The organism is Demequina silvatica (assembly GCF_000971215.1).
GTDB classification, from domain to species: domain Bacteria; phylum Actinomycetota; class Actinomycetes; order Actinomycetales; family Demequinaceae; genus Demequina; species Demequina silvatica.
Map to the genome: position 1 here is coordinate 57,473 of NZ_BBMA01000012.1, position 57,671 is coordinate 115,143.

At 72.4% G+C, this 57,671-nt stretch carries 45 protein-coding genes (2 of these 45 running past the window's edge); 30 read left to right on the forward strand and 15 right to left on the reverse strand.

All coding sequences use genetic code 11. The features are described from left to right. The 11 genes from AOM05_RS13395 to AOM05_RS13445 form a co-directional block, all read left to right on the forward strand. Positions 1 to 345 carry the 3' portion of a F0F1 ATP synthase subunit B gene (locus tag AOM05_RS13395; protein WP_062291843.1) on the forward strand. Its footprint begins 222 nt before the window's first position, so 345 of the gene's 567 nt are visible here — the last part of the coding sequence; its start codon lies off the left edge, out of view; it ends in the stop codon at positions 343 to 345. A gap of 4 nt (positions 346 to 349) precedes the next feature. Continuing rightward, positions 350 to 1,162, forward strand: a complete 813-nt coding sequence (locus AOM05_RS13400) for a F0F1 ATP synthase subunit delta (protein ID WP_062523070.1) — start codon at positions 350 to 352, stop codon at positions 1,160 to 1,162. A 48-nt stretch (positions 1,163 to 1,210) separates the two neighbouring features. Further along, on the forward strand, positions 1,211 to 2,842 hold the full coding sequence (atpA, locus tag AOM05_RS13405; protein ID WP_062523072.1) for a F0F1 ATP synthase subunit alpha: 1,632 nt from the start codon (positions 1,211 to 1,213) through the stop codon (positions 2,840 to 2,842). Positions 2,843 to 2,845: 3 nt separating this feature from the next. After that, a complete protein-coding gene (locus AOM05_RS13410; RefSeq protein WP_062523074.1) occupies positions 2,846 to 3,742 on the forward strand; it encodes a F0F1 ATP synthase subunit gamma in 897 nt (298 codons plus the stop codon). 17 nt (positions 3,743 to 3,759) lie between these two features. Then, the gene (atpD, locus tag AOM05_RS13415) at positions 3,760 to 5,238 is read left to right on the forward strand and encodes a F0F1 ATP synthase subunit beta (protein ID WP_062523076.1); all 1,479 of its coding nucleotides are present in this window, start codon (positions 3,760 to 3,762) and stop codon (positions 5,236 to 5,238) included. Between the two features lie 2 nt (positions 5,239 to 5,240). Continuing rightward, positions 5,241 to 5,531: a F0F1 ATP synthase subunit epsilon gene (locus AOM05_RS13420; protein ID WP_062523078.1), complete on the forward strand. Its 291-nt coding sequence runs from the start codon at positions 5,241 to 5,243 to the stop codon at positions 5,529 to 5,531. Continuing rightward, positions 5,531 to 6,226: an endonuclease NucS gene (gene nucS / locus AOM05_RS13425; RefSeq protein WP_062523080.1), complete on the forward strand. Its 696-nt coding sequence runs from the start codon at positions 5,531 to 5,533 to the stop codon at positions 6,224 to 6,226. Before AOM05_RS13420 ends, nucS begins: the two co-directional genes overlap by 1 nt. A gap of 286 nt (positions 6,227 to 6,512) precedes the next feature. Then, positions 6,513 to 7,964, forward strand: coding sequence for a GH1 family beta-glucosidase (locus AOM05_RS13430; RefSeq protein ID WP_062523082.1), 1,452 nt, complete (start codon positions 6,513 to 6,515; stop codon positions 7,962 to 7,964). 27 nt (positions 7,965 to 7,991) lie between these two features. After that, positions 7,992 to 8,297 (forward strand): Rv1322 family protein, encoded by a 306-nt coding sequence (locus AOM05_RS13435; protein ID WP_062523084.1) that lies wholly within the window; start codon positions 7,992 to 7,994, stop codon positions 8,295 to 8,297. A gap of 20 nt (positions 8,298 to 8,317) precedes the next feature. Next, positions 8,318 to 9,055 carry an alpha/beta hydrolase gene (locus AOM05_RS13440; protein ID WP_062523087.1) on the forward strand — a complete coding sequence of 246 codons (738 nt, stop codon included), beginning with the start codon at positions 8,318 to 8,320 and terminating at the stop codon, positions 9,053 to 9,055. A gap of 28 nt (positions 9,056 to 9,083) precedes the next feature. After that, complete coding sequence (locus tag AOM05_RS13445; RefSeq protein ID WP_062523089.1) at positions 9,084 to 9,848, forward strand: alpha/beta fold hydrolase; 765 nt, start codon at positions 9,084 to 9,086, stop codon at positions 9,846 to 9,848. Positions 9,849 to 10,053: 205 nt separating this feature from the next. Here AOM05_RS13445 and AOM05_RS13450 read toward each other — a convergent pair whose 3' ends face one another. Both AOM05_RS13450 and AOM05_RS13455 read right to left on the reverse strand, forming a co-directional pair. Next, positions 10,054 to 10,458 carry a hypothetical protein gene (locus AOM05_RS13450; protein WP_062523091.1) on the reverse strand — a complete coding sequence of 135 codons (405 nt, stop codon included), beginning with the start codon at positions 10,456 to 10,458 and terminating at the stop codon, positions 10,054 to 10,056. Position 10,459: 1 nt separating this feature from the next. Next, the gene (locus AOM05_RS13455; RefSeq protein WP_062523093.1) at positions 10,460 to 13,597 is read right to left on the reverse strand and encodes a hypothetical protein; all 3,138 of its coding nucleotides are present in this window, start codon (positions 13,595 to 13,597) and stop codon (positions 10,460 to 10,462) included. 148 nt (positions 13,598 to 13,745) lie between these two features. On the opposite strand from AOM05_RS13455, the gene AOM05_RS13460 reads away from it, so the two are divergent. Genes AOM05_RS13460 through AOM05_RS13470 form a run of 3 tightly spaced genes read left to right on the forward strand, consistent with a single transcriptional unit; the run spans position 13,746 to position 16,544 of the window. After that, entirely contained in the window at positions 13,746 to 14,666 is a 921-nt protein-coding gene (locus tag AOM05_RS13460) for a hypothetical protein (RefSeq protein ID WP_156165199.1), read from the forward strand. Then, positions 14,663 to 15,640, forward strand: coding sequence for a DUF8094 domain-containing protein (locus tag AOM05_RS13465; RefSeq protein ID WP_062523097.1), 978 nt, complete (start codon positions 14,663 to 14,665; stop codon positions 15,638 to 15,640). Before AOM05_RS13460 ends, AOM05_RS13465 begins: the two co-directional genes overlap by 4 nt. 22 nt (positions 15,641 to 15,662) lie before the next feature. Further along, positions 15,663 to 16,544, forward strand: a complete 882-nt coding sequence (locus AOM05_RS13470; protein WP_062523098.1) for a tetratricopeptide repeat protein — start codon at positions 15,663 to 15,665, stop codon at positions 16,542 to 16,544. Positions 16,545 to 16,663: 119 nt separating this feature from the next. On the opposite strand, the gene glgB is transcribed toward AOM05_RS13470, so the two are convergent. Next, positions 16,664 to 18,829, reverse strand: a complete 2,166-nt coding sequence (gene glgB / locus AOM05_RS13475) for a 1,4-alpha-glucan branching protein GlgB (protein WP_062523099.1) — start codon at positions 18,827 to 18,829, stop codon at positions 16,664 to 16,666. A 46-nt stretch (positions 18,830 to 18,875) separates the two neighbouring features. Continuing rightward, positions 18,876 to 20,876, reverse strand: a complete 2,001-nt coding sequence (locus tag AOM05_RS13480; RefSeq protein ID WP_062523101.1) for an alpha-1,4-glucan--maltose-1-phosphate maltosyltransferase — start codon at positions 20,874 to 20,876, stop codon at positions 18,876 to 18,878. A 325-nt stretch (positions 20,877 to 21,201) separates the two neighbouring features. Here AOM05_RS13480 and AOM05_RS13485 point away from each other — a divergent pair, with 325 nt between their 5' ends. The 5 genes from AOM05_RS13485 to AOM05_RS13505 all read left to right on the forward strand — a co-directional run bounded on the left by AOM05_RS13485 (position 21,202) and on the right by AOM05_RS13505 (position 31,262). Beyond that, entirely contained in the window at positions 21,202 to 23,235 is a 2,034-nt protein-coding gene (locus AOM05_RS13485; protein WP_062523103.1) for a beta-galactosidase, read from the forward strand. A 163-nt stretch (positions 23,236 to 23,398) separates the two neighbouring features. After that, on the forward strand, positions 23,399 to 24,661 hold the full coding sequence (locus AOM05_RS13490; RefSeq protein ID WP_062523105.1) for a sugar ABC transporter substrate-binding protein: 1,263 nt from the start codon (positions 23,399 to 23,401) through the stop codon (positions 24,659 to 24,661). Between the two features lie 98 nt (positions 24,662 to 24,759). Beyond that, positions 24,760 to 26,358 carry an ABC transporter permease subunit gene (locus tag AOM05_RS13495; protein WP_062523107.1) on the forward strand — a complete coding sequence of 533 codons (1,599 nt, stop codon included), beginning with the start codon at positions 24,760 to 24,762 and terminating at the stop codon, positions 26,356 to 26,358. Continuing rightward, entirely contained in the window at positions 26,358 to 27,254 is an 897-nt protein-coding gene (locus AOM05_RS13500; protein ID WP_062523109.1) for a sugar ABC transporter permease, read from the forward strand. The genes AOM05_RS13495 and AOM05_RS13500 overlap by 1 nt, the downstream gene beginning before the upstream one ends. A gap of 402 nt (positions 27,255 to 27,656) precedes the next feature. Continuing rightward, positions 27,657 to 31,262: a glycosyl hydrolase 53 family protein gene (locus tag AOM05_RS13505; protein WP_082097552.1), complete on the forward strand. Its 3,606-nt coding sequence runs from the start codon at positions 27,657 to 27,659 to the stop codon at positions 31,260 to 31,262. Positions 31,263 to 31,336: 74 nt separating this feature from the next. Here AOM05_RS13505 and glgX read toward each other — a convergent pair whose 3' ends face one another. The 3 genes from glgX to AOM05_RS13520 form a co-directional block, all read right to left on the reverse strand. Continuing rightward, entirely contained in the window at positions 31,337 to 33,490 is a 2,154-nt protein-coding gene (gene glgX, locus AOM05_RS13510) for a glycogen debranching protein GlgX (protein ID WP_062523187.1), read from the reverse strand. A gap of 77 nt (positions 33,491 to 33,567) precedes the next feature. Beyond that, complete coding sequence (locus AOM05_RS13515) at positions 33,568 to 33,972, reverse strand: hypothetical protein (RefSeq protein WP_062523113.1); 405 nt, start codon at positions 33,970 to 33,972, stop codon at positions 33,568 to 33,570. A gap of 2 nt (positions 33,973 to 33,974) precedes the next feature. After that, the gene (locus AOM05_RS13520; RefSeq protein WP_062523115.1) at positions 33,975 to 34,802 is read right to left on the reverse strand and encodes an oxidoreductase; all 828 of its coding nucleotides are present in this window, start codon (positions 34,800 to 34,802) and stop codon (positions 33,975 to 33,977) included. 160 nt (positions 34,803 to 34,962) lie between these two features. Here AOM05_RS13520 and AOM05_RS13525 point away from each other — a divergent pair, with 160 nt between their 5' ends. Further along, positions 34,963 to 40,119, forward strand: a complete 5,157-nt coding sequence (locus AOM05_RS13525) for an ExeM/NucH family extracellular endonuclease (RefSeq protein WP_062523117.1) — start codon at positions 34,963 to 34,965, stop codon at positions 40,117 to 40,119. A 57-nt stretch (positions 40,120 to 40,176) separates the two neighbouring features. On the opposite strand, the gene AOM05_RS13530 is transcribed toward AOM05_RS13525, so the two are convergent. After that, the gene (locus tag AOM05_RS13530) at positions 40,177 to 40,569 is read right to left on the reverse strand and encodes a hypothetical protein (RefSeq protein ID WP_062523119.1); all 393 of its coding nucleotides are present in this window, start codon (positions 40,567 to 40,569) and stop codon (positions 40,177 to 40,179) included. A 96-nt stretch (positions 40,570 to 40,665) separates the two neighbouring features. Here AOM05_RS13530 and AOM05_RS13535 point away from each other — a divergent pair, with 96 nt between their 5' ends. Further along, the gene (locus tag AOM05_RS13535) at positions 40,666 to 41,832 is read left to right on the forward strand and encodes a cysteine desulfurase family protein (RefSeq protein ID WP_156165202.1); all 1,167 of its coding nucleotides are present in this window, start codon (positions 40,666 to 40,668) and stop codon (positions 41,830 to 41,832) included. Positions 41,833 to 41,856: 24 nt separating this feature from the next. Here the strand turns inward: AOM05_RS13535 and AOM05_RS13540 are convergent, their stop codons facing one another. From AOM05_RS13540 to AOM05_RS13555, 4 genes are all read right to left on the reverse strand, one after another. Next, the gene (locus tag AOM05_RS13540) at positions 41,857 to 44,031 is read right to left on the reverse strand and encodes an MMPL family transporter (RefSeq protein ID WP_062523122.1); all 2,175 of its coding nucleotides are present in this window, start codon (positions 44,029 to 44,031) and stop codon (positions 41,857 to 41,859) included. After that, positions 44,028 to 44,606: a hypothetical protein gene (locus tag AOM05_RS13545; RefSeq protein WP_062523124.1), complete on the reverse strand. Its 579-nt coding sequence runs from the start codon at positions 44,604 to 44,606 to the stop codon at positions 44,028 to 44,030. Before AOM05_RS13545 ends, AOM05_RS13540 begins: the two co-directional genes overlap by 4 nt. 86 nt (positions 44,607 to 44,692) lie before the next feature. After that, on the reverse strand, positions 44,693 to 46,066 hold the full coding sequence (locus AOM05_RS13550; protein ID WP_062523126.1) for a sensor histidine kinase: 1,374 nt from the start codon (positions 46,064 to 46,066) through the stop codon (positions 44,693 to 44,695). Beyond that, a complete protein-coding gene (locus AOM05_RS13555; protein ID WP_228373311.1) occupies positions 46,063 to 46,740 on the reverse strand; it encodes a response regulator transcription factor in 678 nt (225 codons plus the stop codon). The genes AOM05_RS13550 and AOM05_RS13555 overlap by 4 nt, the downstream gene beginning before the upstream one ends. A 96-nt stretch (positions 46,741 to 46,836) precedes the next feature. Between AOM05_RS13555 and mnmA the strand changes: the two genes are divergently transcribed. Then, the gene (mnmA, locus tag AOM05_RS13560) at positions 46,837 to 47,913 is read left to right on the forward strand and encodes a tRNA 2-thiouridine(34) synthase MnmA (protein WP_062523129.1); all 1,077 of its coding nucleotides are present in this window, start codon (positions 46,837 to 46,839) and stop codon (positions 47,911 to 47,913) included. 12 nt (positions 47,914 to 47,925) lie between these two features. Here the strand turns inward: mnmA and AOM05_RS13565 are convergent, their stop codons facing one another. Then, on the reverse strand, positions 47,926 to 48,345 hold the full coding sequence (locus AOM05_RS13565) for a hypothetical protein (protein WP_156165203.1): 420 nt from the start codon (positions 48,343 to 48,345) through the stop codon (positions 47,926 to 47,928). A gap of 258 nt (positions 48,346 to 48,603) precedes the next feature. Here AOM05_RS13565 and AOM05_RS13570 point away from each other — a divergent pair, with 258 nt between their 5' ends. From AOM05_RS13570 to AOM05_RS13585, 4 genes are all read left to right on the forward strand, one after another. Beyond that, a complete protein-coding gene (locus AOM05_RS13570; RefSeq protein ID WP_062523133.1) occupies positions 48,604 to 49,938 on the forward strand; it encodes an ABC transporter substrate-binding protein in 1,335 nt (444 codons plus the stop codon). Between the two features lie 80 nt (positions 49,939 to 50,018). Beyond that, positions 50,019 to 51,026 carry a carbohydrate ABC transporter permease gene (locus tag AOM05_RS13575; protein WP_062523135.1) on the forward strand — a complete coding sequence of 336 codons (1,008 nt, stop codon included), beginning with the start codon at positions 50,019 to 50,021 and terminating at the stop codon, positions 51,024 to 51,026. A gap of 59 nt (positions 51,027 to 51,085) precedes the next feature. Next, complete coding sequence (locus tag AOM05_RS13580) at positions 51,086 to 51,904, forward strand: carbohydrate ABC transporter permease (RefSeq protein ID WP_082097570.1); 819 nt, start codon at positions 51,086 to 51,088, stop codon at positions 51,902 to 51,904. A 56-nt stretch (positions 51,905 to 51,960) separates the two neighbouring features. After that, positions 51,961 to 53,001, forward strand: a complete 1,041-nt coding sequence (locus tag AOM05_RS13585) for a LacI family DNA-binding transcriptional regulator (protein WP_228373312.1) — start codon at positions 51,961 to 51,963, stop codon at positions 52,999 to 53,001. Positions 53,002 to 53,026: 25 nt separating this feature from the next. On the opposite strand, the gene AOM05_RS13590 is transcribed toward AOM05_RS13585, so the two are convergent. Continuing rightward, positions 53,027 to 53,575 carry a TetR/AcrR family transcriptional regulator gene (locus AOM05_RS13590; RefSeq protein ID WP_062523137.1) on the reverse strand — a complete coding sequence of 183 codons (549 nt, stop codon included), beginning with the start codon at positions 53,573 to 53,575 and terminating at the stop codon, positions 53,027 to 53,029. Positions 53,576 to 53,780: 205 nt separating this feature from the next. Between AOM05_RS13590 and AOM05_RS13595 the strand changes: the two genes are divergently transcribed. Continuing rightward, complete coding sequence (locus AOM05_RS13595; protein ID WP_062523139.1) at positions 53,781 to 54,851, forward strand: SDR family NAD(P)-dependent oxidoreductase; 1,071 nt, start codon at positions 53,781 to 53,783, stop codon at positions 54,849 to 54,851. A gap of 85 nt (positions 54,852 to 54,936) precedes the next feature. After that, on the forward strand, positions 54,937 to 55,530 hold the full coding sequence (locus AOM05_RS13600; protein WP_062523141.1) for a gamma carbonic anhydrase family protein: 594 nt from the start codon (positions 54,937 to 54,939) through the stop codon (positions 55,528 to 55,530). A 7-nt stretch (positions 55,531 to 55,537) separates the two neighbouring features. On the opposite strand, the gene AOM05_RS13605 is transcribed toward AOM05_RS13600, so the two are convergent. Beyond that, positions 55,538 to 56,242, reverse strand: a complete 705-nt coding sequence (locus AOM05_RS13605) for a YoaK family protein (protein WP_228373313.1) — start codon at positions 56,240 to 56,242, stop codon at positions 55,538 to 55,540. Positions 56,243 to 56,356: 114 nt separating this feature from the next. Here AOM05_RS13605 and AOM05_RS13610 point away from each other — a divergent pair, with 114 nt between their 5' ends. Together AOM05_RS13610 and AOM05_RS13615 are read left to right on the forward strand one after the other, a co-directional pair. Further along, entirely contained in the window at positions 56,357 to 57,445 is a 1,089-nt protein-coding gene (locus AOM05_RS13610; protein WP_062523143.1) for an acetamidase/formamidase family protein, read from the forward strand. Beyond that, positions 57,442 to 57,671: the 5' portion of an AtzH-like domain-containing protein gene (locus AOM05_RS13615; RefSeq protein ID WP_228373314.1), read on the forward strand. The gene runs 1,351 nt beyond the window's last position; 230 of the gene's 1,581 nt are visible here — the first part of the coding sequence; the start codon lies at positions 57,442 to 57,444; its stop codon lies beyond the right edge, outside the window. Before AOM05_RS13610 ends, AOM05_RS13615 begins: the two co-directional genes overlap by 4 nt.

Here is a 57,671-nt window from a genome sequence, read left to right on the forward strand (position 1 = left end):
GCCGAGGCCGCCGCCGCGCTCGAGGAGTACACGGCTCAGCTCACCGAGGCCCGTGCCGAGGCCGCGCGCATCCGTGAGGACGCCCGCGTCGAGGCCGCGCAGATCCTCGCCGAGGCCCGCCGCCGTGCGGGCACGGACGCGGAGCGCATCGTCGAGACGGCCCAGCGCCAGATCGACGCCGAGCGCCACCAGGCCGTGGTGTCGCTGCGCTCCGAGGTGGGCACGCTCGCGACCGACCTCGCGTCGCGCATCGTGGGCGAGTCGCTCGCGGACGACGCGCGTCAGCAGCGCGTGATCGACGCGTTCCTGACCGAGCTCGAGACGACCGTCAAGGCGGAGGGTTAAGCACATGCGTGGAACGAGCCAGGCGTCGAGAGACGCGGTGCTCCGTGAGTTCGAACCGGTGGTGACGGCGAGCGGAGCCGAGGGCCTGGTCTTCGCCGAGCAGCTGTTCGCCGCCGTCGACGCGATCGACGCGTCGGGCTCGCTCCGCCGTGCGCTCACCGACCCCGCCCGGTCGGCCCAGGCGAAGGCCGGACTGGTCGCCGCGGTGTTCTCGGCGTACGACGCGAGGGTCAAGGACGTCCTCGCGTCGTTCGCCGGTGCCCGCTGGTCGGCCGAGCAGGACCTCGCCGAGGCGATCGACGACGCGGGCGAGCGCGCGATCTTCGCGTACTCGCAGACGCAGGGCACCCTCGACGAGGTCGAGGAGCAGCTGTTCCGCGTCCAGCGCGAGCTGGTCGCGAACCGCGAGCTGCTGTCCGCGCTCAGCAACCGGTCGGCCACCAAGGAGGCGCGTGTCGCGCTCCTCGACGGTGTGCTCGGCGGCAAGCTGGTCCCCACGACGGAGGCGCTGCTGCGCCGGGTCGTGGGCAACCCGCGCGGACGTCGCCTCATCCCGGCGATCGACGCGCTGCTCGAGTCCGCTGCCGAGCACCGCGACAAGGTCGTGGCGCAGGTCACGGCCGCGGTCGAGCTCAGCGCCGCCCAGCGCACGCGCCTCGCAGGCATCCTCTCGGGGGCTTACGGACGCGAGGTGCTCATCAACGTCGCCGTGGACCCCGAGGTCCTGGGCGGCATCCGAGTTCAGGTCGGGTCCGAGGTGGTGGACGGCACCGTGCTGTCCCGGCTGGACGAGGCACGACGACGACTTGTCGGCTAGACCCGACGCACCATTCGCCGCCACCGCGGCACTGACAGGAGAGATGGCATGGCAGAGTTGACGATCAGCCCCGACGAGATCCGGGCTGCACTCGACAGCTACGTGAAGTCCTACGAGCCCAAGGGCGCCGTGGTCGACGAGGTGGGTCGCGTGACGCTCGCGGCCGACGGCATCGCGCAGGTCGAGGGACTTCCGGGCTGCATGGCCAACGAGCTGCTGCGCTTCGAGGACGGCACGCTCGGCCTCGCGCTCAACCTCGACGTCCGCGAGATCGGCGTCGTGGTGCTCGGCGAGTTCACCGGCATCGAGGAGGGCCAGGCGGTGCACCGCACCGGCGAGGTGCTCTCGGTCGCCGTGGGCGACGGCTACCTCGGCCGCGTGGTGGACCCGCTGGGCAACCCGATCGACGGCCTGGGCGAGATCGAGACCGAGGCGCGCCGCGCCCTCGAGCTCCAGGCGCCCGGCGTCATGCAGCGCAAGTCGGTGCACGAGCCGCTGCAGACCGGCCTCAAGGCCATCGACGCGATGATCCCGATCGGCCGCGGCCAGCGCCAGCTGATCATCGGCGACCGCCAGACCGGCAAGACCGCCATCGCGATCGACACGATCATCAACCAGAAGGCGAACTGGGAGACCGGCGACCCGACGAAGCAGGTCCGCTGCATCTACGTCGCCATCGGCCAGAAGGGCTCGACCATCGCCTCCGTGCGTGGCGCCCTCGAGGAGGCCGGCGCGCTCGAGTACACGACCATCGTCGCGGCCCCCGCGTCCGACCCGGCCGGCTTCAAGTACCTCGCGCCCTACACCGGCTCCGCGATCGGCCAGCACTGGATGTACGACGGCAAGCACGTCCTCATCATCTTCGACGACCTGTCGAAGCAGGCCGAGGCCTACCGCGCCGTGTCGCTGCTGCTGCGCCGCCCGCCGGGCCGCGAGGCGTACCCCGGCGACGTGTTCTACCTGCACAGCCGCCTGCTCGAGCGTTGCGCCAAGCTGTCGGATGACATGGGCGCGGGCTCGATGACCGGTCTGCCCGTCATCGAGACCAAGGCCAACGACGTCTCGGCGTACATCCCGACCAACGTGATCTCGATCACCGACGGCCAGATCTTCCTCCAGTCGGACCTGTTCAACGCGAACCAGCGTCCCGCGGTCGACGTCGGTATCTCCGTGTCGCGCGTCGGCGGTTCCGCGCAGGTCAAGGCCATGAAGAAGGTCTCCGGCACGCTCAAGCTCGAGCTCGCCCAGTACCGTTCGCTCGAGGCGTTCGCGATGTTCGCGTCCGACCTCGACGCGGCCTCGCGTCAGCAGCTGACCCGCGGCGCCCGCCTGATGGAGCTGCTCAAGCAGCCCCAGTACTCGCCGTTCCCGGTCGAGGAGCAGGTCGTGTCCGTATGGACCGGCACCAAGGGCAAGCTCGACAAGATCGCCGTGGGCGACGTGCTGCGCTTCGAGCGCGAGCTGCTCGACCACCTGCGTCGCAACACCTCGATCCTCGACGACATCGCCTCGACGGGCCAGCTCTCGGACGACAACGAGTCCGCGCTGCACACCCACGTGGACGACTTCGTGTCGACCTTCCTCGAGGGTGAGAGCGTGAACCTCTCCACCGAGTCCTCGGTGGACGACGGCGAGAGCGTCGCGGTCGAGCAGGAGCGCATCGTCGCGGAGAAGAAGTAGCCGATGGCCGGACAGCAGCGCGTCTATCGCCAGAAGATCAGGGCGACCAGCTCGCTCAAGAAGATCTTCCGCGCGATGGAGCTCATCGCGGCCTCGCGTATCGGGAAGGCGCGGCTCCGTGTGGAGCACGCCACCCCGTACACGCGGGCCATCACCCGCGCGATCAGCGCGGTGGCGGCGCACTCCAGCGTCGACCACCCGCTGACGACGGCGCGCACGGACACGGGCCGTGCGGCCGTGCTGGTCATCAGCGCGGACCGCGGCATGGCGGGCGCCTACTCGGCGAACGTCATCCGTGAGGCCGAGCGCCTACGCGGCCGCCTGCAGGCGGACGGTAAGGAGATCGTGCAGTTCGCCGCCGGCCGCCGCGCCGTGTCGTACTACGCGTTCCGCCGGCGCGAGCTCGCAGGCCAGTGGACCGGGGCCTCGGACGCCCCGGACCGCGAGACGGCCCGCGAGATGGCGCGTGCCCTCTTCGAGCGCTTCCAGGTGTCGAAGGAGGACGGCGGGGTCGACGAGATCTACATCGTCGGCACCCGGTTCGTCTCGATGGTGACGCAGCAGGCCATGGTCCTGCGTCTCCTGCCGCTCGAGATCGTCGAGGGCGTCCAGGAGACGGAGGAGGGCGAGATCGAGCCCCTCTACGACTTCGAGCCGTCCGCGGAGCAGGTGCTCGACGCGCTGCTCCCGCGCTACATCGAGTCGCGCATCTTCGGCAGCCTCCTGCACTGCGCGGCCTCCGAGCTCGCCAGCCGTCAGCGCGCGATGAACACCGCGACGTCTAACGCGGAGGACATCATCCGCAACTACACCCGGCTCGCCAACCAGGCGCGTCAGGCCGAGATCACCCAGGAAATCAGCGAGATCGTCTCGGGCGCAGATGCGCTCGCGGCCTCGTGACAAGAAGCGAGAGATCCATGACCACCACCGCAGAGACCACCCCGGCCAACGCCGCGGACGCGCCCGTCGTCGGTCGCGTCTCGCGAGTCGTCGGCCCGGTCGTCGACATCGAGTTCCCGGCCGACGCGATCCCCGACATCTACAACGCGCTCACGGTCGACATCGACCTGTCCTCGCAGGGCGAGGGCGAGGGAGTGCTGCACATGACCCTCGAGGTCGCGCAGCACCTCGGTGACAACCTGGTGCGCGCCATCGCGCTCAAGCCCACCGACGGCCTCGTGCGCGGCGCCGAGGTGTCCGACACCGGCGCGCCCATCTCGGTGCCCGTCGGCGACGTCACCAAGGGCCACGTGTTCAACGTGACCGGCGAGGTGCTGAACGGGAAGGAGGGCGAGAAGATCGAGATCACCGAGACCTGGCCCATCCACCGCAAGGCTCCCGCGTTCGACCAGCTCGAGTCGAAGACCCAGATGTTCGAGACCGGCATCAAGGTCATCGACCTGCTCACCCCGTACGTGCAGGGTGGAAAGATCGGCCTCTTCGGTGGTGCGGGCGTCGGCAAGACCGTCCTCATCCAGGAGATGATCTACCGCGTCGCCAACAACCACAACGGTGTGTCGGTGTTCGCCGGTGTGGGCGAGCGCACCCGTGAGGGCAACGACCTCATCGAGGAGATGACCGAGTCCGGCGTCATCAAGCAGACGGCGCTGGTGTTCGGCCAGATGGACGAGCCGCCGGGCACGCGTCTCCGCGTCGCACTGTCGGCGCTGACGATGGCGGAGTACTTCCGCGACGTGCAGAAGCAGGACGTGCTGCTGTTCATCGACAACATCTTCCGCTTCACGCAGGCGGGCTCCGAGGTGTCGACCCTGCTGGGCCGCATGCCGTCCGCGGTGGGCTACCAGCCCAACCTCGCGGACGAGATGGGCCAGCTCCAGGAGCGCATCACTTCGACCCGCGGTCACTCGATCACCTCGCTGCAGGCGATCTACGTGCCGGCGGACGACTACACCGACCCGGCCCCGGCCACCACGTTCGCGCACCTCGATGCGACCACGGAGCTCTCGCGTGAGATCGCGTCGCGGGGCCTCTACCCGGCCGTGGACCCGCTGACGTCGACCTCGCGCATCCTCGACCCGCGCTACGTGGGCCGCGACCACTACGAGACCGCGAACGCCGTGAAGTCGATCCTCCAGCGCAACAAGGAGCTGCAGGACATCATCGCGATCCTCGGTGTGGACGAGCTCTCCGAGGAGGACAAGATCATCGTCGCGCGTGCGCGCAAGATCCAGCAGTTCCTCTCGCAGAACACCTACATGGCGACGCAGTTCACCAACGTGCCGGGTTCGACCGTGCCGCTGTCCGAGACCGTCGAGGCCTTCTCGGGCCTGGTCAACGGCAAGTACGACCACATCTCGGAGCAGGCCTTCTTCAACATCGGTGGTCTCGAGGACCTCGACAGGAACTGGGCCCGCATCCAGAAGGAGATCGGTTGATCATGGCCGGTCCGCTCACCGTCGACGTCGTCGCCCCCGACCGGGTTCTCTGGTCGGGGACGGCGGAGCGTCTCATCGCCCCGACCGTGGAGGGCGAGATCGGCCTCCTCACCGGGCACGAGCCGGTGCTGTCCGTCCTGCGGACCGGCACCGTGCGCGTGCGCGGCGGGGCCGACGGCGACGCCGAGTTCGCCATCGACGGCGGCTTCGTCTCCTTCGACCGCGACGTCGTCACCGTCGTCGTGGAGCCCGCGGCCCCCGCGGGCGAGGCCGGGGAGACGGCCGCTCACTGATGCGGGTGGTGATCGCGCGCTGCGCGGCCCGGTACACCGGGCGGCTCTCGGCGCATCTTCCGCTCGCGACCCGAGCCATCATGGTCAAGGCCGACGGCTCGGTCCTGCTTCATTCGGACGGCGGCTCCTACAAGCCGCTCAACTGGATGAGCCCGCCGTGCACTCTGCGGACCTCCTCCGTCACGGAGGAGGCCGCGGAGCGCGGCGTCACCGAGGTGTGGGTGGTCCAGCACGACAAGACGGACGACCGCCTCGAGATCGACCTCCACGAGGTCCTGTCCGACACCGAGCACGAGCTCGGCGCGGACCCCGGCCTGATCAAGGACGGCGTCGAGGCGCACCTCCAGGAGCTGCTCGCCGCGCAGATCACGCTGCTGGGCGACGGCCACAGCCTGGTGCGCCGCGAGTACATGACCGCGATCGGCCCGGTCGACATCCTCGCCCGCGACTCCGCCGGCGGCTCCGTCGCCGTGGAGATCAAGCGCCGCGGCGAGATCGACGGCGTCGAGCAGCTCACGCGCTACCTCGAGCTGATGAACCGCGACCCGCTGCTCGCGCCCGTGCGCGGCGTGTTCGCGGCGCAGGAGATCAAGCCGCAGGCCCGCGTCCTCGCGGAGGACCGCGGCATCCGCTGCGTGCTCCTCGACTACGAGGCCATGCGCGGCAACGAGGACCTCAGCGACCGCCTCTTCTGAGCCCGCCGCAGGCGGCCCGGCACGCGACGCGCGGAGCCGACCCCCGCATCGTCCCTCCGGGACGCTCACCGTGCTTTCCGGGCGACCTGTGCGCGCTGCGGGACAGCCCACCTCGGACTCCCGGTGCGCCGCGAGTTCGGGCGTCCCGCAGGACGCATCAGCCAAGCGAAAAGCACGGCGAGCGTCCCGGCGCCGCCGTGGCGGGCGGACGCCGCGGTGGCGGGCGGACGCCGCGGAAGCGGGCACCGCGGGACGCGGGTCGAATCGTTTCGGCTAGGCTCGCGCCATGACCTTCCCTCAGGACTTCATCTTCGGCGCGGCCACCGCCGCCTACCAGATCGAGGGAGCCGCCACCGAGGGCGGTCGCGGCCCGTCGATCTGGGACACCTTCACCCACACGCCCGACAAGGTGGTCGGCGGGGACACGGGCGACGTCGCGTGCGACCACTATCACCGGTGGGAGCGCGACATCGACATGATGGTCGACCTGGGTCTGCAGGCGTACCGCTTCTCCATCTCCTGGCCGCGCGTCCAGCCCACGGGCACGGGGGAGTTCAACCAGGAGGGCATCGAGTTCTACAAGGCCCTGGTGGCCCGCCTGCGCGAGCGCGGCATCACGCCTCTCGCCACGCTGTACCACTGGGACCTCCCGCAGGCGCTGGAGGACCAGGGAGGCTGGCTCAGCCGCGACACCGTAGACGCGTTCGTCGCTTACGCGCTGCGCATGACCGAGGAGCTCGGCGACGCCGTCCAGACCTGGGCCACCTTCAACGAGCCGTGGGTGAGCTCGTTCGTGGGCTACGGCGCCGGCGCGCACGCCCCCGGCCACGCGGACGACGTCGAGGGCCTCACCGCCGCCCACCACCTGCTGCTCGCCCACGGCCGTGCCTACCGCGCGATCAAGGCCGTGCGCCCTGAGATGCAGGTCGGGATCGTCAACAACTCCCACACGCCGCGCCCGTGGGACCCCTCGAACCCGCTGGACCGGGACGCGGCCGCGCACATCGACGCGCTCGCCAACACGATGTTCCACCAGCCGTTCATCGAGGGCACCTACCCCGCCATCCTCAGGCCGAACACGGCGCACCTCACCGATTGGTCGTTCGTGCACCCCGGCGACCTCGAGGAGATGCACGGGACCGTGGACTGGTTCGGCGTGAACTACTACGCCTCGCACGTGGTGAGGCACCACGCGAACAAGGCCGCCGCATCGTCCGACGTCGCGACCCTCGCCGACGGCCACAAGGCCGGCGCGAACTCCCCGTGGCCCGGAGACGAGCAGATCGAGTTCATGACGCCTCCCGGCGAGCTCACCGCGATGGGCTGGAACACCGACCCCGGCGCGCTGCACGCGCACCTCATGAAGATCCACCGCGAGACCGGCAAGCCGCTGTACGTGACCGAGAACGGCGGCGCGTGGGACGACGTGCTGGGCGAGGACGGCCGCGTGAGGGACGATGCGCGGGTCAGGTACCTGCACGACCACCTGCGGGCGGTCGAGACGGCCATCGCGGAGGGCGCCGACGTGCGCGGCTACATGGCGTGGAGCCTCATGGACAACTTCGAGTGGGCGCAGGGCTACGCGAAGCGCTTCGGGCTGGTGCGCGTGAACTACGCGACGCAGGAGCGCCGCTGGAAGGACTCCGCGTACTGGTACAGCGCGACCATCGCGCGCCGCGACCCCCTGCCCGTCGCGGAGCTGGACGCGCAGGTGGAGACGCCCGCGCGGACGTACTGACGCCGGCGGCTCCGTAGACTGGAGGGCATGCCCTCCGGTCGTCGCTCGTCCAAGCGCCCGTACGGCCAGCCGCACCAAGAGCTCGACGTCGACCGCGCGTGGGGCAACCGCGCGCGGATCGAGCCGGGACCGCGCGGCGAGGACTACTACGTCGCGATCCCGCGGCCCACGGACCGGACGTTCGTGTGCCCGGGCTGCCAGGGGGAGATCTCCGGCGCGGTGCAGCACGTGGTCGCGTGGCCGGTCGAGAGCATCATGGGCGCGGAGGCGGCCGCCGAGGCCCGCCGCCACTGGCACACCGGCTGCTGGCAGGGCTTCGGGCGCGCCCGCTGAGCGCCCTGAGAGAGGACACCATGCAGGAGGACCTGGTCGAGCTGCGCTCGATGACCGTGCTGCGCGCGGACCGCGAGGACATCGAGCTGCGCACGGAGGACGGGCTCACGCTCGTGGGCGAGCTCGCGCTGCCGGCCGAGGGGCCCGTCACCGCGACGCTCATCACGCTCCACCCGCTGCCCACGCACGGCGGCTTCATGGACTCGCACGTGTACCGCAAGGCCGCGTGGCGGCTGCCGGCGCTCGCCGGGGTCGCCGTGCTGCGCTTCAACACCCGCGGCACGTCCTCGCCGCGGGGCACCAGCGAGGGCGGGTTCGGCGAGGGCGTCACCGAGGCCGCCGACGTACGCGCCGCAGTCGACTTCGCCGTAAGCCGCGGGCTGCCGCACCGGTGGCTGGTGGGATGGAGCTTCGGCACTGAGCTCACGCTCATGCACGGCGCGGACCTCGACGTCGAGGGCGCGATCCTGCTGTCGCCGCCGCTGCACCGCGCCACCGACGCGGACCTCGAGCGGTGGGCGGCCACCGGCAAGCCCGTGACGGCCCTGGTGCCCGAGCACGACGACTTCCTCCAGCCCGCCGAGGCGCGCGAGCGCTTCGCGCCGCTCACGCAGCTCGAGCTGGTCGACGTGCCGGAGGCCAAGCACCTGTGGGTGGGGGAGAGGTTCGTGAAGCTGGTGCTCGACGCGATCGTGGCGCGCGTCGCGCCCGACCGCGCGCCGCTGCCCGACGCCGTCCCCGCGTCCATGGTGGAATGAGGTCAGCCCGCCCCGAGAGGAGAAGCCCGTGAGCCTGGTCCCCGACGGCACGCCGCTGGTGCTGCTCAACGCGTTCCCCGTCGACAGGGCCCAATGGGACCCGCTGCTCGACGCGCTCCCCGTGCTCCCGGGCGACATCATCACGTTCGACGTCCCCGGGATCGGCGACATGCCGCTGCCCGAGGAGGAGCCCTCGCTCGAGCTGATCGCGGACGCCGCGGTGCTCGCCATGCGCGAGGTCACCGGCCGCGACAAGGCCGTGTGGGTGGGCTGCTCGATGGGCGGCTACATCGCCATGGCCGTCGCGGAGCGGCACCCCGAGGCCGTGGCGGGGATCGGGCTCCTGGGCACCCGCAGCACCGCGGACACGGACGAGGCCCGCGAGGCCCGCCTCGCGCTCGCGGAGCGCGTGGACGGCGCGGAGGGCCACCCCGACGCGCGGGGCGCCGCGGAGGGCCTGGTAGGTACGCGGGACGATGCGCGGGACGCCCTGGTCGCGGCCGTCGCCGCGAACATCGCACGCCACGGCGGCGACGGCATCGCGTGGGGTCAGCGCGCCATGGCGGCGCGCCCGGACCGCACGGCCGTGCTCGAGGCGCTCGACGTGCCCGCCTTCGTGGCCGTGGGGGAGCACGACGCGATCGCCGGGGTGGACGCCGCCCGCACCATGGCGGAGGCCCTCGGGGTCGAGGCGGAGGTGCTCGCCGGGGTGGGCCACCTGAGCGCGTGGGAGGCGCCGGAACGGGTCGCCGCCCTGGTCGCGGGCCTGGTCGACCGCGCTGACGCGGGCTGAGCCGCGGCCCGCGCGCTGCCGGCGCGGCGCACCCGCCGCACCGGCGTCACGCGTGGGCGACTTGTCCCGCGTTTCCGATTTGTGAAATGTGGTCGACGGCCCTGGCGCGTCTCGCGCGGCCGTGCCACCATGGCGTGCGGGGGGCACCTCACCACGAGGGGGGCGTGAGGTGCTCCCCTCTCTCATGCCCGGGCGAGCCGCCGGCTCAGCCCCAGCGGTTGCCGCCGTCGAGCCGCAGCCGCAGGGCCTCGGTCAGGGGCAGCGACTCGCCGTCGCGGCCCCCGCGGCCCAGCTCGAGAGGCGGGTCGGAGGGGGAGAGGATCGCGCCGCGCAGGCGCTCCTTGAGGCCGCCCGGCGTCGACAGCACGTAGAAGCGTCCCTCCGCGTCCACGCCGACGGAGCGGTCCCTCTTGAGGTACCAGCCCCGCACCTGCGTGCGCACGCGCGCCGAGCCGCTGTACGTGCGCGCGGTGAGCACCTCGGTGTCCACTCCCGCCGCGACCGCGTCCTTCGCGAACGCCGCCAGCAGCGCGGCGGCCTCGCGCGACTCCGCCCGCCTGCGGGCGTCGAGCGCGTCCGCGAGGCGCTGGTGGTCGTCGCGCGACGCCATGTCAGGCCTCGCTACGCTCGGCCTCGTGCTCCGCCTGGAGGCGGCTCGCGCGGGCGAGGTTGCCCACCGGATCGGAGGACAGCAGGCCGCGGAGGTCGTCGAGGTAGGTGGTGATGGACTCGCGCTGGCGGTTGAGCTCGTCGACCTCGCGCGCGGCCATGGTGCGCTCGCGCTCGGCGTCGCTCACGGCCTCGGAGATGATCGCCTCGGCGTGCTCGCGCGCCTCGGAGACGATCTCGTCGGCGTTGTTGCGCGCGTTGGTGAGCAGCGTCTGCGAGTGGACCTCCGCCTCGCGGCGCACGGACTCCGCGCGCTCGAGGGTCGCGCTCAGGCGGTCCTCCGCCTCGGCGGTGCGGCGCTTCGCGTCGTCCACCATCGCGGCGGTCTCCGCGGTCGCCTCCTCGTGGCGGCGGGTGAGCTCGCGCTCCGCCTGCTCGCGCTTGGTCACCACGTCGAGCTCGAGGTCCTCGCGGGTGCGGCGCGCGTCCTCGTGGGCGGCCTCGGCCTCGGCCTGGGCCTCCTCGCGCATGCGCGTCGACTCGACCGTCGCGGTCTCCATCAGGCGCTTCGCCTCGGCCTTCGCGTTCGCGAGGGCGTCCTTCGAGTCGCGGTCGGTGGACGCCCGCAGGTCGGACGCCTGCTGCTGGGCGCGCGCCAGGGCGGACTCCGCCTCGCGGGTGAGGCGGGCGGCCTCGGCGTCCGCGGTGGAGCGCAGCTCGGCGAGCTCGGCGTTGACGGTGGCGCGCAGGTCCGCGGTCTCGGACTCGGCGGCCTGGCGCATCTGCAGGGCCTCGGTGGTGGCGGCGCCGCGCACCGCGGTCGCCTCCTCCTCGGAGGAGCGGCGGAGCTCGCCCGCCTGCCGGCGCGCGTCCTTGAGCAGCGCCTCGGCCTCCGCCTGGACGGACTCGGCCGCGGCCTGGCCCGCCTGCCGCTGCTCGGCGATCTCGGCGTCGACCTCGTCGCGCACGTCGGCGACCTCCTGGTCGGCGGCCTCGCGCACCTGGGTCGCGTAGGAGTCCGCGTCGCGACGCTGCTGCGCGGCGTAGGCGTCCGCGTCGCGGCGCTGCTGGGCCGCATAGGCGTCCGCGGCGCGGTGCTGCTCGGCGGCGTAGGCCTCGGCGGTCTGGCGCTCCTTGGTCGCGTACGCGTCCGCGACACGGCGGGTCTCGCCCGAGTAGCCGTCGGCCTCGCGGCGCGTGTCCGCGTCGTAGGCGTCGGCGTCCTGGCGCTGGGCGGCGACCAGCTCGTCGTGCTCGCGGCGCAGCGCGGCCAGCTCCTCGTCGGTCGCCTCGCGCTGCTCGGCGTCCCACGCCGCCGTGGCGGCGCGAAGGGCGGCCACCTCGGCAGCGGCGGTGCGACGCTCGTCCGCGGTCCACGCCTCGGTCTCGTCGCGCAGGGCGGCCACCTCGGCCTCGACCTGCTTGCGCAGCGTGGTCGCGTAGGTGTCGGCGTCCTCGCGCAGCGCGGCGACCTCGCCCTCGACGCGCTTGCGCAGCGCGCCGGCGTAGCTGTCCGCGTCCTCGCGCTGCGTCGCCGCGTAGGCCTCCGCCTCGCGGCGCAGGTCCGCGGCCCACGCCTCGGCCTCCTCGCGGTGCGCGATGGCGTAGGCCTCGACCTCGCGGCGCTCGGTCGCGGCCCACGCCTCGGTGGCCTCGCGCAGCGCGGTGACGGTCGCGTCGGTGTCGCGGCGCTCGGCCGTCGCCCACGCCTCGGTCTCCTTGCGCAGCGTCGCGGCGAACGCCTCGGCGTCGCGGCGCTCCGCGCCCGACCACGCCTCGGTCTCCTGACGCAGGTGCGCGACCCACGCCTCGGTCTCCTGACGGAGCTCCGCGGCGTACGCGTCCGCGCTGTCGCGCGCCTCGATGGCCTCGGCCTGGGCGGCGGTGCGCAGCGCGGCGGTCTCGCGCGCCGCGACGGCGCGCTTCTCGGCGACGTCCTGCTCCGCGGCGTGGCGCAGCTGGGCGACGTCCTGCTCCGCGGTGTGGCGCACGTCCGCGACGTACGCGTCGGCCTCGCGGCGCTGCTGGCCGGTCTCGCGCTCGGCGAGCGCGCGGAGCTGGGCGGCCTCCTCGGCAGCGATCCGGCGCGCCTCCGCGGCGTCGTGCTCGGCGGCGTCGCGCGCCTCCTGCGCCTCCTCGGCGGCCTCGGCGAGCGCGGCGGCCGCGTCGTTGCGCATGGTCGCGGCGTCGCTCTCGGCGGAGATGCGCATGTCCGAGGCCTCGGCCTCGGCGATGGCGCGCAGGTTCGCGGCCTCGCGCTCGGCCTCCGCGATCGAGTGCCCGGCGGCGGCCTCGGCGGCCTTGCGGGTCGCGGCGGCCTCCTCGCGCGCCTCGCCGACGGTCCGCGCGGCGTCCGCCTTGAGCCGCTCGGTCTCGACGCGGGTGGCCTCGGTGAGCTCGTCCGCCTCGGCGTGCGAGGCGGCGAGGAAGGATGCGGCCTCGTCGCGCAGGCGGCTCGACTCCTGGTGCGCGTGCGCGAGCTTCTGCTCGGAGTCCGCGCGCGCCGCGTCGACCAGGTCGGCGGCCTCGCGCTGGCTGGTGACGCGCAGCTCGGTGGCCTCGCGCTCGACGCTCGCGCGCAGCGTGTGCGCCTCGCGCTCGCCGGTGGCGCGCGCCTCGGCGGCCTCGGCCTCGGCGGAGGAGCGGACGCGCTCGGCGTCGCGCTGCGCGCGCTCGAGCGCCTCGCCCGCCTGCCGCTCGGCGGCCTCGCGCAGCCCGGCGGCGGTGTGCTCGGCCTGGGTCTTGATCTCGTCGGCCTCGCGGCGGCTCTGGGCGAGGATCTCCGCGACCTCGTTGTCCGCACGTGCGCGCAGCTGCTGCGCGGCGACGTTCGCGCGGGCCACCGTGTCCTGCGCGTGCGTGTTCGCCCGCGCGATCACGTCGGACGACTGCTCCTCCGCGGACCGCAGCAGCTGCTCGACGCGCGCGCCCAGCCCCTTGTAGGTGGGCTGCTCGGCCTCGCGCAGCGACTTCTGCGCCTCGTCGAGCGAGGAGCGGGTCTGCTGGGCCTCGCGTCGCGCCTGCTCGACGGCGGCGCTCTGCTCGCGCACGGCGTCCTCGAGGCGGGCGATGTGGGCGGCCACGGCCTCGCGGTCATAGCCGCGCATCGCAAGCGGGAACGGCAGGTTCTCTTCGGCCATGACTCTCCTCGGTGCCGCGGCGGGGGGCGCCGCGGGTGTGGCATTCGACCCTCAGGGTAGTGCCCGTGCGGGGCGCGGAACAAAGTCGCCGGGAGCGGCGTTCGGGGCATGTCTCGTAGAGTGAACAGCGAGACGAACGGAGAATCACGTGACTTTGCGCACCACCGCGCTCATCGCGGGGGCGCTCGGGCTGCTCCTTCTTATCGGAGGCCTGATCGCCGACGCCATGCGTCCGGCGGCCTTCGGGACCCCGAGCGCCGCCGTCGACACCCCCGTGCTGATCATCGGCCCCGAGATGGTGGCCATGGCCCCCGGCGGCACCCTCACCATCGAGGGCGACGGCGAGATCGTCGCCTACGCCGGCCGCACCGCCGACGCCGAGGAGTGGGCCGCCTCCCGCGACGCCACCCGCCTCACGGGCGTCCCCACCTGGGACGACCTGTCCACCGAGGCCGTCGAGGCCACCGCCTCGCCGGAGCCGACCGCCTCGGCGACCCCCGCATCGTCCGCCGACGCGAGCGGCGAGCCGACCGCGGACGCCAGCCCCGCGGCCGCCGCGTCCGCGACGCCGTCCGCGTCCGCGACGCCCGATGCCGCCGCATCGTCCACCCCCGAGATCGCCGACATCTGGCGCGACTCGTGGGAGGGCGACGGCACCCTCACCCTCGAGGCCGACTCGCTGCCCGTGGGCCTGACGATCGTCGCGGAGTCCGCCGACGGCGCCCCGCTCACCGGCGTGGCGATGAAGATCGACCGCGTGGTCAACGACGGCTGGGTCACCCCGCTCAAGTGGTGGGGCGGCGTGCTCGCCGTCGTGGGCCTGATCGCGCTCGTGTCGCTGCTGGTGGACCACCGCGGCGCCGGCTCGAAGGTCGAGACCGCTGTCGCCGGCCGCAAGCCCGCCGCGCCCGCCTCCCCGGGCGGCCGCCGCGAGCGACGCGAGGCGATGACCGCCTCCGGCGGCATCCCGATCGTGGACGGCGAGATCGACCCGGCCACCGGCGAGCTCCCGGTCCAGGGGGACGATGCGCCGGCCGGCCCCACCGACGAGCGAGAGGAGCGAGCATGAGAAGGCAGGCGGCAGTCGCCGGCGCCGCGCTCGCCGGGATCGCTCTGCTCGCCGGCTGCACGCCGGCGGTCCCCGAGCCCGTGGCGGCGCCCGCCGCGCAGGAGAGCTCGGCGATCACGCAGACGCAGATCGACAGGATCGTGCCCGCGACGTTCGCGGAGCTCCAGGCGGCCGACAAGGCCAAGGACCCCGAGCTGCTGGGGGAGCGCGTGCAGGGCGCCGCCGTCACCGTGCGCGGCGTCCAGTACGAGCTCGCCGCGGCGGGCGACAAGTCCGCGGTGGAGAAGATCCCCGAGGCGCAGCAGGCGGTGTACGTCAGCGCCGAGGGCGTGTTCCCGCGCATCATGGTGGGCGTGACCGAGGCGCCCGAGGACGCGACGCCGCTGGTGCTCCTGTGGGAGCAGACGGACATCGACGCGGACTACGCGCTGATCGACTGGGCGCACATGGTGCCCGGCGCCACGCTGCCCGCGATGCCTGGGCCGGCGGTCGGCTCGAACCAGCTGCCGCTCGACTCCGACGCCGTGGACCCGACGCCCCGGAAGGTGGTGCGGGACTACGTCAAACTGCTGCGTCAGGGTCCCAAGAGCGAGTTCGCCGACGAGTTCGCGGCCGACACGTACCGGGCGCGGCTGTTCGCCGCCCGCAAGGTGCTGACCGCCGCGGCCAAGAAGGGCGACGGCAGCTACGTCGACACCGTGCAGGCGCGCGTCGACGAGACGTTCGCGATGGCGACCGCCGACGGCGGGGCGCTCGTGTTCGCGCCGCTCGTGGTGACGTCCTCGCTGCGCGTCAAGGGCGGCGCCACCGTGTCGATCTCCGACGCGGACAAGGCGCTGGTCAAGGGCAAGCTCAAGGACCGCGTCACCCACACGTACCGTGACCTGGTGGTCTTCCATGTGCCCGCGGACGGTCAGGGCAAGCCCGCCGTCGTCGCGGCCGACCACCACCTGATCAAGGTCGCGGCGCAGTAGCCCCGACCGGACGAGGAGACTCATGACGGACACCCCTGCCGCCCTGCGCGGCGCCGTCGACCTCGGGGCGCTCGCGGCGCGGTCGCGCCGCGCCGACTCGGGGATCGCGACCATCGACGAGGCCGCCTTCCAGGAGCTCGCGCAGCAGTCGCTGCAGCGTCCCGTGGTGATCGCCTTCATCTCCGCGGCGTCGCCGCAGAGCGAGGAGATGGCGCGCACGCTCGAGGAGGTCGCGGCCTCCGCCGGCGTGGGCGCCGCGGCGTGCGACGTGGACGCCCAGCCCGCGATCGCGCAGGCGTTCCAGATCCGCGCGGTGCCCGCCGCCGTGGCGCTGATCGGCGGCCGTCCCGCGCCGCTGTTCCAGGGCGCCGCGACGCGCGAGCAGATGGTCGAGGTGATGGGCCAGGTGGTCGAGGCCGCGCGGCAGATGGGCGCAGCCGAGGGGCTCGGGCCCGCCGGCGACGCCGCTCCGGAGCCGTCCGAGCCGCCGCTGCCGCCGCTGCACCAGGAGGCGCACGTCGCGATCGACCGCGGCGACCTCGACGCCGCCGAGGCGGCGTTCGACCAGGCGCTGCGCGAGAACCCCAAGGACCACGAGGCGCGCGCCGGTCGCGCGCAGGTGCGGCTGATGAACCGCTCGCGCACCGCGGACCTGGCGGCGGTGCGCCGCGCGGCAGCCGACGCGCCCGAGGACGTCGACGCGCAGCTCGCGGTGGCGGACATGGACGTGCTGGGCGGCCAGCTCGAGGATGCGTTCGGGCGCCTGGTCGAGCTGGTGAGGGCGACCGCGGGCGACGACCGCGATCGCGTGCGCGCCCGCCTGCTCGAGCTGCTCGAGGTGGTGGATCCGGCGGATCCGCGCGTGCTGCGCACCCGTCAGGCGCTCGCCTCGGCGCTCTACTGACGCCCCCGCCGCGGTTCGCTCAGCACGGTAGGCCAGCCGACACGCGGGCGATCACCCCTGTGGAAGGGGAGATCGCCCGCGTGTCGCGCCTGAGACCGTGCGCAGCGAACTGGAGAGCGCTAGGCGGACGGCCGCAGGATCACCGCTCCCATGGGCGGCACGCGGATCTCCGCGACCGCAGGGAAGCCGTGCATCGCGCGCGGGGCCGCGACCACGTGGCCCAGGTTGCCCACGCCGGAGCCGCCGTACACCTCGGAGTCGGTGTTGAACACCTCGTCCCAACCGCCCGCCTCGGGCAGCGGCAGCTGGTACCGCTCGTGCGGGACCCCCGCGAAGTTCACCACCACCGCGACCGGATGCCCCGCATCGTCCATCCGCAGGAAGGCGAGCGTGTTGCGACGCGTGTCGTCGGCGTCGATCCAGCGGAAGCCGGCCGGATCGGAGTCGCGCTCGAACAGCGGCGGCGTCTCACGGTAGAGCCGGTTGAGGTCGCCGAGCATGCGGCGCACGCCGTCGTGCAGGCGGTCCTCGAGGTGCCACCAGTCGAGCGAGCGGCCCTCCGACCATTCGGCGTACTGCCCGAACTCGCAGCCCATGAACAGCAGCGTCTTGCCCGGGTGCGTCCACTGGTACGCGAGCAGGGCGCGCAGCTGCGCCATCTTCTGCCAGTGGTCGCCGGGGAAGCGGTCCACCAGCGAGCCCTTGCCGTGCACCACCTCGTCGTGCGACAGCGGCAGCATGTAGTGCTCGGAGAACGCGTACATCAGGGAGAACGTCACCGTGTGGTGGTGGTACGAGCGGTGCACGGGCTCCTCGCCCATGTAGCGCAGCGTGTCGTTCATCCAGCCCATGTTCCACTTGAGCCCGAAGCCCAGGCCGCCCGCGCTGGTGGGCGCGGTGACGCCCGGCCACGCGGTGGACTCCTCGGCGATCATCACGATCCCGGGCGCGTTGCGGTAGGCCGTCGCGTTGGCCTCCTGGAGGAACGCGATCGCGTCGAGGTTCTCGCGGCCGCCGTGGACGTTGGGGCGCCACTGGCCCGCCTCGCGCGAGTAGTCGAGGTAGAGCATGGAGGCGACCGCGTCGACCCGGAGGCCGTCGGCGTGGAACTCCTGCAGCCAGTAGACGGCGTTCGCGACCAGGAAGTTGCGCACCTCGGAGCGGCCGAAGTCGAAGATGAACGTGCCCCAGTCGGGCTGCTCGCCGCGCAGCGGGTCCGGGTGCTCGTACAGCGGGGTGCCGTCGAAGCGTCCCAGCGCCCACTCGTCCTTGGGGAAGTGGCCCGGCACCCAGTCGAGCAGCACGCCGATCCCCGCCTGGTGGAGGGTGTCGATGAGGTAGCGGAGCTCGTCGGGGGAGCCGAACCGCGAGGTCGGGGCGTAGTAGCCCGACACCTGGTAGCCCCAGGACCCGCCGAACGGGTGCTCCATCACCGGCAGGAACTCGACGTGCGTGAAGCCCAGGTCGGTCACGTACGCGGTGAGCTGCTGCGCGAGCTCGACGTACCCGAGCCCCTGGCGCCACGAGCCCAGGTGGACCTCGTAGACGCTCATCGCGCTGCGATGAGGCTGGGACGATGCGCGGGTCGCCAGCCAGTCGCCGTCACCCCAGTCGTAGGACGACTCCTCGACCACGGAGGCGGTCGCGGGCGGCAGCTCCGTGCGGCGCGCCATCGGGTCGGCCTTCTGGCGCCAGTGGCCGTTCTTGTCGAGGATCTCGAACTTGTAGGCGGTGCCGGCCGCGACGCCGGGGATGAACAGCTCCCAGATGCCCGAGGCGCCCAGCGTGCGCATCGCGTGGGCGGCGCCCTGCCAGTGGTTGAAGTCGCCCACCACGCGCACGGCGCGGGCGTTCGGCGCCCACACGGCGAAGTCGGTGCCCACCACGTCGCCCAGGACCGAGTCGAGGCGCTTGACGTTCGCGCCCAGCACGGTCCACAGGCGCTCGTGGCGTCCCTCGCGGATGAGGTGGAGGTCCAGCTCGCCCAGCAGCGGCAGGAACCGGTAGGGGTCGTCGGTGACCGTGGTGGAGTCGCCGTAGGTGGCGTGGACGCGGTAGTCGGGGATCGCGGTGCCGGGGATCTCCGCGAGCCACACGCCGTGATGGGTGTGCTCCGCCGGGAACCGCCCCTCGAGCGTCTCGAACTCGACGGCGTCGGCGAGCGGGCGCAGCGCGCGGATCACCACCACCCCGTCCTCGGGGTGCGGGCCCAGCACGGCGTGGGGATCGTGGTGCGTGCCTCGCGCGATGTCGGCGAGCACGGCGGGATCGAATCGGCGGGGCATCAGGACCTTCCCTCGAGGTGAGCCTGGCGGTGGGCGACGGTGGACGTCATGACGGCCTCACCACGGCGACGTGGATCAGCGAGACGGCGGGGTCGAGCCGGACGTAGAAGTCGCGGCCCCAGGTGTAGGTCGCGCCGCCCACGACGTCGTCGACCAGCAGGCGCGCGTCGTCCCCGAGCCCGATCGCCGGCAGGTCGAGCGTCACCACGCCCGACTGGACGTGGTGGGGGTCGAAGCTCGCGACCACGATCACCGTGTCCGCCTTGCCCGTGGGCGACTCCGCGGCCGGGACGTGGCGCGAGAAGCACAGCAGCTCGGGGTTGGTGGTGGGGTGGACCCGCAGCCCGCGCAGGCGACGCAGCGCCGGGTGCTTGGCCCGCGCCGCGTTGAGCGTGGTGAGCAGGCTCGCGATGCCGTAGCGGTCCGCGTCCGCCCAGTCGCGCGCCTTGAACTCGTACTTCTCGTTGTCGATCTGCTCCTCGACGCCGGGACGCGGCACGTTCTCCACGAACTCGTAGCCCGTGTAGATGCCGTACGAGGGCGATCCGGTCGCGGCCAGCGCCGCGCGCATCCGGTACAGCGCGGGGCCGCCGTGCTGCATGTCGGGCGTGAGGATGTCGTGCGTGGTGGGCCAGAAGTTGGGGCGCATGTAGAACGACGAGTCGCCCGAGACCTCCTCGAGGTACTCGCCCATCTCCTCGGCGTTCTGACGCCAGGTGAAGTACGTGTAGCTCTGGTGGAAGCCGATCTTGGCGAGCGTGTGCATCATCGCGGGACGCGTGAACGCCTCCGACAGGAAGATCACGTCCGGGTGGCGCTCCGCGATGTCCCGCAGCAGCCGCTCCCAGAAGGTGAGCGGCTTGGTGTGCGGGTTGTCGACGCGGAACAGGGTGACCCCCGCGTCGATCCACACCTGGAGCATGTCGCGGATCGCGTGGTAGATGCCCTCGGGGTCGTTGTCGAAGTTCAGCGGGTAGATGTCCTGGTACTTCTTCGGCGGGTTCTCCGCGTACGCGATGGTGCCGTCGAGGCGCTGCGTGAACCACTCGGGGTGCTCGGTCACCCACGGGTGGTCGGGGGAGCACTGGAGCGCGACGTCGAGCGCCACCTCCATCCCCAGGCCCCGTGCCGCCTTGACGAAGGCCCGGAACGAGCGCATCGTCCCCAGCTCCGGGTGGATCGCGTCGTGCCCGCCCTCCGCCGCGCCGATCGCGTACGGGCTGCCGGGGTCGCCCGGCTCCGCCTTGAGGGAGTTGTTGCGGCCCTTGCGGTGCGTGACGCCGATCGGGTGGATCGGCGTGAGGTAGACCACGTCGAAGCCCATGTCCGCGATCCCCGGCAGGCGCTTGGCCGCGGTCGCGAACGTGCCCGAGTGCCACTCGCCGGTGCGCTTGGAGAAGCGCGCGCCCTCGGACCGCGGGAAGATCTCGTACCAGGCGGAGACCAGCGCCTTCTCGCGCTGGATCAGCAGCGGGTACTCGCGGGACGCGGTGACGTCGTCGCGCAGCGGCGCCGCGGTGAGGGCGGCCTTGAGCTCGGGGGACGATGCGGGGGCGAGGCGGGCCTCCGGGGCCAGGGCCCCGTCCTGGAGGGAGGCCCTGGCGGACTCGAGGAGCGCCTTGCGGGCCGGCGTGTGCCGCACCTCGGTGAGCGCGCGCGTGAGGATCGCGACGCCCTCGTCGAGCATGAGCTGCACGTCGACGCCCGCGTGGATCTTGACCTCGGCCGCGTGCAGCCAGGTCGCGAACGGGTTCGACCAGGCCTCGACGCGGAACTGGTGGAGGCCCTCGTGGCGCGGGATGAACGCGGCGCGGTAGCGGCTGTTGCCCCAGTCGTCGAGCGGCATGGGGAGGCGCTCGTGCCGCCCGTCGGGCCGCGTGATGACCACGGTGGCGCCTTCGGCGTCGTGGCCCTCGCGGAAGATCGTCGCCGTGATCGGCACAGCCTCGCCCACCACCGCGCGCGCGGGCCACCGGCCCTCCTCGAGCGAAGGCTCGACCCCCACGATGGGGATGCGACCGATGGACGTCTCAGGGGAGCGGGCCATGTCCCGAACCTACTCGTAAAGCGGGGTGTTGTGCACCAGGCCGGACGCCGCGCGCCGTGCGTGGGACGGGTGCGGGACCGGTCGGTGCTTGCGTCCCGGGAGAGACGATGTATGGTGTGTCTCGCGGTCGATGTAACCGCTTGCATCCATAGGAGGTTGTGCGCGGTCACAGTTCGATAACGACGTATACCGAACAGGTAACGTTGCGCGGGTCGATTTGCTGAGGCGCCCCTGGACGGGGTAAAACTGTGAACGGTCCCAGTACGGGCGGCCAGTGTGGTCCGCCGCAGTTTTGCAAGGCTCCTCCGGGGGCCGGAGGAGTGTCATGACGGCAGCAGCGAGCTGGCCCCGCGTCGAGGGTCTCGCCTACGGAGGCGACTACAACCCCGAGCAGTGGCCTCGCGAGACGTGGGACGAGGACGTGCGTCTCATGCGCGAGGCGGGCGTCAACCTCGTCTCCGTCGGCATCTTCTCCTGGGCGATGCTCGAGCCCAAGGAGGGCCTCTACGACTTCGCGTGGATGGACGAGCTGCTCGACCTGCTCCACGCGAACGGCATCGCAGCCGACCTCGGCACCCCGTCGGTGTCGCCCCCCGCCTGGTTCTTCCACCAGTACCCCGAGGCGCGGGTGACCGACAAGAACGGCACCGTGATGGGCTTCGGCTCGCGCGGCATGGCGTCGCACGCCGCGCCGGAGTACCGCGAGGCGATCGCGCGCATGGCGGGCGAGCTCGCGCAGCGCTACGGCTCGCACCCCGCCGTGGTGATGTGGCACGTCCACAACGAGTACGGCGTGCCCGTGGCCGAGGACTTCGGCCCGCGCGCCGTCGCCTCGTGGCGCCGCTGGCTGCAGTCGCGCTACAGCACCCTCGAGGGCCTCAACGCCGCATGGGGCACCGCGTTCTGGGGCCAGCGCTACGACGACTGGGAGCACGTGGTCGCCCCGGCCGCGACGCCCACCATCGCCAACCCGGCGATGAAGCTCGACTGGGCGCGGTTCACCGACGACCAGCTGCGCGAGTGCTTCGTGATCGAGCGCGACGCGATCCGCGCGCACGCCTCGCAGCCCATCACCACCAACTTCATGGCCCACCAGTCCTGGAACACGGACCTGTGGAAGTGGGCCGAGCTGGTCGACGTGGTGTCCGACGACCACTACCTGTGGTCGCCCGACCCCGACGCGCACGTCGGGCTGGCGCTGTCCGCCGACCTCACGCGCTCCGTCGCCGGCGGCAAGCCGTGGATCCTCATGGAGCACTCGACCTCCGCCGTGAACTGGCAGGGCCGCAACATCGCGAAGCGCCCGGGGGAGATGCGCCGCAACGCGCTCAGCCACTTCGGCCGCGGCGCGGACGCGATCATGTTCTTCCAGTGGCGCGCCTCCCGCTCCGGCGCGGAGAAGTTCCACTCGGCGATGCTCCCGCACGCCGGCACGGGCTCGCGCCTGTGGCGCGAGGTGGTCGAGCTCGGCGGTCACGTCGAGGCGCTCGCCCCCGCCCAGGGCTCCGTGGTCGAGGCCGAGGTCGCCGTGCTCTACGACTGGGAGTCGCTGTGGGCGCAGGACCTCGAGTGGCGCCCCTCCGACGACGTCCAGTTCCGCGAGCGCATGCGCACCTTCTACGAGCGCCTGTGGCGCGACGACGTCACGGTCGACTTCGCGCACCCCGGCCAGGACCTGTCCCGCTACAAGCTCGTGGTGGCGCCGGCGTCCTACCTGCTCACCGCATCGTCCGCCGCGAACCTCACGCGCTACGTCGAGGCCGGCGGCACCCTGCTCGTCAACTTCTTCTCCGCGATCGTGAACGAGAACGACGCCGTGCACGAGGGCGGGTTCGTGGCGCCCCTGCGCGACGCGCTTGGCCTCACGGTCGAGGAGTTCCTGCCGCTGCGCGAGGGTGACGCGGCGGCCGTCCGGTGGACCCGCGGCGGCGAGCAGGTCCTCGCGAGCGACGTGTGGCAGGACCACATCGCGCTCGCGGGCGCCGAGGTGGTCGCGGAGAACGTGACCGGCCCGGGCGCGGGGCTGCCCGCGATCACCCGCAACGAGCACGGGAAGGGCGTGGGCTGGTACGTCGGCACGCGCCTGGACGTGGATGCGCTCAAGACCGTGTTCGACGCGGTCTACGCCGACGCAGGCATCGAGGCCTCGGGCAACCCCGAGACCCTCGAGGTGGTCACGCGTCGCGGCGCTGCTGAGGACTTCGTCGTCGCCGTCAACCACGGCGCCGACGCAGCCCGACTCTCCGTGGCAGGCACCGACCTGCTCACGGGAGCCGGGACCGATGGCGAGTTCGAGGTGCCGGGGGGCGGCGTCGCCGTGATCCGCACCGCGCACGTGTCCGGAGGTGAAGAGGTCTGACCCGTGGCGACGGACCGGGCTGCGCCGGTCCCGAGCCCAGACCACGAGACACCAACTGAAGACCGTGGGCTCCCCCTCGGGAATCCCACTCGGACGTAACCTGTCGCAGAGACGCGATCTCACCAGAGGCGCGCAATGTGGCCCCACTCTGGAAGGAACAACCATGCGTAACACGATCGGAAAGGTCGCCGTCCTGGCGACCTCCGTCGCCCTCCTCGCTGCGTGCTCGTCGGGCACCACCGAGGAGACCACCAGCGCCGAGCCCTCGTCCTCCGCCACGGAGACGTCGTCGGGCATCGACGCGACCGGCCTGACGCTCACCGTCTGGACGGACGAGAACCGCCAGCCCGCCATCGAGGCCGCCGCGGCGACCTTCGAGGAGGAGACCGGCGCCACCGTCGAGCTCGTCCAGAAGAACTTCGAGGACATCCGTGCGGACTTCCTCGCCCAGGTCCCCACCGGCGAGGGCCCGGACATCACCATCGGCGCCCACGACTGGCTGGGCGCGCTCGTCGAGGCCGGCGTGGTCAACACCGTCGACCTGGGCGCGAGCGCCTCGAGCTTCGCGCAGGTCGCCGTGGACGCGATGACCTACGACGGTCAGGTCTACGGCCTGCCGTACTCCACCGAGGCCGTCGCCCTCATCCAGAACACCGACCTGGTCGGCACCGAGGCCCCCGCCACGTGGGACGACATGATCGCCGCGGGCGAGGAGTCCGGCGCCGAGCGCGCGTTCTGCATCAACGTCAACGGCGAGACCGGCGACGGCTACACCATGTACCCGTTCCAGACCTCCTTCGGCGCCCCCGTGTTCGTCCAGGAGGGCGGCTCGTACACCTCCGAGGTGGGCATGGGCGGCGAGGCCGGCGAGGCCTTCGCGACCTGGCTCTCGGAGAACGGCGAGAAGGGCGCGGGTCACATCTCGACCACCGTCGACTACGCCACCAACAACACGCTCTTCAACAAGGGCAAGTGCGCGTACACCGTCGCGGGCCCCTGGGCGCTCGGCGACTTCGCGGACGTCAACTTCACGGTGAACCCCGTCCCGAGCGCCGGTGGCGAGACCGCCGCGCCGTTCGTGGGCGTCCAGGGCTTCTACGTGTCGTCGCAGTCCGAGAACGCGCTCCTCGCGAACGAGTTCCTCACCAACTACATCGCCACCACCGACGCGATGCAGGCGCTCTACGACGCTGACCCGCGCCTCCCCGCGTTCGAGGGTGTCGACACCGCGTCGGCGCCGTTCCCGGACGCGATCGCGGGCTTCCAGGCCTCGGCCGAGCAGGGCGTCCCGATGCCCTCCATCCCCGAGATGGGCTCGGTGTGGGACTTCTGGAACGCCGCCGAGGCGAAGATCATCAAGGGTGCTGACCCGGTCAAGACCTGGAACAAGATGATCACCGACCTGACCGCGTCCCTCGAGGGCTAGGACAGACCACCGTGGTGGGGCGGGGGCGCCGCAGGCGTCCCGCCCCTCACCGGCGGATCCGGCCAGGATCCGCGGAGCTGATGGGAACGGGAGAGCAGATGTCGACCGACACCGCCGAGCAGGCGCCGGCACCGAACAAGGAGTCGCTCGCGCGCGGCCTCACCGGGATGGGCTGGGGCTTCGTCGTGAAGCTGCTGCTCATGATGGTGGTCAACGCGTTGGGCGTGGCCGGCATCATGGCGGCCTGGAACGCGCAGGCGTGGATCATCCTCGGCGCCTCGGTCGTGTTCCTCGTGGCCGCCGACTGGGTGTACTTCTCGCGGCGCGCGCTGCCGCTCAAGTACATCTACCCAGGGCTCATCTTCCTCCTGGTGTTCCAGGTGTTCGCGATGGGGTACACGGCGTACGTCGCGACCACCAACTACGGCGCCGGCCACCAGGGCACCATGGAGCAGGCCGTCGACGCGGCGCTCATCCAGTCCGAGCGCGAGGTCGAAGGATCCGCGAGCTACCCGCTCGCCGTGGTGCGCGACGGTGACACGCTGGGCTTCGCGATCAGCGAGGACGGCGTGGTCGAGGTCGGCACCGCCGACCAGCCGCTCGCCGAGGTCGGCGGGTCGGTCGACGACACGGGCCGTCCGACCGAGGTCGCCGGCTGGGAGATCGTCGAGCGCGGCGCGTTGCTGTCCGACCAGGAGCTCGCGCAGCAGGTCACCGACCTCCGCGTCCCGGTCTCCGACAACGCCGACGACGGCTCGCTGCGCACGCGCGAGGGCTCGACCGCCAAGGTCTACCGCTCGTCGCTCGAGTGGGACGAGGGTGCGAAGACGCTCACCGATGTCGACTCCGGGGTGGTGTACTCCGCCAACGAGTACGGCACGTTCGTGGGCGACGACGGCTCGACGCTCCCGGCGGGCTGGTACGTCAACGTCGGCTTCGAGAACTTCACCCGCGCGGTCACCGACACGGACTACCGCGAGCCGCTGATCCGCGTGACGCTGTGGACCTTCGCGTTCGCGTTCCTCACCGTCGCCTCGAGCTTCCTGCTCGGCCTGCTCTTCGCGCTCGTCTTCAACGATGAGCGGGTGCGCGGCCGCAAGGTGCTGCGCACGCTGTTCATCCTCCCGTACGCGTTCCCCGCGTTCCTCACGGCGCTGCTGTGGCGAGGCATGCTCAACCCCGAGTTCGGCATCATCAACAAGTGGTTCTTCTTCGGGGCCGACATCAACTGGCTGGGCGACCCCTGGCTCGCCAAGTTCTCGATCCTCTTCGTGAACCTGTGGCTGAGCTTCCCCTACTGGTTCCTGGTGTGCACGGGCGCGCTCCAGTCGCTGTCCTCCGAGACCATGGAGGCCGCCCAGATCGACGGCGCGGGACGGTGGCGCCAGTTCCGGTCGATCACGTTCCCGCTGCTGCTCGTGTCGACCGCGCCGCTCGCGATCGCATCCTTCGCGTTCAACTTCAACAACTTCACCATCATCTACATGCTCACGAACGGCGGGCCACGGTTCGACGATACGAGCGTGCCGTTGGGCGCGACCGACATCCTCATCACCGCGATCTATCAGATCTCCGGTGTCGCCGGAGGTAGAGCCGACTACGGCCTCGCCGCCGCGCTCTCGATCGTGGTGTTCGTGGTGGTCGGCATCGTCTCCGCGATCGCCTTCCGCCAGACCAAGAAGCTGGAGGAGTTCTGATGACCGCCCAGGCACCCGCCGCCAGCAAGGCGTCCCGTCGCAAGCCCACCCGTCGTTCGCGGTGGTGGGGCGAGGTCGGCTGGAAGTACCCCTTCGCCGCGCTCATCATCTTCTACGCCGCGTTCCCGCTGGTGTTCGTGCTGTCGGCGTCGCTCGACGAGAGCGGCAGCCTGTCGGGCACGGAGACGCTGTTCAGCTCCTTCAGCCTCGCCAACTACCAGGCGCTCAACGACACCCTGTTCTGGACCTGGGTGGGCAACACCCTGGTGATCGGCATCGCCGCGGCGATCGGCGCGGTGCTCATGGGCGCCGCGGCCGCCTACGCGTTCTCGCGGTTCCGCTTCAAGGGCCGTCGCGGTTCGCTCACGGGCCTGCTGATCCTGCAGATGTTCCCGCAGACCATCGCGTTCGTCGCGATCTTCCTGCTGCTCATCTCGCTCGGCGAGGTGGTGCCCGCGCTCGGCATCGACTCGAAGATCGCGCTGATCTGCGTGTACCTGGGCACCGCCCTGGGCGCGAACACCTTCCTCATGTACGGCTTCTTCAACTCCATCCCGATGGAGATGGACGAGGCCGCCAAGATCGACGGCGCGAGCCATGCGCAGATCTTCTGGGGCATGATCATCCCGCTGGTGCGCCCCGTGCTCGCGGTGGTGGGCCTGCTCGCGTTCGTGTCCGCGTTCGGCGACTTCATCCTCGCGCGCATCGTGCTGGTCTCGAACGACAACTGGACGCTCGCCGTCGGCATGTACCAGTGGGTGTCCGACCAGCTCACCGCGCGCTGGGGCATCTTCTCCGCGGGCACGGTCATCGCGGCGATCCCGGTGCTGGTGCTGTTCCTCGCGCTGCAGCGCTACATCGTGGGAGGCCTCACGGCCGGCTCCGTCAAGGGCTGACCGGCCTTCCTTCCAGGGACGGGGTCCAGGGCGGCGCGGGCCGCCCCGGACCCCGTTCCTGTGCGTCCGTACCCTCCGTCCGCGGGACGATGCGGCGGTCACCCGACCCGCGCATCGTCCCCCGCAAGTGGGACCGGTCACAGTACGGTTACGATCTCCCGCCGAGGCCCGCGAAGCGCCCATGTTGACGATAACTTGGGACCGTTCACAGGGTGCGGTCCGACCGCTCCCGGTGCGCGGCGGCCGCGAGGCCGTCCGATTCGACGGGGAGTCGCGCGGGACGGGCAGAGGAGCCCGATGCCGTGACGCATCCCCTGAGCATCACCCCCGCACGGACCCACCCCCCGGGTCCGGAAGGCCGGCCCACGCCGGCGGATCAAGGTCGATCACAGGGAAGGAATCATGAGAAGTGCTCTCAGGTCCACCAGCGCCGTGACCGCGGCGACCGCCATGGCGGTCTGCGGCGTCGTCGCGGTGCCGGGCGTCGCCGCGGCCGCGGACGAGCCCATCGAGGCAGGCATCACGGTGCCGCAGGTCGAGAACCTGGCCGACGACTTCATGAACGGCGTCGACGCCTCGTCGGTGCTGTCGCTCGAGGAGAGCGGCGTGACGTTCAAGAACTTCGCGGGCGAGGAGGCCGACCTGTTCGAGGTCATGGCCGAGGCCGGCGTCAACTACGCGCGCATCCGCGTGTGGAACGACCCGTACGACTCCGAGGGCCGCGGCTACGGCGGCGGCACGGTGGACGTCGCGCGCGCCACCGAGATCGGCCAGCGGGCGACCGCGGCCGGTATGAAGGTGTTCGTCGACTTCCACTACTCCGACTTCTGGGCGCACCCGGGCCAGCAGCCCGTCCCCAAGGCGTGGGTGGGCATGACCGCCGAGCAGAAGGCCGAGGCCCTCTACGACTTCACGGCGGACGCGTTGCAGACCATGGAGGACGCCGGCGTCGACGTCGGCATGGTGCAGATCGGCAACGAGACCACCAACCTGCAGCTGTCGGGCGAGAACTGGCCCGCGTCCGCCGCGCTGTTCCGCGCCGGCGCGCAGGCGGTGCGCGACACCGTCCCCGACGCCAAGGTCGCGATCCACTTCACCAACCCCGAGCGCGGCAACTACCTCGGCTACGCCGAGCAGCTCGCCGAGGGACCCGACGGCACCACCGGCACCGGTGACGAGATCGACTACGACGTGTTCGCCAGCTCGTACTACGCGTACTGGCACGGCACGCCCGCGAACCTCACCACGCAGCTGAGCAACGTGGCGGAGACGTACGGCAAGGACGTCATCGTCGCGGAGACCTCCTGGGCGCACACGCTCGAGGACGGCGACGGCTACGCCAACAACATCAGGACGGCCTACGACCAGTACTCGTCGACCGTGCAGGGCCAGGCGCTCGCGGTCCGCGACGTCATCGCGGCCGTCGCCGAGGTGGGCGAGGCCGGCCTGGGCGTCTTCTACTGGGAGCCCGCGTGGCTGCCGGTGGGCCCCGCCGACGAGGCCGAGCAGAACTCGCTGCTGTGGGAGGAGTTCGGCTCCGGCTGGGCCTCCTCGTACGCAGGCGAGTACTCCGCCGACGCGGCCGCGAACTACGGCGGCTCGGGCTGGGACAACCAGGCGATGTTCGACTTCGAGGGCAACCCCCTCGAGTCGCTGCGCGTGTGGGACTACGTCCGCACCGGGACCGTCGCGCCGCGTGAGGTCGACCAGATCACCGCGCCCGCGCTCACTGTCAACGACGGCGACGCCATCACCCTGCCCGCGACGGTGACCGTCGCGTACACGGACGGCACGTCGGAGGAGGTCGCTGTCACGTGGACCTTCGACCAGTCGTGGGCGACGGGCGCCGGCCAGTACTCCATCAACGGCGTGACCGCCGGCGGCGACGCCGTCACGGCCTCGCTCACGGTGCTCGACCCGACGGTGGACTCCACCAACTACGTGGTCAACCCCGGCTTCGAGACCGGCGTCGCGCCGTGGACCGGCTCCGCGAACCTCTCCCGCACGGATGACCCGTACGAGGGCACCAAGTCGGCGCACTTCTACACCGCGACCGGTGCCACCCGCACCGTGATCCAGGAGATCACCGGCGTCCCGGCCGGCGACTACCGCCTGTCGGTGTACGCCCAGGGCCGCGCGAAGGTGGCGGGGGAGAGCACCTACATCACCGCCTCCTCGGGCATCAACACGGTGAACAAGGAGTTCTCGCTCGCGGGCTACCTCGCGTGGCAGCACCCCGTCACCGACGTCATCCACGTCAACGCGGGCGACCCGGTGACCGTCTCGGCCACCCTCACCGTGACCGACGGCGCGTGGGGCACGCTCGACAGCTTCGCGCTGGTCGCGGAGACCCCGGTCGAGGAGGCGGACCTCACCGCGCTCGAGGACGTGGTCGCGGAGGCCGCGGCGCTCGACCGCGGCGAGTGGTCGGCGGTGTCGATGTTCCAGGTCGACAAGTCGCTGCGCCGCGCCGAGTTCGTGCTCGGCTCGGAGCAGCCCAGCCAGGCTTCCGCCGACGCCGCGGCGGCCACGGTGCGCGCCGCGATCGACGGGCTCGAGCCCGGCGACGGCAGCATCCCCGAACCGACCGTGCGTCCCGTCACGCTCACGGTCACCGAGGGCGAGGAGATCGACCTCCCCGCCACCGTCACGATCGAGGCGTACGACGAGACCACCACCACGGAGTCCGTGGAGTGGAACGGCTCGCTCGCGTGGATCGACGGGCCCGGCACCTACACGGTGACCGGCCTCACCGAGAGCGGCCGCACCGCGACCGCCACCGTGACCGTCACGGCGCGTGCGCTGCTGCTCAACGGCGGCTTCGAGAAGGGCGCCGACGACGTCACCCCGTGGACCCTCACGGCGACCCCGTGGCCCGCGAGCGGCGTCGGCACCTTCTGGGTGAACGGCGACGGCCCCCAGGGCGGCTCGTACTCGCTCAACCTGTGGAACGGCACGGGAGCGCCGTTCGACGTGAGCGCGACGCAGGAGCTGACCGGCCTCGCGGCCGGCACCTACCTCCTGTCGGGCAGCGTCAGGGGCGGCGGTTCCGCCACCCTCGCCCTCACGGCGACGTCGACGGTGGACGATGCGTCGGCCGGCTTCACGTTCGGCGCCTGGAACGAGTGGGTGCCGGCGAGCACCGAGGTCGCCGTGGGCGAGGACGGCGTGCTGACCGTCGCGTTCGCGGGCACCACGCAGCACGACGCGTGGGGCTACCTCGACGACGTCTCGCTCGAACGGGTGGACGTGCCCGTGGCGGACACGGCCGCGCTCACGGCCGCGCTCGACCAGGCGGCGGCGATCGACCGGTCCCGCTACACTGCGGACTCGCTCGCGGCGCTCGACCTCGCGGTCGAGGCGGCGAACGTGGTCCTCGGCGCGGAGCACCCGCGGCAGTCGACCGTCGACGCCGCCGCGGCGCTGGTCGAGGACGCCCTCGCGGCGCTCGAGATCGAGCCGGTACCGTTCGACGCGGCCCCCGCGCCGACCATCACGGGCAAGGCCAAGGCCGGCTCCGTCCTGCGCGCCCGCCTGGGCACGTGGGAGCCGACCCCGACCACCGTCACCTACCAGTGGCTGCGCAACGGCAAGCCCATCGCGGGCGAGACCGGAGCGACGTACCTGGTGCGCGGGATCGACCGGGGCACCAACCTCAAGGTCGCGGTCACCGCGGTCAAGGAGGGGCGCCTCGACACCCGGGTGGTCTCCGAGCCGCTCGCGGTGCCCAAGGTGATGGGCAAGCCCGCGCGGCCCACCATCGCCGGCGGCATGACCGTGGGCTCGCGCCTGTCGGTGCCGGTCGCCGGGTGGAACCCGACCCCCGAAAGCTACACGTACCAGTGGCTGCGCAACGGGAAACCCATCGCGGGCGCCACCCAGGCCACCTACACCGTGCGGAACGCCGACCGCGGGTCGTGGATCCGCGTCAAGGTGACGGTGGAGAAGGAGGGCTACCTCACGGACCAGGTGATCTCGCACCCGCGGTTCGTGCGGAACCTCCGCTAGGTCAGGACGGGAGCGGGTGGGGCGCGAGGCGCCCCACCCGCTCCCGCATCAGCCTTCCGGCCCGGCGCTGAGGCTCAGGCCGCGGGGTCGGTGAGGTAGAGGCGCAGCGACAGCGCCTCCATGGTCTGCGTGTCGCCCGGGGCCACCACGGCCGCGGTGCGCTCGGCTAGGGCGTCCCACGCGCTGTCCCACGCGAGGTGCCACGGCGCGCCCTGGTCCTCGGGGATGCGGACGTCGACCGCGTGGTTATGGCCGTTGACGACCACCAGGGCGTCCGCCTCCGCGTCCCGGGACAGCGACCGCATGAACTGCACCACGCGCGTCTCGGGGTCCTCCCACCAGTCCTCGTCCTCGTGCTCGCCGTCGTGGCGGAACCACGCCGAGTCCGCGCGGTAGAGGCGGTCGGTGGGGTCCTCGTCGACGCCGTCGTAGAAGCGGCCGGGCCGCAGCACGCGGTTCTCGCGTCGCAGCCGGAGGAGCTCCGCGATGGACTCCCGCAGGTCCACCTGCCAGTCCTCGTGCTCCCAGTCGAACCACGAGATCTCGTTGTCCTGGCAGTAGGCGTTGTTGTTGCCGCCCTGGCTGCGACCGAATTCGTCGCCGCCCAGGATCATGGGCGTGCCCGCGGAGATGAGCAGGGTGCCCAGCATGTTGCGCACCGAGCGCCGGCGTGCGTGCAGGATCTCCGGGTCGTCGGTGTCGCCCTCGACGCCGTGGTTGAAGGAACGGTTGTTGTCCGTGCCGTCGCGGTTGTCCTCGCCGTTGGCCTCGTTGTGCTTCTGGTTGAAGGCGGTGAGGTCGTGCGCCGTGAAGCCGTCGTGCGCGGTGATGAAGTTGACCGAGGCGATCGGTCCGCGCATGCCGTAGGGCTCCGAGTGGCCGAACAGGTCCGAGGACCCCGCGATGCGCGTGGCGAGCTCCGGGGCGGTCGGGTGGTGGCGCTGCCCGGCCTGCGCGGCGCCCCACTGCAGCCAGAACGCGCGGGTGTAGTCGCGGAAGCGGTCGTTCCACTCGCTCATGGGCTGCGGGAAGTTGCCCACCTGCCACCCGCCGAGCCCGATGTCCCACGGTTCCGCGATGAGCTTGAGGCCGCCGAGCACGGGGTCGGTGATGAGGCCCACCAGGAACGGGTGGTCGCTCGAGAAGCCCTGCATGGTCCGTCCGAGCGTGGCCGCGAGGTCGAAGCGGAAGCCGTCGACGTGCATCTCCGTCGCCCAGTAGCGCAGCGAGTCGAGCGCCATCTTGGACACGAGCGGGTGCGCGAAGTCCAGCGTGTTGCCGGTGCCGGTGGTGTCGTCGTAGTGCTGCGGCGCGTGCACCTGGTTGCGGTAGTAGACGCGGTTGTCCAGGCCCTTCCAGGACAGCACACGGTCCGCGCCGGAGCCCTCGCACGTGTGGTTGTAGACCACGTCGAGGATCACCTCGAGGCCGCCCTGATGCAGAAGGTCGACCATGCCGCAGAACTCGTCCTGGACGGCCTGCGCGCCGGCGGCGCGGGCCGCCTCCGTCGCGTAGCCCGCGTGCGGCGCGAAGAAGCCGAGCGTCGAGTAGCCCCAGTACGAGTCCAGGCCGCCGTGCTCGAGGTGAGGCTCGGGCGCGAACGCGTGGACCGGGAGCAGCTCGACGGCGGTCACCCCGAGCGACGTGAGGTAGTCGATCGCGGCGGGGTGGGCGAGGCCGGCGTAGGTGCCGCGCAGCTCCTCGGGCACGCCCGGCATGGTCTTGGTGAAGCCCTTGACGTGGGTCTCGTAGATGACCGTGTCCGTCCACGGCACGCGCGGGTGCGGGGTCTGCCACGGGCCGGACGGCTTCTCCGTGACCACGGAGCGCGGCATCAGCGGGGCCGAGTCGGTGGCGTCGCGGGAGCTCAGCAGCGCGCGGGCGCCGGGCTCCGTCATGGGCGTGAGGCGGCCCTCGATCCCGCGACCGTACGGGTCGAGGAGCAGCTTCGCGGGGTTGTAGCGGTGGCCCTGCTTGGGCAGCCAGGGACCGGTGGCGCGGAAGCCGTAGCGCTGTCCCTCCTCGATCCCGGGGACGAAGGCGTGCCAGATGCCGTTGTGCGGGCCGTGCAGCTGGATCCGGGTCTCCGCGCGGTCGTCCGCGGAGAACAGGCACAGGTGCATCGCGGTGGCGTGCGCGGCGTAGACGGCGACCGTGGCGCCGCCCTTCACCAGGTGCACGCCGAGGCGATGGGCGTTGGGCGACGGCTCGACGGAAGGGGCGCTCATGTCCATATTGTGAGCCGTCAACGCGGCAACACCAGGATTTTCTTCCCGCGGCGGCGCGGTGGGGACGATGCGGGGCGTCAGCCGAGCATCGACGCGCGGTCGGCCACGTAGCCGGGGCGACCCTCGGGGACCACCGCCACGCCCTCGCGCGTGTACCGCTGCGCGAACACGAACGACCGGCTCTGGCCGCGCTCCTGCGCGATCACCATGATCGCGTGCTCGTCGCCGTCCTTGCCCGTGATGCGGCCGTCCCACAGCATCGCGACCCGCTCCGCGGTCGACTTCCCGGCCGCGGTGCGCGCCGCGCGCACCCCCGCGTCCACGGAGCCGCCGGTGAAGGTCTTGATGGTCCGCTCCCCGGTTCCCGTCTCCTCGACGAGCGACGCCGGGAGGCCCTCCGGCGTCGCGGCGGCTCGGATGCCGTGCTCGAGCACGGCGAACACCAGCGCGTGGAGCGTCTCGCCCCCGGGGATGCCGGCCATGGTCAGTCCTCCCTGTCGATGCTGAGGGACAGATCCTCCCACCGATCCACCTCGGCACCGAGCCGCGCGAGCTTCGCCCGAGTCTGCGTGACGGCGTGCGCGCCGCAGATGAGGTGAAGCGGCGGCTCGGGATCCTCCGCGAGGCGCAGCATCGCCTCGGCGGCGGCCGCGGGGGAGCCGGGCTGGTTCCCCGGGAGCGAGTGGATGCGGTCCCAGAACGGCCGCATCACGTCCGCGTAGTCCGGCAGGATCTCCTCGTTCTTCGCGCCGCTGGGGATCCACAGCGTGCGGATCGGGCCGGGCTCCAGCACCGTCACCCGGATGCCCAGGTGGCCCACCTCCGCGGCGAGCGCCTCCATGAAGCCCGACACCGCGAACTTCGACGCGCAGTAGTAGCCGAGCCCCGCGGACCCCCGCACACCGGCGATGGACGACACGGTGAAGACGTGGCCCGACCGCTGCGCGCGCAGGTGCGGCAGCAGCGCGGTGGTGACCTTCGCGGCACCCCAGAAGTTCGCGTCCATGACCTCCTGCGCGTCCGCAGGGTCGGACTCCTCGATGGTCGAGAAGTAGCCGATACCTGCGTTGTTGACCAGCACGTCGACCCGCCCGAACCGCGCCAGGGCCGCGTCGACCGCGGCGGCGATCGCCGCGTCGTCCCTCACCTCGAGCGGCAAAGCCAGGACCGTGTCGGGGAAGCGGGCGACCAGGCCGTCGAGCGTCTCGGGGCGGCGGGCGGTCGCGACCACCCGGTGGCCGGCCTCCGCGGCCCTCTCGGCCGTCGCGCGGCCGATCCCGGTCGAGCAGCCGGTGACGAACCAGACGGACATGTGCGCTCCTTCGCTGGGGGTCTCCCGCCACGCTAGCGCGCGCGGGTCCCGGGTCGCGCCGGCGCGCGAGTCTACTGGTAGCCCACTGTTCACCGTCGGGTCACGTGAGGTTCACCACGCCGACGCGAACTGTTCGCAGGGCCTGCATAGCGTCGAGCGCGTGACTCTCACACCATCCCCAGCCCTGCGCCGTGCGAGCGCAGCGTCCCTCCTAGGCGCCCTCGGCGTCTCCGTCCTCGCGGCGGTCCCGGCCACGGCCGCGACAACCGCGACCGACCTGTTCTTCTCCGAGTACGTGGAGGGGACCAGCAGCAACAAGGCGATCGAGATCTTCAACGGCACGGGTGCCGCGGTGGATCTGGCGGACTACTCCGTCGAGCTGTACTCGAACGGCCGCGTCGAGGCCGACGGCCCCACGGCCGCGCAGGCGCTGAGCGGCACGCTCGCCGCCGGCGACGTGCTGGTGATCACGCACGCGAGCGCGGGCGCCGCGCTCGCCGCGCTGTCCGACCTCACGTCGGGCGTGACCAACTTCAACGGCGACGACGCGCTGGTGCTCAAGCGCTCGGGCGCCGTGATCGACTCGTTCGGGCAGGTGGGCGTGGACCCCGGCACCGAGTGGACGGGCGGCGGGCTCGACGAGACGCTGACGCGCAACGCGGACGTCTGCGCGGGCGACACCGACCACCTCGACGCGTTCGACGCGTCGACCGGGTGGACGTCCTCCGCGGTCGACACGTTCGGCGGGCTCGGCTCGCACACGGCGGAGTGCGACGGCGGACCCGCCGTCGACGTCGCCCCGACCGTCGCGAGCGTCGCGCCGGCGAACGGCGCCATGGGCGTCGCGACCGACGTCGCGCCCGTGGTGACCTTCTCCGAGGACGTGGTGCTGAACGACGCGTTCTCGCTCGTCTGCGGCGACGACGACCTCGCGCTCGACGTCACCGGCGAGGGTGCCGCCTACACGGTGACCCCGACCTCCGCGATCGCCGAGGCGACCGGGTGCGAGCTCACCGTCGACGCCGGCCGCGTCGAGGACGTCGACGGCGACGCCGACGCGATGGCGGCCGACTTCGTGTCGACGTTCACCACCGTGGGCGCGGTCACCCCGATCTCCGCGGTCCAGGGGACCACGGACACGAGCCCGCTCGCGGGCACCACCGTCGCGATCGAGGGCGTGGTCGTGGGCGACTACGAGGGCGCGAGCGCCGACGGCGCGCTGCGCGGCTTCTACGTCCAGTCCCGCGACGCCGACCAGGACGAGGACCCCGCGACCTCGGAGGCGGTCTTCGTGTTCAACGCGGGCGCCGACGAGGTCGACCTGGGAGACGAGGTCTCCGTGATCGGCGCGGTCGCCGAGTACCAGGGCCAGACCCAGATCGCGAACGCCACGGTCGAGGTGCTCTCGACCGGCGCGAGCGTGACCCCGGCCGCCGTCGAGCTGCCGTTCGCGGACGCCGCGTTCGCCGAGCGCTACGAGGGCATGCTCGTGGAGATCGCGCAGGAGCTCACCGTCACCGAGACGTACCTCCTGGGCCGCTTCAACGAGGTCATGGTGGCCGGCGACGGCAAGCTCGACCAGCCCACCGCCGTGGTGGCGCCGGGCGCGGAGGCGGTCGCCCTTCAGGCGGCCAACGACCTCAACCGCATCAAGGTGGACGACGCGCTCAACGCGCAGAACCTCGACCCGATGGGCCTGGGCGGCGTGCCGCTGACGGCGGAGGACCCGCTGCGCAGCGGCGACACCGTCACGGGCCTCGAGGGCGTCTTCACGTACACGTGGGGCGGCGCCTCCGCGTCGCCGAACGCGTGGCGCGTGCGCCCCGTGAGCGCGGACGCCGGCACGCCGGACTTCCAGTCCGCCAACCCGCGGCCGACCGAGGCGCCCGAGGTGGGCGGCGACGTCAAGGTCTCGGCCTTCAACGTCCTCAACTACTTCCTCACCACCGGCTCGGGCGCGATCTGCGGCCCCGACGGCGCGAAGCAGGAGTGCCGCGGCGCCGACTCGGCCGAGGAGCTCGAGCGGCAGACCGACAAGCTGGTCGAGGCGCTGGTCGCGCTCGACGCCGACGTGATCGGCATGGCCGAGCTCGAGAACACCCCCGGGGTCGAGCCGCTCGCCGCGCTCGCGGCGGAGATGAACGCCGCGACCGGCACCGACACGTGGTCGTTCGTGGACACCGGCGTGGTGGGCACCGACACCATCCGTGTCGGCTTCCTCTACGACTCCGCCGTCGTCACCGAGGCGGGCGACGTCGCCGTCCTCGACGACTCGGTGGACCCGACGTTCGACGACGACAACAACCGCCCGTCCATCGCGCAGACCTTCGAGGACGGCGCGGGCGAGGCCTTCACGGTCGTCGCGAACCACTGGAAGTCCAAGGGATCGTGCCCGACGACCGGCGAGAACGCCGACCAGGGTGACGGTGCCAGCTGCTGGAACGGCGCGCGCACCGCGGCCGCACAGGCGGTGGTGAACTGGCTCGACACCTACCCGACCGGCGTCGAGGACGACGACTACATCCTCGTGGGCGACCTCAACTCGTACGGCCAGGAGGACCCGATCCAGGTGCTCCGCGAGGCCGGCTACGCCGAGCTCGCCGAGGACTACTCGTACGTCTACGACGGCCAGTGGGGCTCGCTCGACTACGCGTTCGCCTCGGCCTCGATGGCGGCGCAGGTCACCGACGCGCAGCACCTCCACATCAACGCCGACGAGCCGACCGTGCTCGACTACAACACCGAGTACAAGACCGAGGCGCAGCTCGAGGACCTCTACGCCGCGGACATGTACCGCACCTCCGACCACGACCCGGTCCTGGTCGGTCTCGAGCTGGGCCGCACCCGCGTCCAGGTGCTCGGCACCAACGACTTCCACGGCCGCATCCTGCCGACCCTCGCCAACGGCGAGGCCGGCGCCGCGGTGATGGCCGGTGCGGTCGCCGAGCTCGAGTCGAACTACGTCAACTCGGTGTTCACCGCCGCGGGCGACCTGGTGGGCGCGTCCACGTTCGAGAGCTTCATCTCGAACGACAAGCCCACCATCGACGCCCTCAACGCGATGGGCCTCGACGTCTCGGCCGTGGGCAACCACGAGTTCGACCAGGGTTTCAGCGACCTCACGGACCGGATCATGGCGCCGTACGACGCCACGGACAACCCGTTCGGCGGCGCCACCTGGGAGTACCTCGGCGCGAACGTGCGCAACGCGGAGGACGGCTCGGCCGCCCTCCCCGAGACGTGGATCGCGACCTTCGACAACGGCACCGAGACCACGGACGACGACGTGAGGCTCGGCTTCATCGGCGTGGTCACCGAGGAGACGCCCTCGCTCGTGTCGCCCGCCGGCATCGAGGGCCTCGAGTTCGAGGACGAGGCGGTCGCCGCCAACCGCGCCGCGGAGGCGCTCGCGGAGGAGGGCGTCGACAGCACCCTCCTGCTGGTCCACGAGGGCGCTCCCACCACGCGCTACGAGGACGCCGTCGACACGTCGAACAACTTCGGCAAGATGCTCTCCGAGCTCTCGCCGCGCATCGACGCCGTCATCTCCGGCCACACCCACCTCGCCTACAACCACCGCGTCCCCGTGGCCGAGTGGGCCGAGGAGGGACGCGCCGTCACCGAGCGCCCCGTGGTCTCCGCCGGCCAGTATGGCATGTACCTCGACCAGCTCGTGTTCGTCTTCGACGACGCGAGCCACGAGCTGCTGCGGATCGACTCCGACACGGTCAGCCTGACCGAGAAGGCGGACCCGGCCTGCACCACCTCGTGCGCGCTCGTGGGCGCCTTCGAGGCGGACCCCGACGTCCAGGAGATCGTCACCAAGGCCCAGGCGGATGCCGACGTGCTCGGCGCCGAGGTCCTCGGCGACATGGCCGATCCGCTGTACCGTGCGCGGACCTCGGGCGGCTCCTACGGCGGCACCCGCGGCGCCGAGTCGACGCTCGGCAACGCCGTCGCCGAGGTCCAGCGATGGGCGACCGAGGAGCTGGGCGCGGACATCGCGTTCATGAACCCCGGCGGCCTGCGCGCCGACATGATCGGCGGCAACGCCGACGGCACCGGCCCGATCACCTTCAAGCAGGCGGCGAGCGTCCAGCCCTTCGCCAACACGCTGGTGACCATGACGCTGACCGGTGAGCAGATCGCCGGCGTGCTCGAGGAGCAGTGGCAGCCCGCGGGCTCGTCGCGTCCGTTCCTGCGCCTCGGCGTCTCGGACGGCTTCGAGTACACGTACGACGCGACGGCCCCCGCCGGCGAGCGCATCCTCCAGATGTGGCTCGACGGCGAGCAGATCGCGCCGACCGACACGTTCACCGTCACGGTCAACTCGTTCCTCGGCAGCGGCGGCGACAATTTCGCCACCTTCGCCGAGGGCATGGACAAGGCGGACTCCGGGCGCATCGACCTCAACGCGATGGTCGACTACCTCGACGAGTTCGGCTCGCTCGGCACCGAGTACGACCAGCGTGCGATCGGCCTCCGCGCCGAGTCGCTCGAGGCGGCCGCGGGCGAGGAGCTCTCCTTCGACCTCACCTCGCTGATGTTCACGGCGGCGCCCGACCTCACCGACGACAACGTCGTGGTGAGCCTGGGCGGCGAGGAGCTGGGCACCTTCCCGGTGACCAACACCCTCCCGACCGACGCCCTGGACGAGCACGGCACGGCGTCCGTGACGGTCACCATCCCCGCCGGCGTCGAGGGGCTCCAGCTCCTCGAGGTCGAGGGCGACGTGACCGGCACGTCCTTCGCGATCGCGATCGACGTGACGGACGGCCCGGCGGAGTTCACCGCCGCGCCCGCGCCGACCATCACCGGCAAGGCGCGCGCGGGCCAGGTCCTGCGTGCCGAGACCGGCGACTGGGAGCCCACGCCTGAGGCGTTCGCGTACCAGTGGCTGCGCAACGGCGTGCCCATCGCGGGCGCGACCGAGGCGACGTACACGGTGACCGGCAAGGACCGCGGCAAGAACCTCCGCGTGAAGGTCACGGCGTCGCTCGACGGCTACGCCGACCGCACCGTGAAGTCGGAGCCGTTCGCGATCCCGCAGGTGTGGGCCAAGCCCGACCGCCCGGGCCTCACGGGCACCGTCAAGGTGGGCAACCGCATCGGCGTCGAGGCGGCCGGCTGGTCGCCCCGGCCCACCAAGGTCACCTACCAGTGGATGAAGGACGGGGACCCCATCAAGGGAGCGACCTCCGCGAAGTTCACGCTGCGCAAGGGTGACCGCGGTCACCGCATCAAGGTCAAGGTGACGGTCAGCAAGGCCGGCTACGTCGACGCCTGGGTGTACTCGCAGTCGCGGCTGGTGAAGTAGCCGCATCGACGGGCCGGGTTCCGGGGCGCGCAGCCTCGGGGCCCGGCCCTCGTCGCGTCACGGCACGGCCGGCAGGTCCTCGTCCGGGATCCACAGGGTGCCGTCCTCGGTCTCGACCCAGACGCCGTCCTCCGTCTGCCACGGCTGGCCGTCGGAGACCTCGACCCACGACCTCACGATGAAGGACACGACCAGGGCGAACATCACGAGGAACACGGACCCGAAGACGACCGCGATCACCAGCGCCACGCGCCGGCCCGCCGGCGACGGGACGCCCGGCGGCCCGTCGAGCGGCGCATCCCCGCCCGGGTGGCGCCGGAACGCGAAGGGCTGCGTCACGCCGGAGGCGGCCGCCGCATCGTCCCTCGCCTGACGCTGGTGCATCTGGGCGAGCTGCTCGTGCTGGAGGCGCGCCTGCTCCGCCAGGTGGTCGTTGTAGCTCTGGTCCATGCCCGCCCCCTCGCCGTTGCGCTCACCGTAGCGTCCGCGGGGCGCGCCGGGAAGGAGCAGGGAGGACGGCAGGGCGCGGTTCCTAGACTGGGCCGCGTGACCTACCTCGACCACGCCGCCACCACGCCGCTGCGAGACAGCGCCAGGGAGGCGTGGCTCGAGGCCTCGCGCGAGCTGGGCAACCCGTCGTCGCTGCACGCGGCAGGGCGGCGCGCCCGGGCGATCGTCGAGGACGCGCGCGAGCGCATCGCCGCCGCCCTGGGGGCCGACGCGCCCGAGGTGATCCTCACCTCCGGCGGCACCGAGGCGGACAACCTCGCGGTCAAGGGCCTCCACTGGGGCCGGGCCGCGCAGGATCCCGCGCGGCGCCGCCTCATCGTGTCCGCCGTGGAGCACCACGCGGTGCTCGACCCCGCGCGCTGGCTCGCGGGCCGCGGCGACGCGGAGCTCATCGAGATCGGGGTGGACCCTGCCGGCGTGATCGACCTCGACGCGCTCGACACCGCTCTCGACCATGAGGCCTCCGCGGTCTCGGTGATGTGGGCGAACAACGAGGTCGGCACGGTCCAACCCCTCGCGGACGTGGTCGCTCTCGCGGCCGCGCACGGCGTCCCCGTCCACGCCGACGCGGTGCAGGCGCTGCCGTACCTCGACGTGCACTTCCACCGCTCGGGCCTCGACGCGCTGACGGTGTCCGCGCATAAGGTGGGCGGCCCGGTGGGCGTGGGCGCGCTGGTCGCGAGGCGGGGCCTCCCGCTCGCTCCGCTCGCGCACGGCGGGGGGCAGCAGCGGTCGGTGCGGTCGGGCACGCTCGACGCGCCGGGCGCGGCGGCGTTCGCCGCGGCGGTGGACGATGCGGTGGCGGAGCGGGCGGCCGAGCGCGCCCGGGTCGAGCGGCTGAGGACGCACCTGGTGGAGGGGCTGCGTGCGCGCGTCCCCGAGGCGACCGTCACGGGACCCGTCGATGCCGCGCGGCGTCTGCCCGGCATCGTCCACTGCGTCATCCCGGGTGCGCGGGCGGAATCGGTGCTGTTCCTGCTCGACGCCGCGGGCGTCGCGGCCAGCTCGGGCTCCGCGTGCACGGCGGGGGTGGTGCAGTCGAGCCACGTCGCGATGGCGATGGGCTGGTCACCGGAGGACGCGGCGTGCACGCTGCGGCTCAGCCTGGGGCGGACCAGTGCGGAGGGCGACGTCGCCGCGGTGCTGGCCTCGCTGCCGGACGCGGTCGCCCGGGCGCGCGCCGCGTCGGGCCGGCCGGCCTGACGCGACGCGCGTGGCGCCCTCACCTCAGGGCGCGGTGCCGACGAGAGCGGAGGAGGGCTCGCCGGCCATCTCGTGGTCCTGCGTGCCGGCGCCGTGCGGGGCGGGCAGGATCCGGCCCAGCCACCGCGGCACCCACCAGGCGCGACGGCCCAGCAGCGCCATGAGCGTGGGCACCAGCAGCATGCGGATGACGGTGGCGTCGATGATGATCGACGCCGCGAGGCCCACGCCGAACACCTTGATCGTGGGATCCGCGTCGAGCACGAAGCTCGCGAACACGGCCACCATGATGACCGCCGCGATGGTGACCACGCGGCCCGAGGTGCGCATGCCCTCGACGATCGCCCCGCGCGCGTCGCCCGTCCGGTCCCCGTGCTCACGCATCGCGGTCACCAGGAACACCTCGTAGTCGGTCGACAGCCCGAACAGGACCGTGAACAGGATCATCGGCACGAACGCGTCGATGGGCACCGGGCCGTCGAGCCCGAGCAGCGACGCGCCCCAGCCCCACTGGAACACCGCGACCACCACGCCGTACGCCGCCGCCACCGAGACCAGGTTGAGCGCGGCCGCCTTGAGCGGGATGAGCACGCTGCGGAACGCCACGGTGAGCACCAGCGCCGCGCCGGCGACCACCGCCGCGACCACCCACGGCAGCCGCGCCGCGACCCGCTCCTCGAGGTCGATGCGCGACGCCGTGGCGCCGCCCACGTGCACCTCGGCGCCGTCGACGTCGATCGCCCGCAGGTCCTCGACCAGCTGCGCGGTGGAGTCCGCGTTCGCGTCGCCCGCCGGGGTGACGCGGGACGATGCGACGGCCGGGTCCGCGTCGAGCGGCACCAGGGGCGTGGCGGAGGCGGCGCCTGTGGCGGTGATGGCCTGCGACACCTCGACGAGGCGGGGGTCGTCGGCGCCGGTGGCCGGCGGGTCGAGCGCGACCGCGACGCTGAGGGTCGCGTTGGCACCCTCGCCGAAGCGCTCGGCGCGGAGGTCGTACGAGGCGCGCGACTGCGTGTCCTCGGGGCGGTCCCCGGGGCCGGTCATGCCGAGCGTGAAGGTGAGCGCGGGGGCGGCGAGCACGGCGAGCACCGCGAGGGCACCGAGCGTGCTGGCCCACGGGCGCCGGACCACGGCGCGCGCGACCCTGGCGATGCCGGCACCCTCCCGCGCGCCGCGCGACCGGCGGGTGGTGAGCCGGGGCCCGAGCACGGCGAGCAGCGCGGGCGTGAAGGTGAGCGCGGTGATCACCACCACGATCACCACGATCGCGGAGGCGTAGCCGAGCCAGCCGATGAAGGACACGCCCGACAGCGCGAGCGCGCAGATCGACAGCGCCACCGTGATGCCCGCGAACGCCGCGGCCGTGCCGGCGCTGGCCGCGGTGGCGACCACCGCATCGTCCACCGGGACGCCCCTGTCGAGCAGCCGCCTCATGCGTACCACCTGGAAGAGCGCGTAGTCGATGCCGACCCCCAGGCCGATCATGGTCGCGAGCGTCGGGGCGATCTCGGGGATGGTGGTGGCGTGCGAGAGCAGGCCCAGCGAGGCGATGCCGGCGGTCACCGCCACGATCCCGGCGACGAGCGGCGTGGCCGCGGCGGCGACGGCGCCGAGGCCCAGCCCGAGCGCGACGATCGCGACGGCGATGCCGACCAGCTCGCTCGCGCGGGAGTGGTCGAGGTCCATCGCGCGTGCCAGCTCGCCGGCGTACGCGACCTCCCAGCCGTCGGCGGAGGCGTCGGCGGCGACGTCCTCGAGGTCCTCGAGCTGCGCGTCCGTGAGGGCGTCCGTGTCGATCGGCATCGAGACCGACACCGCGGTGCCGTCGGGGGACAGCGCGCCCGTCGCGGCCGCCCGTTCGGGCTGGTCGAGGGGGTTGACGAGGGGGTCGTCGAGCGCCGAGCCCGCGGCGGCGGACACGTCCTCCACGAGCGCGTCGACGCGCGCCGCGGCCTCGGGCGCCGCGAGGGAGTCGGGCGCGGCGACGATCATGCTCGAGCCCGCGCCCTCCGAGGCGTCGGCGAGAAGCGCCGCCGCGGCCTCCGAGTCGGAGCCGGGGATCTCGAGCTCGTCGGAGTAGGCGCCGCCCAGCGCGCCGAACGTCAGCGCGAGGGCGATCACGAGAGCCGCCCAGGCGGCGAGGACGGTGCGCGGGCGTCGCGCGGCGAGGCGGGCGAGCGCGGTGATGGCGTGGGTCATGAATCCTCCAGGGGCGTGCAGTCGTGGGAGTCGGGGGAGACGGTGAAGGCGAGGCGGACGCCGTCCGCGGTGACGGCCGCGGCGTCGACGCCCACGCCGGGGCAGCGGTCGCCGAGCGGCCGGTCGAGGGTCATGGTCGTGCGGTCCCCCAGCACCAGGGCCGCGGGCACCTGGAGGCCCGCGGCCTCGACGGACAGCACGGTCGCGGTGAGGGACGCGTCCGCGGCGGACAGGCCCACCCAGACGGTGGCGGGCCGGCCGGCGGCGCCCAGCGCGACCTCGAGGCCGAGCGCGCCGTCGGTCAGCGTGACGCCGTCGAGGTCGACGCCGGCGGCCTCCGCGAGCCGCGGCGCGAGCAGGTCCTCGACCGCGGGCGCGTCGAGGGTGACGGCGACGGGGACGCGGCGCGTGGCGAGGGCGAGCAGCGCCGAGCTGCCGACGAACTGCGGGGGCGTGGACGCGGTCGGGGACGCGAGGCGGGAGTGGATCGCGGCGCGCGCGGCGATCTCACCGGCCGCGAGAGCGGCGCCGACCACGCCGACGATCACGATCGCGGTGAGGGTGCGAGGGGGCATGGCCCCACCTCATCGCGCGGGCCTGATGGTGCCCTGATGCGATCCTGACGGTTCGCTGACGGTCAGGGCGTCAGGGCGTCAGGGTGTCAGCGAGTGGGTGCGTCCGCCCCGGGCAGCCACAGCCGGAAGGTCGCTCCCGGCGCCCGGTCGAGCAGCGCGACCCGTCCGCCGTGTGCGCGCGCGACGGCGCTCACGATCGCGAGCCCCAGGCCCGAGTGCCGCGGATTGCCCGGCGCCCCGGAGAAGAAGCGGTCGAACACGCGGTCGCGGAGCTCCGGCGGCACGCCCGGTCCGTGGTCCGAGACCTCCACCGCGACGCCGCCGTCCCGCGCCGCAACGGTGACCTCCACCGCGACGCCGCCGTGCTGGACGGCGTTGCCGACCAGGTTGCGCAGCGCGCGCCGCAGCGCTCCCGTGTCCCCGGCCATGGTCGGCAGCCCGGGCGCGACGGCGCACGTGATGCACGCCTCCGGCGCGACCACGGCGGCGTCGGCGACCACCTCGCGCGCGAGCGCACCCACGTCCACGGGCTCGCGTGGGCCGGTCGGGTCCGCGTCGAGGCGCGCGAGCAGCGCGAGCTCGTCCACGATCCCGGCGAGCTCCTCGGCCGCCCCGACCACGCGCTCGATCGCGTGCCGCGCGCGCGGGTCCGCGGGGTCGGCGTGGAGCGCCACCTCGCCCCAGCCCTGCACCTTCGCGACGGGGGTGCGCAGCTCGTGGGAGGCGTCGGCGACGAAGTCGCGCACCGCGCGCTCGGCCTCCGTACGGCGGCGGAGGGCGTCGTCGACGGAGGCCGCCAGGATCGCCGTCTCGCGGAACGGCCCGCCGTCGGGGAGCGGCTCGGGCTCGCCCGTGCGCGCGATCCGGGCCGACGTCGCGGCGATCTCGCGCACCGGGGCGATGGACCGGCGCACCACCGCGCGCGCGACCAGCGCGAGCGCCACCGTCGCGATGACCGCCACGACCACGGCGATGGCCGACACCCGCGCCACCGTGGCTCGGTCGGACGTGACGTCGAGCGCGACCAGCACCCGATCGACCTCGATCGCGTCGCCCGAGGCGTCCGTGAGGCCGAGAGCCTCGGTCTCGATCACCCGCGCGACGTAGGTCCGGTCGCCCGACTCGAAGCGGACCTCGGGGCCCGGCGCCGCGTCGACCGGCAGCCGGGAGATGTCGAGCGCGTCGGGGGCGATCGCGGTGACAGCCCCGTCCTCGGCGACGAAGGCGATCGCGCCGCCGGTGGGGAGCACGCGGGACACCCGGGCCTCGTTGAGCGTGGTGCCCGCCGCATCGGCGCGCTCGACGGTGGTGATCGCGGCGTCGAGGTTATCCGACGTGGCGCCCCGCAGGTGCAGCGCGAGCACCAGCACGAGCGCGCCGGTGACCAGCAGCAACCCCACCGCGAGCACCGCCACCACGCGCACCACCAGCGTGCGCTCGAGCGAGCGCGCCTGCGTCACGCGGGATCCCGCAGGACGTACCCGAACCCGCGCACGGTGCGGATGAGCTCGGGCTCGCCCAGCTTGCGCCGCAGCGTCGACACGAACCGCTCGACCACCTGGCCGTCCCCGCCGAAGTCGTACCCCCAGATCTCCTCGAGCAGCTGCGCCTTCGACAGCACGCGGCCCTCGTTGCGCACCAGGTGCTCGAGCAGGCGGAACTCGGTGGGGGTGAGGTCCAGGCGGACGCCCCCGCGCGACGCGGTGACGGCGTCGAGATCGATGACGAGGCCCGCGATCTCGAGCGCGGCGACGGTGGCGAGCCCGCCGCGACGGCGCAGCACGGCCTCCACGCGCGCGAGCAGGGTGGAGACGCGGAAGGGCTTCCCGACCACGTCGTCGGCGCCGCCGCGAAGGCCGCGCACGTGCTCGTCCTCACGGCCGTCCGCCGTCACGATGATGACCCCGACGTCCGCGTGACGCGCGGCGAGATGCGACACCAGGTCCTGACCCGACCCGTCGGGCAGCCCCAGGTCGACGAGCGCGAGATCCGGAGCGTCCGCGCGGAGCGCGTCGCGCGCCTCGGCGATCGAGCCGGCGACCCGGACCGTGTGGCCGGCCATCCCCAGCACTGTCGCCAGCAGGTCGGCCATGTCGGGGTCGTCCTCGACCACCAGCACGGATGCCTCTGCCACGGCGCCTCCCCGACCTCGCGATGCGGTCCAGTATGGCCCGTGCCCGTGCGGCGACCGCCCACGTACACTTGACGGGTTCCGAACCGGGAGGCCCTGATGCGCGTGCTCGCAGCCCTGTCCGGCGGGGTCGACTCCGCCGTCGCGGCCGCGCGCGCGAAGGACGCGGGCCACGACGTGGTGGGCGTCCACATGGCGCTGTCCCGCTCGCGCGCGGAGCATCGCAGCGGCTCGCGCGGCTGCTGCAGCCTCGAGGACGCGAACGACGCGGCGCGGGCCGCGGACAGGCTCGGCATCCCGTACTACGTGTGGGACCTGTCCGACGAGTTCCACGACACCGTGGTCGCCGACTTCCTGTCCGAGTACGCCGCGGGCCGCACCCCCAACCCGTGCGTGCGCTGCAACGAGCACATCAAGTTCGACACCCTGCTCGAGCGCGGCATCGCGCTCGGCTTCGACGCGGTGTGCACCGGCCACTACGCGCGGATCGACCTGCGCGAGGACGGCGTGCGCGAGCTGCACCGCGCCGCGGACGCCGCCAAGGACCAGAGCTACGTGCTCGCGGTCATGGGCGCGGACCGCCTGGCGCGGGCGATGTTCCCGCTGGGCACCGTCGCGTCGAAGGCGGAGGTGCGCGCGGAGGCCGTCGCGCGCGGGCTCGGGGTGTCGAACAAGCCCGACTCCTACGACATCTGCTTCGTCGCCGACGGCGACACCAAGGGCTTCCTCGAGCGCGAGCTGGGGGAGAGGCCGGGCGAGATCCTCGACGAGCACGGCGCCGTCGTGGGCGCCCACACGGGCGCGTACGCCTTCACGGTGGGCCAGCGCAAGGGTCTGCGCCTGCCGCGCCCGGCCGCGGACGGCGCGCCTCGCTACGTCACCGGGATCGACACCGCGCGCAACGTGGTCACCGTGGGCCCCGAGACCCTGCTGAGCGTGCGCACCCTGGTCGGCGAGGACGTGGTGTGGCTCGCCCCCGACGTCCCGGCGCGCGAGGACACCGCGGTCGAGGTGCAGGTGCGCGCGCACGGCGCACCCGTCGCGGGCACCGTCCGGAGGGACGATGCGCGGGTCACCGTCGCGCTCGAAGAGCCGATGCGCGGGGTCGCCGCGGGCCAGTCGCTGGTGATCTACCAGGGATCACGGGTGCTCGGCCAGGCGACGCTCGCGCGCTAGGCGCCCGCGCCCTCAGCCGGCGTACGGCTCGAGGTCCTCGTCCTGCACCAGGAACACCTCGTCCCACTCGTTGAGCACGCATCCCGCGGGGATCGTCACCCCGGTGGCGGTGGTCGCGTCGACGAACCCGCCGCCTGCGGAGATGGCGTCCCCGACCGCGTACGTCGCTCCCCCGTAGGACAGGTATCCGGCCCGCGAGTCCCACGTGGCGAGCGATCGCGGGAACGCCGAGACGGCCTCGCCTACGTAGAGGCAGCCGCCCTCGAGGCGCAGCTCGCCCTCGAGCAGCGCCGCCATCCCGCCGTCGCGCGGGTCCCAGTCGTAGCGCGCGACCGGGCTGTCGGGGTCGTCGATGTCCTGCTGGGCCGGGCCGGCGCATGCCGCGCACGCCGCGCTCGCGACGAGCATCGCCCCTGCTAGGAGAGCCCTCATGGGTCGATCATCGCGGGGCCACCCGGCCCCGTCCAAGGGGCGCACGGTCACGATCAGGTCACCCCCGCATCGTCCCCCGTGCCGGCCGCGCCGCGTGTTCGTAACGTTTCGGCCACGAAACTGTCACGCGCGGTCGAAACGGTTTGACAGCGTCCGGGGGTGGGCAATACGTTGATCGCGATGCGAGAGAGCGCTCTCACAACGAGAGCGCTCTCACGGTCACCGCACAGCAGTACGGACACACACAAAGGAGTGAACGTGAGCCTCTCACGACGCAAGACCACGTTCGGGTTCGCCGCGGGAGCCGCGACCCTTGCCATCGCGCTCGCGGGCTGCGGCTCGTCGAGCGAGCCCACCTCGTCGAACACGGCCACGGCCGGCGGCGGCAGCGGCGATGAGCCCGTCACCCTGACGCTGGCGACGTTCAACCAGTTCGGCTACTCGGCCGACTCCGAGGGCGGCGCGGACTACGCGTACGACCTCATCGCGGAGTACGAGGAGCTGCACCCGAACGTCACGATCGTCTACAACGTCGCCGACACCTCGAACACCGCCCGCGAGAACTTCTTCACGAAGCTCGGCCCCGGCGGCCTCGCGGACGTCGAGGCGATCGAGGTCGACTGGCTGCCCGAGGCCATGCAGTACTCGGACATGCTCGCGGACCTCACCAACGCGGACCTCGACGGCAACTGGCTCGACTGGAAGGTCCAGGCCGCCACCGACGCCGACGGCCGTCTCATCGCGTACGGCACCGACATCGGCCCCGAGGCCATCTGCTACAACGTGGACGCCTTCGAGGAGGCCGGCCTGCCGACCGACCCGACCGAGGTCGCCGCCGCGATCGACGGCGACTGGAGCAAGTTCTTCGACCTCGGCGCGCAGTACACCGAGGCGACCGGCAAGGGCTTCTACGAGGAGAACGCCGCCGTGCTGCAGGGCATGATCGGCCAGCTCGAGGCGCCCTACGAGGACCCGGCGACCGACGAGATCGTCGCGCTCGACAACCCCGAGGTCAAGGCCGTCTACGACGAGCTCACCGCCGCGTCCGAGGCGGGCCTGTCCGCCGGCCTCCAGCAGTGGGGCGACGACTGGGCGGCCGGCATGGCCAACGGCGACTACGCCGTGACCCTGTGCCCCGCGTGGTTCCTCGGCGTCATCGAGGGCAACGCCCCCGAGGGCAACTGGGACATCGCCAACGCGTTCCCGAACGGCGGCGGCAACTGGGGCGGCTCGTACCTGACCGTCCCGGCCAGCGGCGCCAACGTCGAGGCGGCGACCGAGTTCGCCGCGTGGCTCACCGCCCCCGAGCAGCAGGCCAAGGCGTTCGAGAACGTCGGCGCCTTCCCGAGCTCGCCCGACGCCGCGGCCTCCGACGCCGTGCAGAGCTACACCCGTGAGTTCTTCAACGACGCGCCCGCCGGTGAGATCTACGCCGAGCGTGCCGCCGCCGTCACGGTGTCGCCGTACAAGGGTTCGCACTACTTCCAGGTGAACGACGCCATGGTCAACGCGCTGCGCCGCGTGGACGAGGGCACCATGAACGCCGCGGACTCGTGGGCCCAGTTCGAGGCCGACGTGCAGGCGATCGGCTAACACGCTGAACGGTGCGGGCCGCTCCCTCGGGGGCGGCCCGCACCCGTCACCCGCACCGTCATGACCAGAGGAACCACCGCATGACCACCACGCAGCCTCAGACCGAGGCCTCGACCACCCCCCAGCCACCGCGCAGGCGCGCCCCGCTCACGTGGCGCCAGCGCCTCGGCCGCTGGGACGTGAAGCTCTCGCCGTACCTCTACATCGCCCCGTTCTGGATCGTGTTCGCCGTGGTCGGGCTCTTCCCGATCGTGTACACCGCGTTCATCTCCTTCCAGGACTGGGACCTGGTGCGCAACACCGGCACCATGACCGGCTTCGACAACTTCGCCTTCGTGCTCCAGGACCGCGAGTTCTGGCTCTCGCTGCGCAACACGTTCTCGATCTTCGTGCTGTCCTCGGTGCCGCAGATCATCATCGCCACCTTCATCGCAGCGATGCTCGACAAGAACATCCGCGCCAAGACGTTCTGGCGCATGGGCGTGCTGCTGCCCTACGTGGTCGCGCCCGTCGCGGTCGCGCTGATCTTCTCCAACATGTTCGGCGACAAGTACGGCCTCATCAACGGCGTGCTCGGCGACCTGGGCATCGCGCCGATCGCCTGGCACGTGGATGTCATCCCCAGCCACTTCGCGATCGCGACCATGGTCAACTTCCGCTGGACCGGCTACAACGCCCTCATCCTGCTCGCGGCCATGCAGGCCATCCCGCGCGACCTCTACGAGGCCGCCGCGATCGACGGCGCCGGCACGCTGCGCAGGTTCTTCTCCGTCACGCTTCCGCAGATCCGCCCCACCATGATCTTCGTCATCATCACGTCGACCATCGGCGGCCTGCAGATCTTCGACGAGCCGCGCATGTACGACACCAACGGCCAGGGCGGCTCCAACCATCAGTGGGAGACCATCACGCTGTACCTCTACAACATGGGCTGGGTCGACTTCGACTTCGGCCGTGCCGCGGCGGTCGCGTGGATCCTGTTCATCATCATCGTCGCCTTCGGCCTGTTGAACTTCGCCGTGACGCGGCGGTTCATCGCGGGCGACGCCGCCGTCAAGGCGACGAAGGTCAAGAAGGTGAAGAAGTGACCACCATCACCAACCCCCTCACGCGCAAGAAGAAGGCGGGCGCTGCGGCCGTCTCGACCATGCGCCCCGGCTGGTTCGTCTACGCCTCGCTCGCGGTGTTCCTCATCGCGTCGGTGTTCCCGTTCTACTGGTCGTTCCTCATCGCCTCCGGCGACCGCTTCACCATCAACGACCCGAACATGTCGTGGTTCCCCGGCGGCAACTTCCTCGCGAACGCGGCCACCGTCATGAACAACCCGGCGGTCAACTTCTGGAAGGCGCTGAGCAACTCGATCATCGTCTCCACCACCATGGCCGTCTCGACCGTGGTGCTGTCGACGCTGGCCGGCTACGCGTTCGCGAAGCTGCGCTTCAAGGGCTCGGGCCCGCTGCTCGTCGCGGTCGTCGCGACCATGGCGGTGCCCGTCCAGCTCGGCATCGTGCCGCTGTACATCCTCATGCAGAAGTTCGGCTGGACCGGCTCGATCGGCGCGGTCATCATCCCGGGGCTCGTGACGGCGTTCGGCGTGTTCTGGATGACCCAGTACATCTCGCAGTCGCTGCCGACGGAGCTCATCGAGGCGGCGCGCGTGGACGGCTGCTCGATGATCCGCACGTTCTGGCACGTGGGCCTGCCGGCCGCGCGGCCCGCGGCGGCCATGCTGTTCCTCTTCACGTTCGTGACCAGCTGGAACAACTTCATGTGGCCGTACATCGTCCTCGACTCGCAGAACCCCACGCTCCCGGTGTCGCTGTCGATCCTCCAGGCGAACTACTTCGTCGACTACTCGCTCGTGCTCGCGGGCGTGCTGCTGGCAACGGTGCCGCTGCTCCTCCTGTTCATGTTCGCCGGGCGTCAGCTGGTCTCCGGCATCATGGCGGGGGCGGTGAAGGGCTAAGCGGCGATGCCGCGCGTCGTCAGCGGGCATGGGGCCCTCTCCGCGAGGATGGTCCCATGCCCGTCGATGAGGATCCCAGCGTGACCGCCCCCGGGCGGCACATGGCACCCACGCTCGAGCTCGTCGCCGCGCGTGCAGGTGTGTCCCGCGCGACCGTGTCGCGCGTGGTGAACGGCTCGACCTCCGTGTCGCCGCCGATCGCCGAGGCGGTGCGCCGCGCGGTCGAGGAGCTGGGCTACGTGCCCAACCGCGCCGCGCGGTCCCTCGCCAGCCACCAGTCGCAGGCCATCGCGCTGGTGGCGCCCGAGGACGTCACCCGGTTCTTCGGCGACCTGTTCTTCGCGGACATCGTGGCGGGCATCGACACCCGCCTCGAGAACAGCGACTACGTCCTCAACCTCATGATCGCCAACAACGATCCGAGCGGGAAGACCATGCGCTACCTCGGCGGCGGCGCCGTGGACGGCGCGCTGGTGGTCTCCCACCACACCTCGGACCGCTTCCTGAGGTGCATCACCGAGACCCTGCCCGTGGTCTTCGGTGGCCGCTCCGCCGTGCCCGAGCTCGACGCCTACGTGGTCGACGTCGACAACGTCTCGGGCGCGGAGATCGCGACGCGTCACCTGATCGAGCGCGGCTGCCGCCGGATCGCGACCATCGCAGGCCCGCTCAACATGCGCAGCTCACTGGACCGCCTCGAGGGCTGGCGTCGCGCGCTCGACGCCGCCGGGGTCGAGGCCGGACCGGTGGTCGACGGCGACTTCACCATGCTCGGCGGCGCGGCCGCGATGCGGGAGATCCTCGACTCGCGCCACACGGTCGACGGCGTGTTCGTCGCCTCGGACCTCATGGCCTCGGGCGCGGTGCAGGTGCTGCTCGAGCGCGGGATCGCGGTGCCCGACGAGATCGCGATCGTCGGCTTCGACGACAGCGCGGCGGCGCTCGCGACCGGCGTGCCCCTCACCACGGTCCGTCAGCCGATGCGGGACATGGGCTGGCACATGGCCGACATGCTCATCCGGCTGCTCACGGGCGAGGCGACGGTGCCGCGCGAGCTGATCCTGCCGACCGAGCTGGTGGTGCGCGAGTCCGCGTAGGGGCGGCACCGCGCGCGGCCACGGCTCAGGCCGGCCCGAGCCCTCGGGTGAGGAGCGCCCACGCCGCCTCGACGCGAGCGTGGCGCGTGTCCGCGGGTACGCGCGCGACCAGCGCGGCGATCATGCCGATCGCGAGGATCACGTCCTCGACCGTGGTCGCGGGCGCGAGGGTGCCGTCGCGGTGCGCCTGCTCCACCTTGGGCGCGAACGCCGCCATCACGCGGTCCTCGAGAGTGCGCAGCGCGGGATCCTCCTCGCGCGCGAAGTAGGTGATGACCGCGGCGTTGCCCTCGAGCTGGTGCGTGACCAGGTCGATGAGGTCGCGCAGCTCCGTACCCGGGCGGCCGGCGAGGCTCTCGATCTCCGCCAGGTTCTCGTCGAACACCGCGAACGCGAGCGCCTCGCGCGACGGGAAGTGGCGGTACAGGCTCGCCTGTCCCACGCCCGCGCGCCTGGCGACCGTCGAGATGGGCCCCTCGACGCCCTGCTCCGCGAACACCTCGCGCGCCGCCGCGACCAGCGCGGCCCGGTTCTCGGCAGCGGCCCCTGGCCCGCGGTTCGACTTGGTCGCCATGGACCGAATGTATAGGCTGAAGCAACCGGACACTGTTGTCCGGTGCGAGCCGAGGAGCGACACATGGATGCGGCACAAGCGAGCGGTCACGGACCGCTGACCGCCGCATCGTCCCTCCGTCCCGGCCGCCCGCTACCCCGGACCACCGCCGTCCCGGCCCCGCCGCCCGCGCGCGCGTGAACCACCCCTGAGGAAAGGAACCCCCATGTCCACCCCTGTCCCCACAGGCGACTCGAAGGTCGCCGACTGGCTCGCCCACCCCGTCGCCGGCGACGTGATGCGCGAGATGCTCGCCCAGGGCGGCCAGAGCGAGCGCGCGCTCGCCCCCGTCAAGCGGTTCTCCATGAACAAGCTCATCAAGATCAGCGGCGGCCGCTTCCCGCAGGAGATGCTCGACGGCATGATCGCCGAGACCGAGCGGCGCATGGCCGGCGGCGCGGCCCCCGTGGCGGCGCCCGCGCCGGTGGACGATGCGGCGGCCGGGTCGGGCGCCGCGGCACCGGTGGAGGCCCCCGAGTGGGTCGAGCGGATCACCGAGGGTCGCTTCACCGGCAAGACCGTGATCGTGACGGGCGCCGGATCCGGGATCGGCCGCGCGACGGCGTCGCGGGTGGCCCGCGAGGGCGGCCGCGTGATCGCGCTCGACATCTCGGAGCAGCGCCTCGCCGAGTTCAAGGCCGAGCACGACGGCCTCGACATCACCGCGGTGACCGCCGACGTCACCGAGGACGAGGACATCGCCCGCGTGCTCGAGGCGGCGGGGGAGCGCGTCGACGCGCTCGCCAACGTGGCCGGGATCATGGACAACATGTCGGGCATCGCCACGGTGACCGACGAGATCTGGGCGCGCGTGTTCGCCGTCAACGTCGAGGGCGTGATGCGCCTGTCGCGCGCGGTGATCGGGCGGATGCTCGAGGCCGGGCAGGGGTCGATCGTCAACATCGCGTCCGAGGCGGGCCTGCGCGGCTCGGCAGCGGGCGTCGCGTACACCGCGTCCAAGCACGCGGTGGTCGGCCTGACCAAGTCGACGGCCTTCATCTACGGACCGAGCGGCATCCGCGTCAACGCGGTCGCCCCGGGGCCCGTCATCACCAACATCGAGGCGCGCTTCGACGACGAGCTCGCGCAGGACCGCATCATGGCGGCCATGACCGTGCTGCCCACGCCGGTCACGCCCGACCAGCTCGCGGCGTCGATCTGCTTCCTGCTCTCGGACGACGGCGTCAACCTCAACGGCGTCATCATGCCGTCGGACGGCGGCTGGTCCGCGGTCTGATCGCGCCGTCGCGCGTCGCGAGGGTCCCGGGGCGATCGCCCCGGGACCCTCGTGCATGCGGGCGGTCCTTCCTACGATGGGGCGCATGATCGTCACGCATCGAGGGAAGTCGCCGTCCATCGACCCGACCGCCACGGTCGCCCCCACCGCCGTGGTGTGCGGAGACGTGGTGCTGGGCCCTGGGGTGCGGGTGCTGCACGGCGCCGTGCTGACCGCGGAGGACGGGCGGATCGTGGTGGGCGAGGACACCGTGGTGATGGAGAACGCGCTGGTGAAGGCGCGTGCGGGGCACGACGTGCGGATCGGCGACGCCGTGGTGCTGGGTCCCCACGTCCACGTCAACGGCGCCGAGGTGGGCGACGAGTGCTTCATCGCCACGGGCGCCGCGATCTTCCCCGGCGCGGTGCTGGCGCACGGCTGCGAGGTGCGCATCCGCGGCGTGGTGCAGGTCAACACCCATCTGCCCGAGGGTGCGATGGTGCCCATCGGCTGGATCGCCGCGGGCAACCCGGCGAGCACGCTCCCGCCCGACCGTCACGAGGAGGTGTGGGCCATCCAGCAGCAGCTCGACTTCCCCGGCACCGTGTACGGGGTCGACCGCGGCACCACCATGCGCGAGCTCCTGCGCCGTCAGAGCGAGTTCTACGGCGCGCACGCCGACGACGAGATCATCGGCTGACGGGGCCTCAGTCCTGGTCGTAGGGCAGGCGCGCGAGGCGGCTCGGGTGGGACACGTGGCCCAGCCACGCGACCACCAGCGTGATGACCGCGGACAGCGCCATGCCGGCGCCGATGTGCAGCTTGAGCAGCAGCGCCCCGACCAGCGCGCCGAGCCCGATGAGCACGATCGCCCCGGCGCGCCTCTTCCACGGCTGGCCGCCGCCCTTGCCCAGCACGGAGTCCGAGGCGAGCCCCGTGATGGTCGACGTCACCACCACCGTGGTGACGTCCTTCACGGCGATGTGCCGTGCCGCGGCCGCCTGGCAGCCCATCGCCGCGCCGAGCGCGAGCGTGATCGCGTACTGGAGGGCCTCGCCCGGCTCGTCGACCACGGAGGCGGGGACGGCGGACAGCGCGATCACCAGTCCCACCGCGCCGAACAGCACGGAGTGACGCGGGGTCCACTCGTCCGCCGCGCCGCGCAGGACGCGCCCGCCCGCGGCGGCTCCTCCCATGAAGCCCGCGAGCGCGATGAGCGGGCCCACCACCGGCAGCCCGGTGTCGCCCGCGAGACCCATGCCGAGAATCACCACGTTGCCGGTCATGTTGCCGGTGAAGACGCGGTCGAGTCCCAGGTAGCCGACGGCGTCGATGATGCCCGTCGAGAACGTCAGCGCGAGCATGAGCCCCAGGTGGGAGCTGGCGGGGTTGCGACGCATGCGGTCGAGCACGGGACCTCCGGAACGGTGGGGCCCCGGTCAGGCTCCGAGTCCACGCCCCGGGGCGGCTGTAGTCTCGGCCCAAGACTAGGGCACGCCGTGGGGGACCCACGGGAGGGAGGCCGTGTGGGCGACTACCAGGGCACACTTCAGCCGGGCGCGCGGGTGGACGATGCGGTGTACCTGCCCGCGGAGCCGTCGGCGGTGCGCTGGGGTCGCCTTCCCAAGCGCGGCGACGCGCCCGTCCTGGTGGTGGACCCGGGAGCCGAGCTCACTGTCGACACGGTCAGCCACGAGGGCCTGCTGCCGGATCAGGGGTCCGATCCGGTCGCGTTCTTCGGTGCCCACGGGGTCGCGCGCGAGGACGTGCTCGAGGACGCGATCGCGATCGCGGCGACCCGCACCCGCGGCGCCGAGGACGGCCCGCACGTGGTCACCGGCCCCATCGAGGTGCGCGGCGCGCGCCCCGGCGACCTGCTGAGCGTCACGCTGCTCGACGCCACGCCGCGCGTCGCCTACGGCGTCATCTCGAACCGTCACGGCAGGGGCGCGCTGCCCGGCGAGCTGCCCGCCGGTCCCGGCGACGTCTCGGTGTTCACCCCCATCGCGCCGGACGCGGACGGCGAGTGGCGCGGCCGGCTGCCGCTGGTGGACGGCGGCGAGCGCGCGGTGTCCTTCCCGCTCGCGCCGTTCCTGGGGATCATCGGAGTCGCGACGGACACCGCGGAGGCGGCCCACTCGGTGCCGCCGGGCCCGCACGGCGGCAACATCGACATCCGCCACCTCACGCCCGGTGCGACGCTCCACCTGCCCGTCCAGGTGCCGGGCGCGCTCGCCTACGTGGGCGACCCGCACTTCGCGCAGGGCAACGGCGAGGTCGCGCTCACCGCGCTCGAGGCGTCGCTGCGCGTGCGCATCCGGCTCGACCTGCGCGACGCGGCGGAGGCGGCGCGCGAGTTCGGCGAGCTGGTCTCGCCCCTCGCCGAGGACGCCACGCACCTCATGCCCACCGGCCTCGACGCCGACCTCGACGAGGCGATGCGCGCGTGCGTGCGTCAGGCGCTCGCCCTGCTGGGCGCCCGCTACGGCATGGAGCGCCACCTCGCGTACGCCTACCTGTCCGCCGCCACCGACTTCGAGATCTCGCAGGTGGTGGACCTGGTCACGGGTGTCCACGCCCGCATCCGCAAGTCCGACTTCGAGGGGGTCCGGTGAGGGTTCGCGTGGAGGGCGGCGCGCCCGCCCCCGAGGGGCTGGTGGAGGCCGTCCTCGCCTACGAGGCGGCCCTCGCCGCCGACGACGTCGCGGCGCTCGCCGACGCGTTCGAGCGCACCCCCGACGCGCTGCGGGGCGACCGCGCCGGGCTGCTGGTGGGACACGGCGCCATCGCCGGCTTCCGCGCGCGCCGCGGTGGCGCGGGCGCCCGCACGGTCGCCGAGCT

Coding starts and splice junctions, on each gene's coding strand:
- AOM05_RS13505 (WP_082097552.1), top strand. CDS start 27,657: ATGAGAAGTGCTCTCAGGTCCACCAGCGCCGTGACCGCGGCGACCGCC.
- AOM05_RS13500 (WP_062523109.1), top strand. CDS start 26,358: ATGACCGCCCAGGCACCCGCCGCCAGCAAGGCGTCCCGTCGCAAGCCC.
- AOM05_RS13430 (WP_062523082.1), top strand. CDS start 6,513: ATGACCTTCCCTCAGGACTTCATCTTCGGCGCGGCCACCGCCGCCTAC.
- AOM05_RS13565 (WP_156165203.1), bottom strand. CDS start 48,345: ATGAGGGCTCTCCTAGCAGGGGCGATGCTCGTCGCGAGCGCGGCGTGC.
- AOM05_RS13600 (WP_062523141.1), top strand. CDS start 54,937: ATGATCGTCACGCATCGAGGGAAGTCGCCGTCCATCGACCCGACCGCC.
- AOM05_RS13485 (WP_062523103.1), top strand. CDS start 21,202: ATGACGGCAGCAGCGAGCTGGCCCCGCGTCGAGGGTCTCGCCTACGGA.
- AOM05_RS13595 (WP_062523139.1), top strand. CDS start 53,781: ATGTCCACCCCTGTCCCCACAGGCGACTCGAAGGTCGCCGACTGGCTC.
- AOM05_RS13440 (WP_062523087.1), top strand. CDS start 8,318: ATGCAGGAGGACCTGGTCGAGCTGCGCTCGATGACCGTGCTGCGCGCG.
- AOM05_RS13480 (WP_062523101.1), bottom strand. CDS start 20,876: ATGGCCCGCTCCCCTGAGACGTCCATCGGTCGCATCCCCATCGTGGGG.
- AOM05_RS13590 (WP_062523137.1), bottom strand. CDS start 53,575: ATGGCGACCAAGTCGAACCGCGGGCCAGGGGCCGCTGCCGAGAACCGG.
- AOM05_RS13420 (WP_062523078.1), top strand. CDS start 5,241: ATGGCCGGTCCGCTCACCGTCGACGTCGTCGCCCCCGACCGGGTTCTC.
- AOM05_RS13465 (WP_062523097.1), top strand. CDS start 14,663: ATGAGAAGGCAGGCGGCAGTCGCCGGCGCCGCGCTCGCCGGGATCGCT.
- atpD (WP_062523076.1), top strand. CDS start 3,760: ATGACCACCACCGCAGAGACCACCCCGGCCAACGCCGCGGACGCGCCC.
- AOM05_RS13490 (WP_062523105.1), top strand. CDS start 23,399: ATGCGTAACACGATCGGAAAGGTCGCCGTCCTGGCGACCTCCGTCGCC.
- AOM05_RS13515 (WP_062523113.1), bottom strand. CDS start 33,972: ATGGCCGGCATCCCCGGGGGCGAGACGCTCCACGCGCTGGTGTTCGCC.
- AOM05_RS13585 (WP_228373312.1), top strand. CDS start 51,961: ATGCCCGTCGATGAGGATCCCAGCGTGACCGCCCCCGGGCGGCACATG.
- AOM05_RS13575 (WP_062523135.1), top strand. CDS start 50,019: ATGACCACCACGCAGCCTCAGACCGAGGCCTCGACCACCCCCCAGCCA.
- nucS (WP_062523080.1), top strand. CDS start 5,531: ATGCGGGTGGTGATCGCGCGCTGCGCGGCCCGGTACACCGGGCGGCTC.
- mnmA (WP_062523129.1), top strand. CDS start 46,837: ATGCGCGTGCTCGCAGCCCTGTCCGGCGGGGTCGACTCCGCCGTCGCG.
- glgB (WP_062523099.1), bottom strand. CDS start 18,829: ATGCCCCGCCGATTCGATCCCGCCGTGCTCGCCGACATCGCGCGAGGC.
- AOM05_RS13435 (WP_062523084.1), top strand. CDS start 7,992: ATGCCCTCCGGTCGTCGCTCGTCCAAGCGCCCGTACGGCCAGCCGCAC.
- AOM05_RS13470 (WP_062523098.1), top strand. CDS start 15,663: ATGACGGACACCCCTGCCGCCCTGCGCGGCGCCGTCGACCTCGGGGCG.
- AOM05_RS13545 (WP_062523124.1), bottom strand. CDS start 44,606: ATGCCCCCTCGCACCCTCACCGCGATCGTGATCGTCGGCGTGGTCGGC.
- AOM05_RS13530 (WP_062523119.1), bottom strand. CDS start 40,569: ATGGACCAGAGCTACAACGACCACCTGGCGGAGCAGGCGCGCCTCCAG.
- AOM05_RS13400 (WP_062523070.1), top strand. CDS start 350: ATGCGTGGAACGAGCCAGGCGTCGAGAGACGCGGTGCTCCGTGAGTTC.
- AOM05_RS13495 (WP_062523107.1), top strand. CDS start 24,760: ATGTCGACCGACACCGCCGAGCAGGCGCCGGCACCGAACAAGGAGTCG.
- AOM05_RS13520 (WP_062523115.1), bottom strand. CDS start 34,802: ATGTCCGTCTGGTTCGTCACCGGCTGCTCGACCGGGATCGGCCGCGCG.
- AOM05_RS13580 (WP_082097570.1), top strand. CDS start 51,086: ATGCGCCCCGGCTGGTTCGTCTACGCCTCGCTCGCGGTGTTCCTCATC.
- AOM05_RS13540 (WP_062523122.1), bottom strand. CDS start 44,031: ATGACCCACGCCATCACCGCGCTCGCCCGCCTCGCCGCGCGACGCCCG.
- AOM05_RS13410 (WP_062523074.1), top strand. CDS start 2,846: ATGGCCGGACAGCAGCGCGTCTATCGCCAGAAGATCAGGGCGACCAGC.
- atpA (WP_062523072.1), top strand. CDS start 1,211: ATGGCAGAGTTGACGATCAGCCCCGACGAGATCCGGGCTGCACTCGAC.
- AOM05_RS13455 (WP_062523093.1), bottom strand. CDS start 13,597: ATGGCCGAAGAGAACCTGCCGTTCCCGCTTGCGATGCGCGGCTATGAC.
- AOM05_RS13450 (WP_062523091.1), bottom strand. CDS start 10,458: ATGGCGTCGCGCGACGACCACCAGCGCCTCGCGGACGCGCTCGACGCC.
- glgX (WP_062523187.1), bottom strand. CDS start 33,490: ATGAGCGCCCCTTCCGTCGAGCCGTCGCCCAACGCCCATCGCCTCGGC.